The sequence below is a fragment of the Ruegeria sp. CJ9 genome (genome assembly GCF_056536625.1).
Map to the genome: position 1 here is coordinate 115343 of NZ_JBQFPY010000008.1, position 56666 is coordinate 172008.

Below are 56666 nucleotides of genomic sequence, written 5' to 3' on the forward strand. Positions count from 1 at the left end.
CCTCGGAAAACTACGAACGCCGTTTCGTGATGACGTTTCCGAACGAAACGCTACCCAAGGGACGGATGCAGAAAACCACCGCGCTTTATGATCGTTTGGTCGCAAAAGGCGCGCGGATGGGGCAGGGCTTTGGGTTGGAAAACGCGCTGTGGTTTGCCGATGGTCCTGAGGACGCGCATGAAGACCCGACTTTTGAGCGCAATCGCAGTCACGACTATGTCGCGCGTGAGGTGAAAGCGGTGCAAGAGGCTGTTGGTGGGATCGAGATTGCCAATTTCGCCAAACATGAATTCAAAGGCGCGGGTGCGCGGGCCTATCTGGATTACGTGCTGGCCGGGTATGTGCCCAAACCGGGGCGCCTGACGCTGACACCGATGTTGACGCCCAAGGGTAAGCTCTTTGGTGATTTGACCGTGGCCTGCTTGGCCGACGATCACTTTATCCTGTTTGGTTCAGGCGCCATGCAAGAGGCGCATCGCCGCTGGTTCGAAAAGGACCTGCCGGATGATGTGAGCTATGCCAACGTGTCGGACGATTGGCACGGAATCGCATTGTCTGGCCCCAAATCCCGCGAGTTGTTGGCGCGGCTGACGCGAGAGGATGTCTCGGCCGAGGCCTTCAAGTTCCGCGATCTTCGCCAGACCTTTGTGGCCGGTGTACCGGTGATCCTGAATCGCATCTCGTTCAGCGGCGAACTGGGCTATGAGATTTATTGCAAGCCGCAATACCTGTTGCGTCTGGCCGAAGCGATTGAAGAGGCCGGGGCCGATCTGGGCTATCGCTGGTATGGGGCCCGCGCGTTGATGTCGATGCGGCTGGAGAAAGGGTGGGGTGTCTGGACGCTTGAATTCCGCCCGGATTTCAATGCAGTCGAAAGCGGCATGGAAGCCTTCATCAATTGGAACAAAGAGTTTGTCGGCAAGACGGCGACCGCGGCGGCCCGCGCGGAAGGCGCCAAACAGAAGCTAGTGACCATGACAATCGACGTCGACGGAATTGATGTGTCGAATGATGAGGCGATCGTGAAAGACGGCACTGCCGTCGGTTATGTCTCGTCCGGTGGCTATGCGCATCGGGTCGGGGAGTCGATGGCCATGGGGTATGTTGCCGCGGACCATGCCGCGCCGGGAACGATCCTACAGGTGGAAATCCTTGGCGCGTTCTATGACGCCACGGTTCTGGGTGCACCAATTTACGATGCCAATGGAGCCAATATGCGCACCTGAGTAGTTGGTCGAAAAGCCATCCGCGCACAGGTTACAAGACCGTCATCATTTTGTTGGCTTGTAACCTGGCCTGCCATCAGCGTTCGTCAAAAGCGTTGTTCACGGTGTGATGCACCGGCTTCAGCATATAGGCGAGCAGAGTATTCTCGCCTGTGGTCATCTCTGCCACCACGGTCATTCCGGCCTGAAGAGGACGTTCATACGCGCCGCTGCCAATAGATTTTTCGGCCAACTGTATCGAAGCCCGGAAATAGGTTTCGCCTGTCATCTCATCGACAAGCGACACCGAATCCAGCCCGCCTGAGCAGATTACGATCGTTTTCATATTTTGAACCCTTGTTTTGTTACCCGGGTAGGCTGCGACCGGGATGCACCCTGTTACACACGGGGGCTAGGCGTGCCAATCCTCCATTCCCGCAATCACGCGCTTGTGGTAGATGACCCGTGGGTCGTACGGCGTGACCAGATATTCACTTGCTGTGTTCAACACCGGGTAAACTAATCGGCATGATCCTTGAAACTATCTGGAAACAAGAAATTGCACCCTCTAATCTTCCACTGACATTTGGCCGATCAACCCCGGGTTTAAGCCACCAGCAGCCGTTTTGGACCACAAGTGCGAGTCAGCGTAGGAATTGCCGTATCAATACTTGTCGCGCTTTCAATCGGCGCGTCGACTTTTGTGGTGCATTCGCTGTGGTGGACGACCGCGAGGGAAAACAGTCGGATGTTGGCGGCCGAGATCAACAGTCAAATCGCCAACACGGTGCGGATTGAAGTTGGATTGACCCTAAGATCCGCCGAAGCGGCCTGGGCCGCGGTCCGGACAATATTTGTCCAGAATGTGATTCAGACACAGCAAGCCGACAAGCGAGAGTTTGTGTTTCTGTCGCAATTGCAGGCGCAGCCCAACATATCGTGGATTACCTTCGGCTGGCCTGACGGGGACTTTTTCGCCGCCCACCGTTTAGGCGACAGTGGGCTGGAGATGATCGAAATCAACGACGAGATCCGGGATCGGAGCCTGCGTAAGGACCGTTACATCTTTATTCCGGGGGACATCCAATTCGAAGACCGCTCGTTTTCGCCAACCCAATATGATCCGCGCGATCACGCCTGGTACGGTAATTTCATTGATCGCGATACGCCGGACTGGATCGAGGTGCGCGACCTGCCGGGTAGCGACAAAACGGTCTATGCCTTTGCCGGGGCAATCGACGTGAACCGCAGACGCCAAGGCGTGTTGACGGTGGCCATTGAAACGGATCGCCTGTCGCGCTTTCTGGGATCATTGCGGCCGGGTGAGTTTGGCGCGGCCTATATTCTGAGCGCGGATGGCAAGGTGATCGCCGTACCGGACCCGGATGCAGATGAGGTCACCCCGGCGCGGATGGGTGAAGGTGAGCTGTACGAAGTTGCCAAGATGTCTGGGGAAACCCTTTTGGCGACCTCTGGTCCGAATGTCGCCGGCAGTTTGACGACCCGTGTGGTGTATGACGACGTGCCCTATGCCGTGGCACTGACCCCGCTTGGATTTTACGGGTGGCGCGTGGCCACGGTCATCCCCGAAGCCGCCTTCCTGTCAGGTATCGACCGGACGCTCGTCAATCTGATTTATGCGCTGCTTGGGGTGGTTGTTGTGGCGACCGGTCTTGCCATTTGGTTAATGCGCAAGGTTGTGGCAAACCCTTTGTCGCGCGTTGCCGAAGACCTCAGCCGAATTGAACGTTTCGATGTCGAGCAGGTCTCGCGGCGTCCCTCGCGCCTGAAAGAGCTAAATAACCTGTCCGCAGCGACGGCCAACATGGCGGCGGGTCTGTCGGCGTTTCGAAAGTATGTGCCGACCGATCTTGTGCGAATGCTGGTGGCGGCAGGTATCAAGACGCAGCCCGGAGGGGAAACAAAAACGATATCTGTGCTGTTTTGTGATGTGTCGGGTTTCACCGGCCTGACCGAAAAGCATGGCCCGAAGATTGTCGAGTTGATGGCACCATTCTTCAGCGCTGCGTCATCGACCATTGAACGGCATCATGGAACAATCGATAAGTTCATCGGGGATGCGGTGATGGCGTTTTGGGGTGCCCCGCGAGAAAATCTCGACCACGCTGAAGATGCCTGTCGTGCTGCGCTGGAACTCGTGGACGTGGTCGAAAGTGCTGGCCTGCGAAGTGACTCTGACGATTCCCTGCGCGTCAGGGTCGGTCTGAACAGTGGTGAAGCTCTGGTTGGGAATATCGGATCGGAACAGCGGCTGAACTACACGGCAATTGGGGACGTCGTAAACGTAGCAAGCCGTCTGGAGGTGGCCAACAAGGCCTATGGCAGCGCGATCCTCATTGGACCCGAAACACGGCGAGAGGCAGGTGACGCGATCATCGTCCGGGAACTGGATACGCTTGAAATTGCCGGCCGGTCCGGAGAACTGGTTGTTTTCGAACTGATTGCCATGACTGACAGTGTCGCTGAGACCCCACCGTGGATCGAGGCTTATGAAACAGGTCTTGCCCATTACCGGGCCAGACGCATGTCCGAGGCGGTCGCGTCCTTTGAGACCGCAGATAATTTGCGCGGGGGCGATCCTGCGTCCGTTTTGATGATCAAGCGAGCAAAAGCGTTGCTGGCGGACCCTCCGCCAGGCGATTGGACGGGCGTTGCATTCATGGATGATAAGTAGTGTTTCCTTAGGATGTTTGAGGCGTGAGGCGCTCGTCACTGTGTTTTCTGGCGTCATCGCCTTGAAATTTTGTTTCGTTTTGCCGGTAAATACTGAAACATCATGACAGCGCGAGCTTGATAGTTTAGTTGTTCAATTTAAAGCAAAATTGACAATGTCTCGGTGAATATAGTGGAACACGTAACCTTCACGTTCGAGATGGGAGTGGTGTGCGCTTTGTTGGCCTTCACCGTTTTCCTTTTCGTATCGGAAATTGTCAGAATAGACCTTTCTGCGATACTGGTTTTGGTTCTGGTCGGCCTTCTTAGCTACGCTCCGGGGCTTGAGAACCTTGCCAATGTTTCGCAACTGTTCGACGGATTTGCGTCCAATGCGGTGATATCCATCATCGCGGTTATGATCGTGGGGGCGGGTCTGGATAAAACCGGCATCATGAACAAAGTTGCGGCGGTCATATTGAAATATGGGGGCACCGCCGAGAACCGGGTGCTGCCAATTGTTTCGGGCACGGTCGGCGTTATTTCATCCTTTATGCAGAACGTCGGTGCGGCCGCATTGTTCTTGCCAGTGGTCAGCCGAATTTCCTCTAGGTCCGGAATTCCGCTGTCCCGCTTGCTGATGCCCATGGGGTTTTGCGCCATTTTGGGCGGCACGATGACAATGGTGGGCTCATCACCGCTGATTTTGCTTAACGATCTCGTCATCACTGCAAACAAGGGTCTGCCCGCTGATCAGCAGATTGAACCATTTGGTCTTTTTTCGGTTACACCAATCGGAGCGGTCCTGATCTTAACTGGGATCGCGTATTTTCTGCTGCTTGGGCGGTGGGTATTACCGGGCGATACCGGATCTGACAGTACCGGCACAGGGCAGGGTACGCAGGAATATTTGCAACGGGTGTACGGGCTGCAGGCAGATGTTTTCGAGGTGATCGTGCCCGAAGATAGCCCGCTGGTGGGGCGCATTCTGGCTGATATCAACCACGAAGAACACCTATACATAATCTCTACGTTTTATCGTGGCAAAACGTCGATGGTTCAAGTCCTGACCGCCGAGATTGCAGCACCTTGCAGATTGGCCATCATCGGAAACCGCTGGGATGTAGAACAATTTGCACTGAAATTCGGTCTAACGGTTCTGCCGGATTTGGATATCTTCGTTGAAGAATTTGCGCCGACCAATGCCGGCATAGCCGAAGTCGTTGTGACGCCCGATAGCAAACTGATCGGAAAATGCCCGCGCGAGCTTTTGTTTCGCAAGACCTATGGCATGTCGTTGCTTGCAATTCACCGCGGTGAAGAAACGCTTAGCCATGTTGAAACCGACACGCACGAATCCACTCAGATCGGGCTCGAGGAATTTCACGCAGGGGACATGCTTGTTGCACATACCCGATGGGACAACCTGATGCGCATTAAGCGTGATCCTGATTTTGTCGTCGTGACAACGGATTTTCCGCAGGATGAATTGCGGCCGCAGAAGGTCGGTTGGGCCTTGGCCTTTTTCGCAATTTCCCTGTCGCTGATTTTGTTCACCGACGTTCGTTTGTCGTTGTGCCTGCTTACCGGAGCCGCGGGAATGATGCTCACACGTGTACTGAGTGTGGATGAGGCCTATCGCGCAGTCGGATGGAACACCGTATTCCTGCTGGCCTGTCTCATACCGCTTGGGCAGGCGGTGCAAAACACCGGAACGGCGGCATGGATTGCCCAGCAAATCATGATCATTCTAAACGGCTGGCCGATATGGGCGCTGCAGGCTGGTGTCGCGATATTGGCCACAGCCTTTTCGTTGGTCATGTCGAATGTCGGGGCCACTGTCTTGCTTGTGCCGCTTGCCATTTCGATTGCGGTGGCGGCAGGAGGCAACCCAGCTGTCTTTGCACTGACCGTAGCAATCTCGACCTCGAACAGCTTTATTATTCCAACCCATCAGGTCAACGCGCTGATTATGGGCCCTGCAGGTTACAAGGTTATGGATTTTGTGCGCTCGGGTGGAGTTATGACAATTCTGTTCCTGGTTGTTTCCTTGTTGATGCTTAACGTCATCTACTGAACTGCCCGGGCGCGCAGCCCGATCAGAGGTGCTTGTTTCTGAAAAAGGCGCTAGTTGACTAGGTAATTTGTCGGCGGACGTTTCGGTTCAGTCTGCTATTTCTTTCACGACGGAAAAAACGAAAAAAGTGTTGAGAAATCATGCTTTTGAATTCTGACTTATCATTAATCAACGCAGCGCTTCTTTTTGATCGCCAGTGTTATTGGGCCAGAATGTCGTTTGTGGATTTCACATCCGCGATTTCACCGTCAAGCGTTGCCATGCTAACCGAATGAACTTGAGTGGCATTGTGGGATTTTCCGTCCGGGCCGGTAAGCCCATAAGTCCAAACAGCATCGGCTGCATAGATTGGCTGAAAGCCAAGATCAGCTGCACTGCGCGTGGTCGATTCTACACAATGATTGGCGGTCGCACCGCACAGGATAACACGCTCGACGCCAGCGTCTTGCAGAATTGCCTGCAATGGTGTTCCCACAAAACCGCTGCTGCCGGTCTTGACGACGATAGGCTCATCGGTCGCCGGGGCCGCGAATGGTTGAACTGCACACCCCGGGGCGTCGGGGTGAAACGGGTCCTCGGGATCCGTACCATGGTGGTGAATATGGACGACCGTGCTGCCGTCGCGGCGGAATTTTTCCAGCAGCTGGGTAATATTGCTTTCTGCCTCGGGACAAGACCGTTCCGTGCCCAAAGCATCCTCGTGCGCCAGGGCCATTTGAACATCAATCACCAAAAGTGCGGTTTTCATTCATTTCCGTCCTTAGCCCGTGGTTTCAGCCTTGCGGCTGGCCAGTATGTTTTCCACCCGCTTGCCGTAAATGCGAATGTTGATCTCATCGCCGATTTCGCGGTCGGGCTGTTCGTCATAAGTCATCGTGGCCGTAATACGGGGGCGGTCTCCTTCAACCTTGGTCACGCCATGTAACGAGTACCCGCCACGGAACAACGTCAGCGTTCCCGCCCCGCGCGCGAAGGTCTGGGCATGAGACAAGTCCCCATCCAACAAGCGGTCCACCGCCTCTCGGTCTTCATCCGAGTCTGTCCGGGAATTTGGAATAAATGTGAACTCGCCACCTTTTTCGGCAGCCTGCAACAACAGCGTGACGGTGCATTCGGTCGTATCATAGTGCCAGGCATGTCCGCTTCCGGGTTGCAGGGCGACGACGTTGAGCGCCTGAAACTCATCCGCGCATCGATACAGTTGGTCTTTCATCTGCACCCGCCGCACAAACTCGGTCAAAATTTCTGACTGGTACAGCTGCTTGAGGCCGGACTCTGCCGGTATTTGATCATCTGCAAGCTGCACGGCGCTATGGATGAATTCTTTTCGGCGTGGATCATCGTCAGGCAGCGAAGGGTCAATCGCCCCCTGATAGATGTTTCGCTTCACGTGCAAAATCTCCGCCGTCGGAAGCAGGGCGTTTGCCTCTGAATTCACCTGTTTCAAAGCCTTAGAATGCAGAAAGCCATCCAGATTGCACCAGCCGTTGGTGTCGATGCTGAGCTGACATTGGGCTAATAATTCTGCACCCGGGCCATTGTCCAGATCGGCAATCGGGTAGCGGTCGAGGTCTACAAAATCCAGAGCGACATCCCGTTTGGATTGGCTGGTGTCAGTCATGATGATCTCCTTCAGGAAAACTCAACCGGTCAGTGCGCTGTCGCACACCCCGATACTATGCAGAGCAGTCTTGATCAGATAAAACGAAACAAAACGGGCCCATGAACAAAAAATTTTTATGGAAAGCTGATGCGCCACAATCTGAACCTCAACTGGTTGCGGAGTTTCGAAGCCGCAGCGCGATTGCTGAGCTTCACATCTGCGAGTCAAGAAATCGGCCTGACACAGACTGCCGTAAGCCAGCATATCAAAGCCCTTGAGGCGCAGCTGGGCGATAAGCTGTTCGTGCGCCGCCCCAAAAGTCTGCAATTGACCGATGTGGGCAAAGCTTACTTACTGCCTGTCCGCGAAGCACTGGGCACGATTGAGATGTCGACGACCGGTCTATTTGGTCCCCACGGGGCAGCAACGATCACTATACGTGCCTCGATGGCCTTCATCATGTGGTTGTCTCCAAGGTTGGATGGCTTTCTGCGCGATCATCCCGACACCAGCGTCAAACTTTTAACCTCGATCTGGAAGGATTCCTCGGAACAACACCCGGTCGATGTTGATATCGTCTTAGCGTCCAAAGACTATGCTGGCCCTAATTTGGAGCCGCTTTCGGACGAGGCGATTGTCCCGATTGTCAGTGCCGTGTCCCATGAAATGATAAAAGGACCCAAGGACTTACTGCAGCACCCCTCAATTCATATCTTGGGTTTTGACGATCATTGGGCGCGCTACCTTTCCGCCTTTTCGCTGGAATCAACGCGCCCTGGCGCGCGGCTGGTGACCGACACCTCAACCGCCGCGATCGAAATGGTTGGTGCTGGTTTGGGGTGTGCCGTGGTCATTGAACGTTTTGCGGCACGGGCGATGGCGGCCGGACAGAACATTCGTATCGCTGGCGAAGCGGTAGCATTGGAGCAATCTCATTACCTCATTAGAACAGATCACCGCGCTGCTGTTCGTCCACAAATCGAAGCGTTCAATTCTTGGCTTCGGCAGCAGTTCTGAGTTCAGCACCCTGATGTTGCCAGATGAGGTGAACTAAGCCACAGCTGACGAAGAATGAGGCCCTGCACTGTTTTTCTTAAGAAACATGGGGAAAACCCCCATGTTAACCCGCGAATCTTCACGTGAACGAATCTTGCGTAGTCAGTGATAGGGTGAGACCATCGCAGTACAGTCCGAGCAAACATGCGATAAAAGGAGTGTTTATGGAACCAGGCAATCTCAGGCTATTGCCAGTTTACAACGGGAATACACTGGCCGACCTGTTTCAGGCTTGTTCAAGCCCTTCTTTATCGTCGGCGATTTGCGGTTTGTGGGGCAATTCTGACTTCAAGCTGGGCAATCACATCATTGATCAGCCTGAACAGAGCTCGATTGTCCATCCACAATGCTTTGGCAAGGCGCTACCCTTTGTCGGATGTCGGTTTTGAGAATGGAAAGCCCAGAGGCTTTCTATATTCCGGGATACGTACACAATTCGCGTAGCCCCCAAAACTCGGATGCAGGATCACAATAATCATGCGTCTTGTGTTTGATCAAATGGCCAGTTCACGATGAGCAAAAATCTCTCTTGCAAAAATCAACCAGAGGCATCCGATGCACAGCGTTCGGCGTCAAATCTGGTCAATGTGATGAACATCGACCGCGATGACGCATTAGGTATACGCGATCAGATACGCGCAGAGTTGGCTTATTTGATTTCAAGCGGCGTACTGCAAAATGGAGCGAAATTGCCCTCCTGCAGAGCACTTGCGCGTGATCTCAAGGTGTCTGTGAACTCGGTGTTGGGTGCATATTCCAGGCTTGTTGACGAAGGTACGATCATTTCGAAGCCAAAATCTGGCTACTATGTCTCTCTCAATCTGAACCGGACGCAGGCCAAGGCAGATCAAGAGATTAACGCGAATTTCCCGAACATCGTCGAAAGAATAACCAGAAGGCGTTTACCATCCAAAGCAGGCTGTATCACGCGGCCTGCGGATTGGCCGGACTATCAGTTCCCGTTCGTGTGCAATCAGGCGGCCTCGAACAGGTTTCCTTTGGCTGAATGGCGTGAATGTTCCCGACTGGCGTTGAACATGCGCGACCTCAGCAATTGGACAGGTGACAACCAGTATCGTGATTCCGACACCTTTGTTGAACAAATCTGTAGCCGGTTGTTGCCGCATAGAGGCATCGTCGCCAAGCCTGAAAACGTGCTGATTACCATGGGTGCGCAGCAGGCCATCTATATAGTGGCGGCTTTGCTGCGTGGCTTTGGCCGCGTCGTTGCAATTGAGGATCCAGGATATGCCGACGCGCGTAACATATTCGAACAGACCTTTGATGAGGTCCGGTTCATCCCCGTCGACAGTGAGGGTCTTGTTGTCGATGAAAGACTGGCCGGATGCGATCTGGTCTATGTGACGCCAAACCGTCAGATGCCAACAGTTCTGTCTATGTCGCAGACCCGAAAACGTCAGCTGCTGGACATGGCAAAGAAGGAAGATTTCCTGATTATCGAAGACGATTATGAAGGTGACATGGACTTTGATGAGAACAGTCTGCTTCCTTTGTATAGTGGGCATTCTCAGGGGCGGGTGATCTATACTGGCAGCCTTTCAAAAAGCTTGGCTCCGGGTCTGCGGCTGGGCTATCTGGTCGCCCAGGAATCTCTGGTGCAAGAAGCGCGCGCCCTACGCGGAATGATGATCCGCCATCCACCTCACGTCATTCAACACACCGCATCTCTGTTCCTGCGTTTTGGTCATCATGAGACGCACCGGGCAAAGATGCACCGGATTTTCAACGAACGCTGGCACGTCGCATCGCAGGTCATCCAAGAGCTGTTTCCCGATTTCGAGTTGCAATACGAATATGGCAGCACGAACTTTTTCTTCCGCAGCTCCCAAGGGCACAGCGCCTATCAAATCGCGGAAGCTGCACGTCAAAGGGGCGTGATTATCGAGCCGTCTAGCGTCTGTTTTTCTGATGAAAAAAAGGGTGAAATAACCTTCAGGCTTGGCATTTCCGCCGTTCCGGCAGGCAATATCGAACAGGGTCTTCGCACCTTGCGCAGCGCCATTGATGCGCTCTAGCTGTGCCCACACTTAAATTCATCTGTGTCTATCCAACAGGCCAACAAACTTACCTTTATTGATGGGCAAGGCCAATCGGGCTGGTCTGATCGAGTCACTTGCCCACGCGAAAGCAAGTTATTTTTTTGTTGATTTACCGCGCCCATAGGTCCGTCAGGTCGAATGTAGCGAGGTGAGAGATGAATATTCTGGGGCACTTTGTATCCAACGAATTCTGGCCAGGTGCGAGCAACAGGATTTCTGAAATTGTAAACCCGGCCACCGGGGCGGTGACCGGAAAGGCAACGCTGGCCTCTGTCGAAGACGTAGACACCATCGTTAGAACAGCGGCTGAGGCGGCGCCGGGCTGGGCTGCAACACCGCCTGCCAAACGCGCGATGGTTATGTTCGAGTTTCGCGATCTTCTCAAAAAACATACCAATGAACTGGCTGAACTGCTGTCGTCAGAACATGGAAAAACTCTGCCGGACGCAAGAGGCGAGATTGCGCGCGGTATCGAGGTTGTCGAATTCGCGTGTGGGATTCCTCAGCTTCTTAAAGGCGAGTATTCAGAGGCCGTTGCAGCAAACGTAGATTGTTTTTCTGTCAGACAGCCTTTGGGCGTTGTTGCAGGTGTAACACCCTTCAATTTTCCCGCCATGGTCCCGCTTTGGATGTATCCGGTGGCCATTGCCTGTGGAAACACCTTCGTGCTGAAGCCTTCCGAAAAAGACCCCTCGGTCGTGATGCGCATCGCGGAATTACTGGCGCAGGCCGGGTTGCCACCGGGCGTTTTCAACGTCGTGAATGGGGATAAAGTGGCCGTGGATGCGCTTTTGGATCATCCATTGGTTGAAGCGGTCAGCTTTGTCGGCTCAACGGCAATTGGGCGTTACATATACTCGCGTGGCTCGGCGAACGGGAAACGCGTGCAGGCGTTGTGCGGCGCAAAAAATCATCTGGTCGTTATGCCGGATGCGGATTTGGAACAGGTTTCGGACGCGCTCATTGGGTCGGCCTATGGCTCTGCGGGTGAGCGATGTATGGCCATTTCCGTTGCCGTACCCGTTGGTGAAGACACAGCAGATCGGCTGATCGACGTACTGGCACCCAGGGTGCGGGCTTTGAAAGTTGCGCCATTTACCGACCCGTCCTCAGAACTTGGTCCCGTGATCAGCAAGCAAAGCTACGACCGCATCTATTCCTATATTGAACAGGGTCTTGAAAAGGGTGCCGAGCTTGTTGTCGACGGGCGCGAAATCTCGTTACAGGGGTACGAAGCCGGCTATTTCATCGGCGGGTGCCTGTTTGACCGAGTGACGCCTGATATGCCCATCTACAAGGATGAAATCTTTGGTCCGGTCCTTTCCGTGGTGCGAGCTGCCAGATACGAAGACGCAGTTGGTCTGATAAACGATCATGAATATGGAAACGGGACGGCGATCTTCACCCGCGACGGTGACGCTGCGCGTGATTTCTGGGCGCGCGTGCGCATAGGTATGGTCGGAGTAAACGTGCCAATCCCGGTTCCGGTCGCTTATCACTCTTTCGGAGGGTGGAAGCGGTCCTTGTTCGGCGACCATCACATCCACGGCATGGAAGGGGTGCGATTCAATACCCGACTCAAAACCATGACAACCAGATGGCCATCCGGAATTCGCACGGGGGCTGAATTCGATATTACCGGCGGAAAAGTTGTCTGAGCCAAGGCTGAGATTGAGCGGCCATTCTTAAAATTCTCGCATCGAGACATTGAGGCGCCACGTCATATTCCGGCGAGGTTCTATTATTTGAAGTTGATCCCAAAGGCCTCGTGAAAACACTAACACGTGCCTACGCAAAATCTGTGTAGCATCCTATTGCTTTTCTGAATCTCATCTTTGGATTGCAACAGGACGACGAAGAACCACCGTCTGGTCGATCCATTGAAGCAATGTGCGTTGGACGGGCGCTAACTGTTACCATCGACATTGAAATTACCCGCTTAATTTCAAGTCGATATCGAATAATATTGTTATTTTACAATGTGATAAGCATTGGATTGATCTGTGCCCATATTTTCATCGATCTGTGCCTTTCGCTTATTGGCCTGCATAATCTTAACTTGACCCGAGGAGGACGATGCAAGCCTTCTGCGAAATGAGGGGTTGCGCCTGCTCGCGTATGGAACGCATCATATTCCTCTAGGGAAGACAGAGCTGGGTCTGCAAAGTCATTGCAACGCCTTGTTCAAAATAGGCATTTTCACGGGGAGGACAAAGCGTGCTGATGCGAGGACTTGAAGCTCTTACAGGGGCCATATCCGAATTCGCAGGTTGGATCGGATGGTTTCTGATTTTGTACTGCATGGCGTTTGGTGTTTCCGACGTTTTCATGCGTTACCTGCTCAACAACCCATCGCAATGGATCGGCACCACCTTGCAGGCCGCAATGGTGCTTTTGGCATGTGTGGGTGGTATCTATTCGCTGCAGCATGATAGCTTTGTGAAGCTTGATCTTTTCTACGCGAATGCGACAACGCGAAAGAAGGCGATCCTAGATGTGTTGACCGCGCCCATCGCGATCCTCTTTCTGGTGACTCTGATCTGGAAAGGATACGAAGCGGGTTCGCTTTCACTGATGCTCAACCAGTGGACGCCGACATCGGTGCCGATTCCGATCTACCCAATCAAATTTGCAATCCCACTCGCCGGGTTCTTTGTTCTGCTGATCGTCATCAAGAAGCTTCTTGTGGATTTGCAAACAATCTTCGGCGGCGAACCTGATGAGGCGTAAGCCGAAACCTGGCGACGTCCTAATCTGAACAAGATCAAAACGAAAAAAATCATCTCTACAAACAAGGAGGATACAAATGAAACTTGAAAAATCCATAAAGACAGCCTTTTGGGCCGGTGCTCTTGCCACCAGCGCAAGCGTTGCTTTCGCTGCAGACGGCCCGCCGGATGAGGTAACAGAATGGGTTTTCCAGCCGGCATTTGACCAAACTGACGCTGGTTGGGACAACGGCCTGATTCCTTGGGTTGAAGCCGTTGAGGAAGCAACACAAGGTACCGTTAAAATCCGTGTCGAGCCTGCTGGCGCACTGGTAAGCGGCGCCGAGGCCTTCTCTGCGGCCGCAGCCGGCCAAACAGACGGCTATGCCGGCTGGGGATCCGTCTATGGTGGTGACATGCCGGAAGGCATGCTGGCTTTCGGTATGGCAATGGGCGCCAACAACACCGAAGAAGCATGGGAAGTGATGTGGGGAAATCCTGATTATCGCGTCGGCGATATCGTTCAGGAAGCTGCCCACGCGCGTAACCTGCACTGGGCTGGTTGGACCAACCAAGGTCCAAACGCGATGTTCACCAAATTCCGGGTTGAAAAAATGGAAGACCTGGAAGGCCACAAAATGCGCGCAGGTGGTCCTCAGGCGATCTTCCACTCGACCATGGGCGGTGCACCCGTTTCCATGAACGGTGGTGAAATCTATACTGCCATCAAGCTGGGAACGATCGAAGGCACCTACTGGGATACCGGTGGGATCGACGACATGTCTTTCCAGGAAGTGATCGACTACGCGATCATGCCGGGTTGGAACCCCGCACAGCACCAGGAAATCTTCATCAACCTGCAAAGCTGGAATGCCCTGACGGACTGGCAGCGTGAGCAAATCGACGGTATTTTCGAAGAAACCTACTTTGAAACCAGCCGTATGCACGCGGAAGGCGTTGAAGAAGCGCTGCAAATCCTGCGCGATGCCGGTGGCGAAGTGATCATGCTGAGCGACGAAGAAGTGGCAAGAATGCGTGAAAAGTCCATCGCAGAAGTTTGGCCCCAAGTTGCTGCAGCATCTAAAGGAAACGCCAAAGGCGTCGAAATCTACAAAAAGTTCCTCGAAGATAAAGCTGCAGGGAACTAATCCACCGAAAATTCGTCATACGTGACGCACAAAATGACCGCTGGCTTGTTAAACGAGCCAGCGGTGCCCCGGAAAATGCCGCCAACAATACGGCATTTGGAACCGCGCATTAGCCGACGTTCCTAGGCTGCCACGTGCTAAGGAAAGACAAAAAATGAGCCTTGAACTTATCACAGCGCTGTACTTCATAGTGCTTTTCGCCATTCTTTTCATGGGTTTGCCGGTCTCATTTGGCCTTGGCGGTACAGCCGTACTGTTCGCGATGATCATAGAACCGCGAGCGCTCTTGTCGGTGCCAAGTGCCTTTTATTCGACTCCGTGGAGTTCGATTCTGGTGACCGTGCCGCTCTTCCTGTTCATGGGATCCTTGATACGATTTTCCGGAATAGCCGAGGCCGCCTATGACGCTGTCTATAAGCTGATTGGTCATGTTCATGGCGGACTGGCGATGGGAACGGTTCAGGTCTGTACCGTTTTCGCAGCTATCACTGGCATCACGCCACCTGCGACGACAACCATGGGGCAGATCGCATACCCCTCGATGATGCGATACAATTATGACCGTAGGATCGCCATCGGATGTATCGCGGCAGGTGGCGCTCTGGGCGCGCTGATCCCGCCGAGCGTTCCGTTCATCTTCTATGGTCTTTTGGCAAAAGTATCCATCGGTGACCTGTTCATGGCCGGTCTGATGCCGGGTCTGATGCTTGCCATGTTCTATACCATCTACATCGGTGTCCGTTGCCGCATTCAGCCGGAACTTGGGCCCGCTCTGCCGGCAGATCAGAAATTCACGGTGAGTGAAAAACTCACCGCCGTGCTCAGTATCTGGCCCTTTGCCCTTTTGATCGTGATCGTTTTGGGCGTTATCTGGGGCGGCATCGCAACGCCTGCCGAGGCTGCTGCGTTTGGTGCTGCGGGCGCATTCGTCATCAACTTCATCTATGGCAAACTGACCAAGGAAGTTCTGGTTGAATCGCTGGTGTCGACAGTAAAGCTCAGCGGTATGGGCCTGTGGATCTTGATTGGCGCAACTGTCTATCTCAACGTGTTCAATACCTTAGGCAGCCAGGACCTTCTGACCAATCTGGTTCTATCTATGCCAGGCGGAAGCACAGGCATCCTGTTGATGATGATGCTGATCATCTTGATCCTGGGTATGGTCATGGATGACTGGGCCATCATTCTGCTTTGCACCCCACTGTTCATCCCGATCATTGATGAACTAGGGATCGACAAACTGTGGTTCGGCGCTTTGTTCATCGTAAACATTCAGATCGCCTATCTGACCCCTCCATTCGGCTTCGTTCTGTTCTGGATCAAGGGCGTTTTGCCCAAGGACGTGAGTATGGGCGATGTTTACAACTCGGTTGGACCCTTTGTTGTACTTCAATTCGTTGGTCTCACGTTGATTTTCATCTTCCCGGAAATCGCCACCTGGCTGCCCAACGCGCTGAAATAGAGGATATCAGATGTTCAAACATATACTTGTCCCCGTAGCTCCCGGACATGAGAAAGAGTATTCGGCATCCATAGAAGCAGCTAAAAAACTGTTGGCGGACGGTGGTCGGATTTCGGTCTTGTCCATTATGGAAGAGCTGCCATCCTACATGGCGTCATATTTTCCGAAGGATCAGCTTAAGAAAGCAATTGAGGAGCTTGCGGATACTTTGACGGCAGAGCTGGGATCGGACGTGATCGATGTTCATGTTGTGTCAGGACATTCGACCAATGCAATCCTCAGTTGGCAGGAAAAGCACAAGGCGGATTGTGTCGTCGTGTCCTCACACCGGCCCGGTCTTTCTGACCTACTACTGGGATCTACGGCCGCCAGGGTTGTACGGCATTCCAATTGCAGCGTGGTGGTCCTTAGATAAGGTCAAGCAAAATCAATTGGTTGCAAAAGATGGGGTTTCCGGTTCCTCTTGGGGAGGGGCCGGAAACTTTTTTCATTCAAAGTACTGTATTGAAAAATGTAAAACTCTCAGGCGCTTGGTTTCATTTTATTGAAAGCCAACAGTTCTTGTCGGATCGCTTAATTACTGAGAATGCGCATGCTACAGATTCAGTTACTTAGGTTTTCGAGTCTTTGAGATCCGGAAACGGGCCAAAATTTCCAAAACTTAAGAACGCGACTTTCGGTTGACAGGTAGGGAATGCTTGGAAAGAGACCAAGAGAGCTTCCTTTGTGGCGCTCACGGCACGGAGATTTCTGCGGATCTACGTTTTCGTGTATTCTGCGCAGCGAATAGACCGATCATTGATCCAAGCTGAAGACTAAAGTTTCAGGAGCGCACAGATCGCGCCTATGCACGCCATGCTGAAAGGCAGGCCCTGATCCCCCGGTTTTCAATCAACCAAAGCAGCCTCATCTGACTGGTTTAAGTTGATTGTTAGTACATGATTGAACTTGGCTCTATCGGTATGATTGCTTCTGGCACGGGTGGGCTAAGTTTTCATAGAAAGAAACCCAATGACCTAGCCCAAAGGAAATGAAGTGGGGCGAGCAGGGTAACTCCAATCGGGAAGTAAGCTAGCAGCAGGCGAACCGCCTGCGCTGACGAAATTCGACCGATTGACATTGTCAGTAGCAAAGGCGGAACCAGGTATGGAAACGGCACGAGAATCCATGTTGGAACTTGCGCCGTTAAAACCCACTCAACTGGCCAGCCAGTGGTTTCTGCCAATTGTCCTGCCAGTGGCGTCATTACACCTGGCGCAGTCGGAACCGTCGTACACACCGCCACCAGTGATCCGATGGCGGCCAGAGAGGCAAATATTGCCGTATTGCTGGAAAGGTTTGCTTCATGAACATGGTCACCAGATACACTCCGGCCCAGGCATTTATTCCGGAGTGAAAAACCACAGCTCCGAAGCCAATGACCCCGGACACAAAGAAGATTGGCGCAATGTTTACTTTCTGAGGAAGATCGCTGAAGGGGATGACACCGACTACAGGTAATGCACAGATCAGAGCGGCCCCAAGTGCGATCCACGCAGGTGCGATTCCATGCCAGCTGTCTGTAACCCAAAGTAAAATGGTAACTCCGAGTATGCCGGATATGGCGACCGGGCCGAACGCGACATCCGCCATCTGGGGCATCAATTTGCCGAAATCGTTTGCCATCCAAGCCTGGCCGCCTCGCTCAGTCGCAACCTGTGCCTGAAAAAATTGGCCGAACGGGCTGTCCAGATCATCGGCTCAGAGGCGGACTGGGATCAGATGGCGGGGAATGCTGGCATAGAGTTGCCGGACCACACTGCCATGAAGGTGGGTTCTTCACTGATTGCCTTGCAGATCGTTTCCCGCGGCCAAGGCGCGGCGACTATCTCGGAGGATTTTTTGCGCAGCTACATCAAATAAGGACTGCTGGTCTCTCAACTCGATGATCGGCTGCCTACGCCCGCAGTGTTTTTTGGTCGTTCAGGTCACCTCGGAAAAACGAAACGAGGTGAACCAGTTCTGCAGGTGGCTTCAAGACTACTATAAAGCAGCGCAAAGTTTAGGACTGAGGCTAACAGTTGGAGCGTAACGCCGCCGCATGGCGTCCAAGAGGTGCAACTACTCGGCTAATGAATTGCTACAGTCTGTGTGAATCATAACTTTTCTACTGCGCGGAAGCGAACTATCCGGCGCTCATGCAGCTGTTTTCACAACGCAAGCACTTAAAGCGAGAAAATTGCCAATATGCTATCAGTTCATCGCGACCAGCAGGGGCGTTCACACCTTCACACCCGTAAACGCTCAATACGAGAATTTTCCGGGGGCAAAAAATATTGCCTTGAATAGCCGCTAAATCGTCACTGGACCCGTTGTTCCTCTGACGATGCACTCCAATTCGCAGCAGACTCTGAATGGCTCCGGATCGTCTGAGGTAATGTAGTCGGTGAACTTTTCCCCCGCCAGCGTTCCGATGGTTTCTGCCGGAATACGAATGGTCGTTAGACCCGGCTCGACGTCTGACGACCCTTTGAAATCGCCGATGCCGATAATCGACAGGTCTTCGGGAACGGTCAGGCCCAGACTCTGCGCGGCAAACAAGGCACCCTGTGCAATAACATCGTTTCCGCACAACAATGCCGTAGGGCGCGGATGTTCCGTCAAAAGGGAAATGGCAGCCTGCTTTGCCTGCGAGACACTGTAGGGCGCTTCGGAAACTCGCTTGTCCGGAAGGCAAATATCCCTTTCCGCGAGCGTATCATGTACGGCTGTGAACCGGTGCTGCGCTCGATCATTGCCATTGGTTTTGGGAAAAATCAGTCCGATGTCCCGATGCCCCAAGGCCAGAAGATGCTCGGTCGCAAGTCGCCCGGCCAGAAGATTGTCTGCCCCGACACAGGGCAAGTCTGAATCTTCGGAGTAGTTCCATATCGCCAGCCCCGGAATTTTCTGCTGTTCGATCAGGCGGGCGGTTGCCTCGGCGTGTTCCAACCCGACAAGCGCAACCCCGTCCACACGATGCTCGAGCAACTTGCGAACCATCGCGTATTCCCGGTCAAGATCGTATCCGTGCGACGCCAGCAACAGGCTGAAGCCGGCCTTGTCGATCGAATCCGAGAATGCCTGAATGACCTCAGCAAAAATGGCATGGTTGATTGTGGGCACAACTAGGCCGATGGTCCCGGACCGTTTGCCATGCATCGTCTGTGCAGCACGGTTGCGGATATACCCCAGTCTCTGAACCGCTCGGTTGATCTTTTTGCGAGTCGCTGGGTTCACCAAATTCGGGTGATTAAAGGTACGTGACACCGTGGACGGAGAGACTTTTGCAGCCTTTGCAACTGCCACAATATCCACCTTACCCTTTTGAAAAATTGACATAATTTTCTTCCACTTGGTCGATTTTATGAAAACATTTGCAAAACTATTTTCATTGCCTAACCTGATTTGTCAACAAAAGTAAAAACATGAACCGACGGGTTGGGAGGCCCTGAATGGAATTCATTTATTACTTCGGAGACGTGTTTACCCCGCTGTCATTCATGCTGCTGCTCGGCGGTACAATTGGGGGCCTGATTCTGGGTGCCACGCCCGGGCTTTCACCGACCATGGCTGTCGCGCTGTTGATCCCGTTTACCTTCCAGCTTGAGGCGGCGCAGGGTCTGATCTTGCTGGGAGCCGCCTATACATCGACCGTGGCCGGAGGGGCAGTCAGCGCAATTCTCCTCAAGATCCCCGGCGCGCCTGCCAATATCGCCACAACACTGGACGGGCATACGATGGCCAAACAAGGCCAAGGTGCGCGCGCTTTGCAGCTTTCGTTTCTGGCTTCGGCGGTGGGGGGAATATTCGGGGTTCTGCTTTTGATCTTCCTAACCCCCGTTTTGGCCAAATGGGCTCTGGCGTTCGGTCCTTCGCATTTATTTTGGTTGGCCATTCTGGGCGTGACGGTGATCGGGACCCTGGACTCCGCGTCGGTGGTAAAGGGGCTACTGTCAGGCTGCATCGGCTTGTGGCTGGCCACTATCGGCTTTGATGACATCATGGGGGCGCAGCGTTTCATCTTTCACCCCGCTTTGGGTGGTGGAATCAACATCATTGCCGCGCTGATCGGCCTGTTTGCAATCCCACAGGTGCTGACGATGTTCGCCAAGGGGCGCCATAACGCAGGGGCCGAGGTCATTGAAGTGCAGCGCCATTCGATCGTCGCGGCATTCCGAGAGTTGTTCAGCCGCACCCGTGCGCTGGGTATCGGAACGATGACAGGCTCAATCATCGGCCTAATCCCGGGTGTCGGCGGACAAATAGCGGGTCTTGTTGCCTATGATCAGACCAAAAAGTTCTCGGCTGAAAAAGACAAGTTCGGCACGGGTCATTCCGAAGGAGTGATCGCTGCGGAATCCGCCAACAATGCCATGGTCGGCCCATCTCTGGTACCTTTGCTGACGCTGTCCATTCCCGGCAGCCCCACCGCCGCTGTTCTGTTGGGCGGCTTGCTGATTCACGGTATTTTCCCTGGCTCAGACCTGTTCGACAATCACCCCGATGTCGCCTGGACCTTCATCAACTCGATGCTGATCGGGCAGATACTGATGTGCATCTTTGGCCTTTATGTCGCAGGGCTAGCAGCCCGCGTGGCGCAGGTGCCGCAATCGGTCATGGCCGCCATCGTGCTGGCGCTGTCGGTCTTTGGGGCCTATTCGGTGCAGGGATCGATGGGCGACGTCTATGTCATGGCCTGTCTTGGCATCGGCATGTTCTTTCTGGAACGTTTCGGATTCTCTGCCGCACCCCTGGTGCTGGGGCTGATCCTTGGACCCATCGCCGAGGCCAACTTCATTCAGGGCGGAATGATCGCCGACGCCACCGTTGGCAAGGCTTCGTATTTCCTGACCGGCGGTTTGAACCTGTTGCTGATCGTCATTGTGCTGGCCTCGATCGCCTATTCGGTCTGGATGGAGCTGCGCAGCCGTCGCTACACCACCAAAGAGGAGGCGCAGGCATGAACCGCTCGCAGCATGTACTCGGATCAGGTTTGGTGTTTGCGGTTGGACTATGGGTCGCCTGGGTCAGCTATACCCAGCAACCGGCCGAAGCCTTTCTGTTCCCGCGCCTTATCGCGTCTGTTTTCGTGGTTCTGGCCGGCTGGACATTTGGCAAAGCCCTGATGGGCTTGTCCAAGGTCGGAAACGGCGTGACGCGCGCCATGTTCATCAACATGCTGCCCGGCCTGATCATCACGCTGATCTACGTGTTCTGGGCGGCAAAAACGCTTGGGTTCTACACTGCTACGACCATCGCCTTTTTTGTCCTGCTGTCGATCTACGATCCCGCGCCTCATGCCGAAGCAAAAAGCTGGATCAAACGCGGGGTCATCACAGTGGTGTTTGTGACGGTGATGTATGGGCTCTTCGCCATGCTTCTGAACGTCTACACCCCAAGGGAAATTCTGTTCTGACCGCAGCAATTTGCGGGTGAACCAAATCAGGGAGGAAACGCAAAATGAAACGATTGATCGCAGGGGCCGCACTGGTTCTGGCTGGCCTGACAGGCCAGGCAATGGCCGAGAAATACCCGGAACGACCACTGATGATGATGGTCAGCTATGGGGCCGGAGGTGCAACCGACTTTCAGGCGCGGATCGTCACCATGACGGCCGGGAACGAGGATGCGCTGGGAATGCCCATTGCCATCATCAACAAACCCGGCGCAGGTGGTCGCGTTGGCTGGAACTGGTTTGCCACGCAGGCCGACCCGGACGGTTATACTTTGGCCGCCTACAACGTTCCCCACTTCATCGCCCAATCGATCAAGGGCGGCGTCGAATACTCGACCGACAGCTTTGAGCCCATCGCCAATTGGGGGGCCGATCCTGCTGTGTTCGTGGTTGGTGCGGACAGTGAATTTAATTCAATGCAGGATGTTGTCGCCTTTGCGAAGGAAAACCCCGGCAAACTGACCGTTTCGGGTGCAGGATTGTTTGTAGGCCACCACATTGCTGCACTGCAACTCGACAAGGCCGCCGGGACCAAAATGGCCTATATCCCGACCAAAGGTGGCGGGGCCGCAGCAATGAAAGCGGTGATCGCGGGCGAAGTCATGGGCGGCATCAACAACCTGTCTGACGCGTTCCGCGCCCAAGAGGCGGGTAACGTCAAAATCCTGGGCGTCGCCGATCTGGAACGCAACGCCTTCCTGCCGGATGTTCCGACGATGATGGAACAGGGGCTCGAGGTCGACAATTCGTCGGTCAACTTCCGGGGTGTGATGGTGCCCAAAGGAACTCCGCCGGAGGTGATCGAGAAACTGGCCGCCACCGTGCCCGAGATGTTCGCCAATTCCCGCGTCGCCAAAAAGATGGAGGCAGGCGGTTCGCCAATGCACATCATGACACGGGACGAAGTGATCGAAATGTGGGCTCAACGCCAACAGACACTGAACGAATTGCTGGCCGGCCTCTGATCCGGCGATCATAGCGGGGCGGAACGGGTCCGCCCCGAACAACCATTCGAGGACCAAGATGAACGCTCAGGACGGGATTTCCCCCGAAATTGCTGAAATAGATCGTATTGTCGCACGCGCGCGAAAAGCTCAGGCGGCTTTTGAAGCCGGTGCTAGCCAGTCGCTTTACGACAAAGCGGCACTGGCGGCGGGCTGGGCCATCATGGAACCGACGCGCAATCGGGCGCTTGCCGAGGTAGCCGTCGAAACCACCGGACTGGGCAATGTGCCCGACAAGATCACAAAGAACCACCGCAAGACACTTGGCCTGTTGCGGGATATCGCGAGCGTTAAAACCCAGGGCATTATCAGCGACGATCCGGCCACCGGAATTACCGAGATTGCCCGGCCGATCGGGGTCATTGGCGCGGTCGTCCCTTCGACCAACCCTGCCGCCACGCCCGCGAACAACATCATCAATGCGCTCAAGGGTGGCAATTCCATCGTGGTGGCACCGTCGCCCAAGGGTGTGGCTTCTTGTGAGCTGCTAGTGGGTTACATCCACGCTGAGTTTGACAAACTGGGGCTGGATTGTGATCTGGTCCAGATGATCGCAGCGCCCGGGTCAAAGGCGAAAACCCAGCGGTTGATGGAGACCGTTGATCGGGTGATCTGCACTGGCAGTCAAAACAACGTCCAGCGCGCGCAGTCCTGCGGCACGCCTGCGGTGGCGGTTGGCGCTGGCAACGTAACTGTGATTGTCGACGAAACCGCCGACCTGCAAGATGCCGCAGCCAAGATCGCGGCGTCTAAATGTTTCGACAATGCAACGTCCTGCTCTTCCGAGAATGCTTTGGTCGTGGTGGATGCGGTTTATGACGCATTCGTCGCCGCGATGGCGACCGAAGGCGGCGTTCTGGTACCGTCTTCGGAAACAGACGGTATCATCGCGCGGCTCTGGCCTGACGGTCACCTCAACCGGTCCGTTATCGCGCAGGACGCCGACAAGATGCTAGACGCCTTGGGGATGGCAGGCAAAGTCCCTGAAGGAACCAAGTTTCTTGCGGTTGAGACCGACGGTATCGGCGCGGATCATCCATTGTCTGGCGAAAAACTCAGTCGGGTTCTGGCACTCTATCACGCGGCGGATTTCGACGACGCTAGGGAAATTGCAACCCGAATTCTGGCGCATCAAGGGGCGGGGCATTCGGTTGGCATTCATACGAATGACGATGCGCGTGCCATCGGTATGGGGCGTGATCTGCCCACCTGCCGGGTGATCGTTAATCAAGCACATACCTTTGCCACTGGCGGCAGCTTTACCAACGGGATGCCTTTTTCGCTGTCGATGGGCTGCGGCAGCTGGGGCGAGAACTCAATCGACACCAATTTGCACTGGCGTCACTTCGTCCAGACCACGAAAATTGTGCGTGAAACGCCGCCGCGCGAACCCGGGCTTGATGAGATTTTCGGGGCCTACTGGTCGGAGGTCGGACAATGACCAACCCGCCCGAAGGCACCATCCGTGATTGGCTGGACTACCGTGCGATCCAAGGTGGGACCGGCTTCGTCTTCCCGGACGGCACGGCGGACCTGACTTGGAGCGAGTTGCGCGAAACCGCGCGTCGTGTTGCCGTCATGTTGACCGATCTGGGCGTGGAAAAAGGCGAAAGTGTCGCCATCCTCTACCCAAATTGTCGCGAAGCGTTGGAGGTTCTGTTCGGTGTTCTCTATGGCGGATTTCGGGCAACGATGATCAACCTCGTCGCCGGAGACAGCGCCGTTACCTATGCTCTGGAGCACAGCGATGCACGTTATGGGTTCGTGCATTCCGACCAAACGGACCTGTTTGCCCGAACAGCCGATCCGGCAGCGATTACAGCGCTGCATGTATCGGACGCCAAAGACACCGGCAGCAACCTGCATGGCATCTCATCAAGCAGTCATGCGCTGTTGATGTACACTTCGGGGACGACCGGGCGTCCTAAGGGGGTAGTTCACACTCACGCCAGCTTGTTGGCGGGCGGTTGGACAACTGCGGTCGCGCACCAATTGACTGACGCTGACCGCGGGTTTTGCGTCTTACCGATCTACCACATAAACGGGCTGTGCGTGACGGTGATGGGAACATTGGTATCGGGTGGTTCGCTGGCCATGTGCGAAAAGTTTTCGGCCAGCAGATTCTGGGACAATCTTGGCAAGGTCGGCGCAACTTGGTTCTCGGTGGTACCAACCATCATTTCTCATCTGCTGCACTCGGACACCAGTCCGGATGCCAATACCCGACAGCGCGTACGCTTCGGACGATCCGCATCTTCAGCATTGGCGCCGGACGTTCAGCGCAGTTTTGAAAACCGCTTCGAAATTCCGATCATAGAAACGATGGGCCTGACTGAGACGGCGGCGCAGATTCTGTCGAACCCGCTGCCTCCGGGTGTTCGTAAGATCGGGTCGCCCGGGGTTGCCTTTGGAAACGAAGCGGCAATCCTGGACGCCAGTCTTCAACCTGTGCCGCGCGGAACCGAAGGCGAATTGGTCATTCGTGGTCCCAATGTGATGCTGGAATACCTCAAGGACTCCCGCGCGACGTCGGGAACGTTTACGGTTGATGGCTGGTTGCGCACCGGCGACCTCGCGCGCATGGACAAGGACGGATATGTTTTTGTAACAGGACGCTTGAAAGAGTTGATCATCAAAGGCGGTGAGAACATCGCGCCGCGTGAGATCGATGAAGCGCTTTATTCCCACCCAGACGTTGTCGAAGCGGCAGCTTTCGCACGCCCCTGCGCCAGCTATGGTGAAACCGTAGAAGCCGCTGTTGCAATTCGCGAGGGATCTCAAGTGACCTCTATGGATCTGTCGAAAATTTGCGAAGCGCAGGTCGGCCGGTTCAAATCGCCCGATCGCGTTCATTTTCTGCTGGAACTGCCAAAAGGGCCATCTGGGAAAATCCAACGAAACCGTATACTTGAGATCGTTAACGAGAGAGCTGGTGACCCAACTACCTGAACATCCGCTACATCGTCAATTAGATTACCCAGTGTTCGCGCTGGCGAAGCCGCGCTGCAGCACCAACAGAGTTGTCACTTGACCACATTGAACCTCAGTCCCAGCTTGTAATCAGTGACTTCGTTTCGATTGGCTGATACCGAAGATGGCAACTCATTTTATTTTTCGCGTAAGAATGTGTGAATTGTTTCTGTGGCTTCGAAAGGGGGGGCTGATCCAGAAACTTCTCAAGGGCATCGAAACCGGTGATGCGGCAGCTGCGGCTGTCGCAAACGAGGTACGCAACATGACCCGAGGCTGCAGCCGACAAGTCGCTGTCGAAGCATTCAAAAAGCGCAAAAATCTTAAGGTGTTGAATTCAATGGGTGACGAGTCTCAATTATTCGGTCCCATTATTTACGTACTCCGACAATTCTTGTCGGGCCACCTGATTGGTGAGACGATCTCTTCCGGCTTCGGTCGCTTGTTCGCCATGTGGTTCCTCCATTTTCTTAAACATAGCGGCGGACCACTTCAGAGGGGGAGGATCAACACAAAGTCAGCTTGATATCGGCGGTTGGAGATACTGTTGAGCAGCCCCATCTGACTGGTCCAAGTTTCCCAGACGTTGATTTTCCGGATTTAAACTGCATCCCAAAGGGTTACGACACAAACCTGTTATTCAATAGCGCTTAGTGTTGCCAATTGAGTTAACCTTATAGGAGTAGTTGTTTTTCTTAGTCTGCGGTCATTCGATCTCTCCGAAAAACGCCGCAAAACAGATAGGTTTCAAGCCGTGGTGCCGCGGGAATGGCGGCTGTTTATGTGTCGATCAACAAGGTTTAGGTCGTTAGCGAGGAGGCCGTGGGCTAGTTGGCTGTTCGTTTCAACGCCATTTACGGTGCTCACCATTCTGGCGACAGCTGAATCGGCCTGCGACTACAGACAATCTCCGCTGTTATTGAATAACAATTCACACAAGCTCTATTATCGGATTTGGATGTTGGCTTATCGAAGACTATGGCCTCTATTTCTGTGTTTTGAATTGCTAGAAAGATGCTTTTATGAAGCGAGCTGTATTGGCAATATCTATTTTGATGTTGGCGGGATGCGTATCAACCAACCCTCCTCCATCTGCACCTATCCCAAACCCCGGTCGCGCAAGCGCCCCCGTCAGTTCACAGCAGGCACAAGTAAGGTTTCGGCAGGTCGCCGCACGAATAGAACCCGTGGCAGAGCGAGAATGCCGCCGCCGTACTCGGGGAGTGAATTGCGATTTCTTGATCCGCATTGATCCAAACAAAAAAGCACCCTCAAACGCATATCAGAGCTTAAGCAAGTCGGGACGCCCGGTGATCACAATGACCCAAGCGCTGACACGAAGTGTGAACAATACCGATGAACTTGCATTTGTAATGGCGCATGAAGCCGCTCACCATATTCAAGGGCATTTGGCGCGTCGCGCTCAAAATGCGGCGGCTGGTGCAGTAATTTTGGCTGGTCTGGCAACAATTGCAGGGACCGGGCCGAATGATATTGCCGCTGCACAAGATCTTGGAGCGTTTGTCGGCGGGCGCAGCTATTCAAAGAACTTTGAATTGGAAGCTGATCAACTAGGCACGGTAATAGCCCATAAAGCGGGCTATGATCCACTCAAAGGTGCGCTGTACTTCGCGCGAGTTCCTGATCCTGGTGATCGTTTTCTGGGTACACATCCTCCCAACGCACAAAGGTATCATGCGGTTCAAGCTACGATGACTCAGATTGGCGGCTGATTCATTAGGTCAATAGGTGGTCGCAGAGTCACAATGCTAAAGTTCGTGCAAGCCTTGATACCGCAGTTTCAGTGAATGGCCGCTTCGACAGGGTGCGCCGCAGCACCAGTGGGCAAAGCCAATGTCGGCTCAGAGCCGAATGATGGCGTGGCGGCTGCTCAACTGCGGTTGCGGACAGCCATTATCCAGGACTCCCTTGCGCGAACATAACGCAAAAGCAGCCTCAGTCGTTCCTGGCAATGTGATAGACTGCCGTGAAACAGAATGGGCCCCAACATGATATCGCACGAAAACAAGCGCAGGCTCTTTGAAGTTGTTGGTGAAAATCCAAAAGCCCATTTGAGTCCGTACTGCTGGCGCAGTCGCATGGCGCTGGCGCATAAACAACTAAGTTTTGACTCAGAGCCATGGCGCATAACCGAAAAGCAACGGATCGCAAGATCCGGGGGTGTGACGGCGCCGGTTCTGGTGGATGGCAATCAGTGGGTCCGGGACAGTTGGTGCATTGCGTCTTATCTGGATGACACCTATCCGGGCCATCCACTGTTTGCCAGCCCATCCGACAAGGCAAAGTCGCTATTCGTCAATCACTGGGCAGACAACACGCTGCACCCTCTGATCTTTCGTTCTGTCATAGCGGAGCAATTTCCCCTGACGGCGAAGTGCGACAAGGATTACTATCGTGAACGAACCCTGCGCAAATTCGGCCAGACCGTCGAAGAAATCGGAGCTGACCCTGAATCCGCACGTCACGCGATCAAACAAGCACTGAGCCCGCTTGAGGTAACTCTCGCCGAAACGCCGTTCCTGGGCGGCGTAGCGCCAGATTATTCGGACTATATACTGTTCGGTACATTCCAGTGGCCCCGGATTGTCAGTCTGACGACATTCTGGCCACCAGAGAGTGCTCTGCACCGTTGGTTCGAAGTACTGCTCGACGCATTCGATGGAATGGGGCGGGCACAACTGCCGCGCAGCGCTCTTTAGGGCAGTAACTCTGATCGATGGGTGCGAATATAATCTGCCGTGCGAAACACTAACGCAGCCAGCGTAGCCGTCGGGTTGATTGCGCCGGGCGTTGGAAACAGGCTTGCGCCGGCGACAAACAGATTGTCGATCTCATGCACCTGCCCATATGAATTCGTGACCGATGCCGATGCTTCGTCGCCCATGATTGTTCCGCCCATCATGTGCATAGGATTTCGCGGGCCCGCCCAGGCATCAGTAACCCCCGCCGCACTGAAGATACGGAGACCCTCAGCCCTGGCCAAATCTGATCTGGAGGCATTTGCCTGTGGAAGAGAGTTTTGCACATGGGCTTGCGGTAACCCATATCGATCTTTTTTTGATGGATCGAGCGTGACGCGGTTTTCCGGAATACTATCTTCCTCGCACAACACAGTCATATTGCCATAATGCAAACTGGCTTGACGCAAATATGCGTCCAGAGCCTCGCCGCACAATTCGGGTTTGGCCAGAGCAATTCCCAACAGATCGTTGGGTTTTGCAGCCTGTCCAACAAGCCACGCGCGGCTGCCAAAGGTATCCTTTGCCGGTTGTTTGTCGTCATAGCCATCCAGGCAGAGCGTATTTGCACCGGACACACCCAAATGGGGCTCCGTTTCCTGAGAAAAAAGCCCGTGGATGGTCGTTAGCGCGTGAGACGTAAAATAGCGTCCCAGGGTTTTGCTGCCATTGCCAAGCCCATTAGGATGCTTGTCGCTGGCGGACAGCATCAGCAACCGTGCATTCCAGATTGTGTGGCACGCCGAGATAACAATTTCGGCAGGTTGCAGGTTTTCCCGACCCTGCTCATCGACATATAAGACTGCGGTTGCCTTAGATCCCGCAGGGTCAGTTTCAATTCGTGCAACATAGGCGTTGTGGCGTAGATCAACCCCAGCTTTTCGGGCCCGTGGCCATTGCAGAACTAGTGGATTTGCCAACGCCCCGATTGGGCAGCCCGCGTCGCACCAGCCGTCAAGCAGGCATCCTGACCGGCCATCATAGGGAACGGAGTTTACTGCCAATGTGTTTGTCGTGAGTTTCAGCCCCTCTGCTTCAAACCCGGGCTTGATGGTCTGTGACTGTTTGGAAATTGAAATGGCAGGCATGGGATAGGCCTCGCCGGGCGGCGCATTAGTATCTTCATCGCCAGAAACGCCAAAATAAGACTGCGCACGGTCATACCATGGCCGCAGGTCTTCATAATCAATGGGCCAGTCTAGACTGCGCCCGTACAAGGATTTGACGTGAAAGTCGTCCGGATGCAGCCGGTACCAATTTGCGTACCAATGCAAACCGGCCCCGCCGGTCCCCCAACCCATGGCGAAGTTTGCGGCCCCCACAAGATCGCCTGACTCCCGGACCTCCGGCCCTGCCCATCTGAGCCGCCGGGACCAGATCTGCGAGCTGATCATATCCGAAAGCTGGCGCTCCGGCCCGGCTTCCAGGACCAGCACGGTGAACCCCGCCTCACCCAGCTCCGCCGCCATCGTGCTGCCGGCGATGCCAGAGCCGATGATCACGACTTCGACCTTATCATGTGAGATTTTGGTCATTGGTTCTCTGTGTTTTGGGTTTCTCCTAGGTTAGCAGAATTGCTACCAAGGCCGGGGTGGCGGAATATGCGCGAGATAAGGAATATTCAGATCCGCAAATCCCGCCTGCGTGCCATAAACAACATCCACCGCGTCGCTGCGTGAAATGAAATAAAAGAAATTCGGATCTGGATCGGTCCAGACTTGCATCTTCGAGGCTATCGCAGCCTCAACCAATTCCAGTCGGTTACCGGCATCCGCCCGTGCAAAGGACAAACCAAACCGGTGCAGGCATTCTTTTTCAATGCCCAAGATCCCATTGCGGTAAAATCCTGCCATGTCGCTGGCATCAAGGTATCTGAGAAGTAACAAGGACGCGCCCTGATCTCCTGCGAGGTTTTCGTCGACAAACCTAGCGACCCCGGCCTGGTCTGCGCCGGACACGATCGCCGCGCACCAGGCAGCCAGAGTCTCTACTTCGGCTGCCGTGAGTACCTTGTAGCTTGTGTTTTCGACGGTCTTTGCCTCCGCGTTTATGGAAAGGCTACGCATTACGATGTTTGCCCAGAACGTGGTCGGGATCACACGAGTCAAAAAGCGTCGTCTTCCCGTCATTCGACCTGTCTCCACCTATTGCAAACAGATGCCCTGATCACCGGGCTGGGCCCACCTTATCAGTTTCCGTTCAATCCGTCATACACGTCTAACTACCGGCGATATCCAAACTCGGTGGCAAAGATTGCGGGAGACATCCCATTGAACAGATCGCCCAGCTTTTCAAGCTCAGCTTGAGGGCCATGTAATTCGACCCCGGTGATCTCGACCAGCTGTTGCGTGAGCTCAAAGATGTGGTTGCCCAATTCCATATGGCGGATCACTGCATCGGCGTTGTCATAGTCTTCGCGGGATACAACTTTTCCACCGGCACCGAAACTGTAGGCTGACGCCAAATGGCCGGGTTCTAGCCTACGCAGTTCAATCATTTTGGAACAATTTTCTCTAAATGCCGCTGCATGTGATTCTAGGATCGTCATATAGCCAACGACAGTTACAATCTGCGGGACGGACACGGTAACTTCTCCTACAATTCGATTTTGAATACACCACAAGAATAAGTGTATTCCGCCTGCAGGTAAAATGGTGGTGGGTACCCTAGTTCGGACACCAAGGAACACAGATGTATTCGCCCATGAGTAAAATCGTACATGCATAACAAAAACATCCAGCACTGGTTACCACCTTACTCCCAATCTCTGGGTCTCGAACTAGTGTCCGTTTCAGTGGAGGAGGTGGTGGCGAAACTGCTCGTCCGAGAAGACATGGGCAACCGAAACGGGGTGATGCATGGTGGTGCGATCATGGGGGCGGCAGACTCCATAGGAGGAGTAGCTGCGGCAGTGAACCTTGACAAAGATGCCAGTACAACAACCCTGGAGAGCAAGACGAACTTCATCCGATCTGTGCGGATTGGCGACGAGATCACTTTGACCTGTATTCCCCTGCATCGCGGTCGAAAAACAATGATTTGGCAGACCACGATTACCCGACCCGATGGCCGTACTGCGGCGATCGTGACCCAAACGCAACTCACTCTGGATTGGAAAGGTTAAACCACCAGGTTCATAGCTGGCTGAGCTTGCAATCGGAAGCCATAACCAGGATTTGTCCGTGATCTGTGAGTTTGGTGCTTTCATAATTCGCACGTTCAGTGATAGTCAGCAAAGCGGGCTGCGCGCGCAGCAACTATGCACCTCACTGAGTGACCGGATTGGGCCGTCCGTAAGGCCTGTGTGATGTGGGGCAGGGGGCAATGCTGCACTGGCTCTGATGGCCGCCTTGAGCCCTAAGTACCACTTTCTGCATATTGCACGAATGGCGCTTGCTTCAAAATAGCAGACATCCACAAGTGTTTCTTGTTGAGGATAAGTTGCCCCTCGGGTTAGGTCATCGGTCGCCGCGCACTGGTGACCATGAAGCCTGGTCCGGCCGTCCAAGCTTCGGGGTTACGGATGATCGAAAGTGCTTCGGTCAGCATGCCTTCGGTCATAAAACCGCCACCGATCAATTTAGGCGCCAATGTTGCCAATGTTAGTGACCAGGTCTGCGCTTCAGCCGCTCCTGCGGTATTTCCGGAGAGATTTAAAATGGGCTGAATGTGCCGTGCATCAATTTCCGTAAAGCCGGTTTTGGCAAGAAAGCCCGGCAACGTTGCACCAAACTCTAAATTCCACCCTTGAGATGCGGTGAATTCGAGATACGCGGTCCAGAACGTAGCCCAAAAACGGCTCGGACCGGAAGCAACTCGCCTGAAGTCCATTTCAGTAACAACAAATGCGCCGCCGGGTTTGAGCGACTTCAGGATCGCTGACAAAACCTCTGTTCGGGTCGGTAAAAAGCACAACACCGCGCGACAGTGAACCAGGTCATACAATTCTGAACCAAGCTCATCGGCTCGCAGATCGATCTCCTCCAGGGCTATGTTGGGTAAGGTGTTTTCTTTCACGGACGACACGTCCAGATCGCTGGCGATGACTTTTGCGTGGGGCAATGTCTCGGCCAGCCAGATCGCGACGCTTCCGCGCCCGGCACCTATATCCAGGCAATGCGCATTCGCTGGAAGGTTCAGTCTTTCAATTGTTGCAAAGGTATCGGGGTCGTGCGCACGTGACATGCGATCAAGCCGCTCGGCCTCAGTCGGCAATGTGTGAGGTAATAGATCTTCGTACATCTGGTGCCTCCCATATCTATCCAGAAAATACACTGTATTCACGCATGTTAATACCCGGGCGCACGGTCTCCCTGCTTGTGGTAGGATTGGTTGACTTCATGTTTTTGTGGTGAATCACGTGTTCGAAAAAGCGCATTCGTCATGAACAGGCCTGTTGCCCTCGACTATCTGTTATTGGTCGGGATCAGTCTGATTTGGGGGTCCCAGTTTGTTCTGAACGAACTGGCCATTCAGAGTTTTTCGCCGTTGGTCGTGGCGACCGGGCGGGTGCTGATCGGATTTGTCACCCTGACGATCATCGCCGCTGTGATGTACGGACGTTCAGCGGGATCTTCGATAAAAGTCGGCAGACAGCCTTGGTCGCTTTACTGTGCAATCGCGGTAGCTGAAGCAATCTTGCCGTGCTTTCTGATCCCCTGGGGGCAGCAACACGTCGACAGCAGTATTGCTGCCATCCTCCTTGCCACAGTGCCAATCTTTACCCTGATACTGGCCCCGTTTTTCGTGAAAGACGAGCATTGGAGTTTGATCGCAGCGCTGAGTGTCGCTGTCGGCTTTGTAGGGATTCTGGTTCTGATCGTTCCAAGTATCAAAGGCAGCTGGCTGGCGGACATAATCGGTGAACTGGCGATCCTGGGCGGCGCACTGAGTTTCTCGGCAAGCCTGATCATGATGAAACATCTGTCAAACGTGCCACCTGTTCTTGCGATGCGAAACGTCTTTATGATCGCGTCCGCAGTACTGGTGGTTTTGACGTTGATCCTCAGTTCCGCGTGGAAGCCGGACCCGTCGTGGCAAAGCGTAACAGCGCTGGCAGGCCTAGGCGTCTTTTGTGGCGGCATAGCCTATGTTCTGTTCATCTATATGGTTGGTCGAACCGGCCCGACCTTTACTGCCCTTTCCGGTTATCTGATCACGCTGGTTGGCGTTTTCATCGGCATTGCGTTTCTTGGAGAGCGACTACAGGCGAATGACATCCTTGCGCTTATTCTGATCGTCGCGGCGCTGATCATTGGCAAGTTCAAGTCTTAGTATGCCGCCATTGTACGTTTGCCTTGTACCTACCTTGGAGCGATGAAGACGTCCTGCTTCGGGAGCTTTTCGACAACATCCAGTTTCTGATCAAAATGCGCGGCAAGCAGGTAGTTGGGATTACCTGCAATCCATTCTGAAAGGTCGATTGCCTGATACTCACCGGTGTTAAACGCGATCAGTATTCGGGCTTTTTCCTCACCAGCATTTTCAATCGAATGCCCATAACCCTGAGGAATATATCCCACATCCCCCTTGTTCAGAGATTCTGTGGCGAAGCGGCCGTTTGCACCAAATATGGTAATTCCGATGCTACCGCTCATTACGTATTGCCATTCATCCGCGTTCGGGTGCCAGTGGAACTCCCTCATCCCCTTAGGCTCAAGTTCCAAAACCACGCCCGTTACCGTGGTTGAGATGGGGAATTCCGATTGGCTGACCAGCCATTCTCGACCGCCTGCGAAAGAAGAATTCGGCTCTTGGTCGAGCAGCCTGTATTTATGCGTATTCCGAGGTGTTGCCAGATGCCCCTGATGAGGCAAAGCAGGTTCTTCCGGCGGCGGGTCGCCGTGAACGAAATAAACTTCGCTCTTGGGAAAAGAATCAAACGCTGCTGCGGGCAAGCCAAGGGATTTTGACAACAGGTCTTTCGGCGCGTGGCCAATCCAGTCCGTGATGCTGAATGTACCGAATTCAGAGAAATACCCATTGTCGAATATCAGAATGAAGTGGCAGGGCTGGTTGCCCAGACACTGTATCGAATGCCCGTAACCACGCGGGAAATACCATACGTCACCTGGTTCAAAATCGTTCGTTTCGGATTTTCCAGCCGGGTTGATGACTGTTGTCCGGCATCGCCCCTCCATGACAAATGCCCATTCCGCAGCAGTGGCGTGCCAGTGCAATTCACGGGCGACACCGGGTTCCAGTTTCATTGAGACACCGGCGATTCCCGTTGAAACCGGAAGTTGGCGCACGGTGGCTTCTTTTCCGAAACTGCCACCGTCTTCACGCCCTTTGGATTTTTCCAGTTCAAACTTGAAGTTTGGAAGCTCTTGCTTGGAAAGTTCTGGATCAGGAACATTGTTCCAAAAAGGGCCCGATGGAAACTCTGCGGCTGAAACTTGCATCGCAGCAGTTCCTCCGAGACCCGTTGCTGCGGCTGCTTTAAAGAATTCTCGCCTGGATGAACTAACCATATTGGCCTCCTAATTCTCGGGGAGAAGTCTCAAAAGTGTAACACAGGATATTTGGCTCTCTAAACTTGCCACAAATTGTTTGGCACGGTCGAATAGCGAGACACCCGTGCCATCTCATCTTCTATGTGTAACCACCTGTGTAGCTGTGCTTTAGATGACGCAAGGCACGGGAAGTGGACCTTTGCCGCGGCCGCACCAAAATCTCCCGTCACTTCAGAAAGCGGACGTTGAAGATTTAGATCGTTGCCGTTGTGTTTATGCCACCACTGAAGCGTAGTGCCGGCAATTTCCCGAACAACTCGACTTTCTAATCACTTAAGGTAACCTGTCATTGAGGTTTTAGTCCCCCGACACACAGCCGTTCAGTGTTCGGTGCCTTCTGTCTCAGGCAAAATGACCCTCCATTACAGAATCGATTGCCCGGTCGACTTCCAATCATTGAGAAACTGCTCAATGCCGGTGTCGGTTAGCGGATGCCTGACTAATTTGCGGATAACGGACGGGGGGACCGTGGCTATGTCTGATCCGGCCAAGGCCGCCTCTGTAATATGATTGGGGCTTCTGATGGATGCTGCAATGATTTCAGTTTCAAAACAATAGGTGTCGAAGATGCTTCGGATATCACGGATGAGATCGGCTCCGTCCAGATTGATGTCATCCAATCTGCCAATGAAAGGTGATACATAGGTCGCGCCCGCCTTTGCCGCCAAAAGAGCCTGATTGGGTGTGAAGCAAAGCGTGACGTTTGTTCTAATACCCTGCCTCTTGAAATGAGCACTGGCTCTCAGGCCATCCAAGGTCAGCGGCAGTTTGACAACCACGTTGTCTGCGATCGCCGAGAGGTACTCTCCCTCCGCAATCATTCCTGCGGCATCTAAAGCTGCGACTTCTGCCGATACGGGCGTATCTGTCAGAGTGCAAATTTCAGCAATGACCTCTTTGAAATCGCGGCCAGACTTGGCGACAAGGCTTGGATTCGTGGTAACACCGTCCAGTAGTCCAAAGTCTATCAGGTCTTTGATGTCGTTTACTTCTGCGGTGTCCACGAAGAACTTCATAAGCTTCCCTCATCGTGTATGGGATGATGTTAATTGCACTGAAAAACGCCAGGACGAGTTAGTATCAACGGATCGCTTCTGCGTCGGTTGAACCGGATCAAAACGCGTAACGCATTCCGAATTCGGTGTAATTATGGTTCAATGTCAGATCAGCCTTCCTGCTCTCTCTGATGACAAGTTCAGCATTGGGCAGATCATTCGTTGTGGCGCGTTGCAGCGCGGATTTTGGGTCAAAGCCATGCTTGATCCAGCGGCGTTGCAGCCTGCATTTAAGCTCCTCTAAAGTTGGGCTGACAAATACTGTTGCGGCATAGACATCTGCCAATGTTCTCCACGGGTCGCTATTCATCAGAAGGTAGTTTCCCTCAACGACGATAGTCGGAGTTTCTGGGTGAACAGCAATCGCGCCTGCAATGGCCAGATCCATTTGGCGGTCGAATTTGGGGTGAAAGGACTCATGTCGCGCCGACTGCAGTCCTCTGATTGCCTTGCAAAACCCAACTCCGTCGAAGGTTTCTGGTGTCCCTTTTTTATCCAACAAACTACGCGTCTCAAGTACCCGATTGTCCAGATGATAGCCGTCCATGGGTACCAGCGTGGCTAACGGAACCGCAGAACTCTGATGTGCATTCAGTGATTGCACAACGTTATCTGCCAGCGTCGACTTGCCGGATGCAGGGGGGCCGGCGATTGCGACAATCGTCCGAACCCCAACTTGCCTCCGGGACGAGATCAGGTCGCAAACGCGCATTATGTCCTGCCCGATCACGCGGCGTCCTCTTTCGGGGGCTCTTTGGCACCAGTCATGAAGGCCACGGCATCGGACATTGTGTAGTCCTTGGGATCGATTGTGCAGAGCCTTTTGCCCAGCCGGTGCACATGGATGCGATCGGCGACTTCGAAGACATGCGGCATGTTGTGGCTGATAAGTATGATCGGAATGCCACGCGCGCGCACATCCTGGATGAGTTCGAGAACTTTCCGACTCTCTTTCACCCCCAGTGCAGCCGTTGGTTCGTCCATGATGATGAACTTGGTCGCAAAGGCTGCGGCGCGCGCAACGGCAACACCTTGGCGCTGACCGCCCGACAGTGTCTCAACCGCTTGATTGATCGACTGAACGGTCATGAGGCCAAGCTCGGTCAGTTTTTCACGGGCGAACTTTTCCATGGCGGGTCGGTCAAGTTGACGCAGATATTGCCCCATGAAGCCCTGTTTGCGGATCTCACGACCCATGAACATATTGTCCGCGATTGACAGAGCGGGCGACATGGCAAGTTGTTGATAGACGATCTCGATCCCCATGTTCCGGGCGTCGATCGGAGAGGTAAAGTTAACCTTCTTGCCTTCGATGAGGATTTCGCCCTCATCCGGGATCGTGGCTCCGCAGATCGCTTTGACGATGGATGATTTTCCGGCGCCGTTGTCCCCAATGACCGCAAGGATTTCTCCCTGACGCAATTCAAAATCGGAATGGTCGATGGCGGTGACGTGGCCATAGCGCTTCACGATTCCGCGGCCTTGGACGATTGGTGTTGTGTCTGACATTAGCCCGAAACCTTTCTAATCCACTGGTCGACTGCGACCGCTGCGATGATGAGGAGACCGATGAGCAGGAAGGTCCACTGCGCATCTGCGCCCAAGAGCCTCAGCCCAAGAGTAAACACGCCAACGATCAGTGCTCCGAACAACGATCCCAGAATGGATCCTCGCCCGCCGAACAGTGAGATGCCACCGATCACAACCGCGGTGATACTTTCGATGTTGGCCAGTTGGCCAGAAGTTGGAGAGACTGAGCCGATGCGGCCGATCAGAGCCCAGCCGGCGAAGGCGCAGATCAGCCCGGAGAGCATATAAACGGACATCAAGGTCTTGTGGACGTTGACACCGGACAGTTCGGCCGCTTCTGGATCGTCGCCCACCGCATAGACATGACGGCCCCAAGCCGTGTGTTTGAGTGCATAGGCCAGCACAAAAATCAAGACGAGCATGAATATGACGCCAACTGTAAAAGTCGCCCCACCGATGCTAAATTTCGTGCCGAAAAACTGAAGGAAGGGGGCGTTTGCCTCTATGTCCTGACTACGAATTGTCTCGTTTGCGGAATACAGGAAGTTGGTTGCCAGAACGATCTGCCACATTCCAAGTGTGACAATAAAAGGGGGGAGTTTAACGCGGCTGACAAGCCAACCGTTGAGGGCTCCGATCATCGTTCCGACAGCCAGACCGCACATGACGGCTAATGGCACAGGAATGCCATATCGGAAGGTGAACTGACCCATGATAACTGAAGAAAAAACCATGATCGCACCGACGCTCAGATCGATGCCAGCGGTCAGAATAACAAGGCTCTGTGCTGCTGCCACGATGCCGACGATCTGAACCTGTTGAAGGATCAAGGTCATAGCGAAAGGCGAGAAAAATTTTGAACCCAATAGCAGCCCAAAAACCAACATCGCTCCGACTAAGACAATAAGTGGCACAAAGGACGGGTTGACATGGAGAAGGTGCTGCAACTTCCCCAGTGCGCCGCGCCGGTGATCCTCAAACTCCGCGACGGTTTCCGCCCTGCTTGCTGCGGTTTCAAATTCCGGGGTGCCTTGGTTTGTTTCAGACATATCTCACCCTTTCGTGGCTTGCATTGGGGTCACGAGATCAGTTTACAGGAAGTATCGGATTGCTGGTTAAAGCAATGGAGAGGCGCTCATATGAGCGCCTCTCCAAATGGGCTTGTACTTAGCCCCAGCAGAGTTCCAGGCCCTCTGCGACTGAAATCGATTCAACACCATCGGCGGGTTGATCAGTAATCAGCGCCACACCGGTATCATAGAAGTCTTTTCCAGGTGTGTTTTCAGGCTTCACGCCTTCGTCTGCCCATTTCTTTACGGCTTCAACACCAAGCGAAGCCATCAGCAAGGGGTATTGCTGGCTTGTGGCGCCGATTACACCGGCCTGAACGTTTTGTACGCCGGGACACCCGCCATCGACTGAAACGATCAGAACATCGTTTTCACGTCCAATGGATTTCAGGGCCTCGTAAGCGCCCGCCGCTGCCGGTTCATTGATCGTATGCACAACGTTGATCGTCGAGTCCTTGGCCAGAAGGTTTTCCATGGCGCGGCGCCCGCCTTCTTCGTTGCCGTCGGTCACGTCACTACCAACCAGCCGCGCGTCCGTTTCGTCGCCAATAACATTGGGATCAGCCAAGTCCACTCCGAATCCGTCAAGGAAGCCCTGATTGCGCAGAACGTCTACTGTTGGCTGGCTGACATTCAGATCAAGCGTCGCGATTTTTGCGTCCGCTGCAGCGTCACCCATTTTGGCCTTTGCCCATTGCCCGATCAACAGTCCGGCCTTGTAGTTATCCGTTGCGAAAGTTGCATCAGCTGAATCGATCGGGCTGAGCGGTGTGTCCAGCGCAATAACCAAAAGTCCTGCATCCCGCGCTTGTTGGACCGCTGGAACAATCGAGCTCGTGTCCGATGCCGTTAGTAGAATTCCCTTTGCACCGTCCAAGATGCAAGTTTCAATGGCCTGAACCTGAGTTTCGTGGTCGCCGTCAATTTTACCAGCAAAGGCTTTCAACGTCATGCCAAGCTCTTCAGCCTTGGCCGTCGCGCCTTCTTTCATCTTTACAAAGAAGGGATTGGTGTCAGTCTTCGTGATTAGGCAGACGGTTTCTCCGGCTGCCTGAGCAGAGGCCGCTGCCATCGTGAGCACAGTCGCAGATGCGGCAATCTTGAATAGATTTCTCATATTTGTCCTCCCAGAAATATTTGTTGCCCCGAGCGGCGTACCAACGAGGCCTACCTTCATCCTCTAATGAAGGTCTCATTCAAGAAACTGTGATTCTGGTCTCTCTGTCAATAAATAAATAAAGTTTATTTATTAATTTGATCGACCGTCTTTCCATAGTAAAACAAGGTGGTTATGTTTTGAGTTATGGAGAAAGACGCGCTGAGAATGCTGACAGGAGGCGTAAGTCAAAGCGGTGTTCGAGACCACAACGAACGTCTGATTTTGACAGTTTTACAACGGCATGGGCCTACGGCGGGTGCCGACGTTGCGCGGTTGACAGGTCTGTCTCCACAGACCGTTTCAATCATTTTGCGCAAGCTCGAAAAAGACCAGATTCTCAAACGCGGAGCCCCGTTGCGAGGAAGAGTTGGGAAGCCCTCGATCCCAATGGAGTTAAATCCGGAAGGCATCTTGTCAGTCGGGATGAAGATAGGGCGACGCAGTGCCGATCTGCTTTTGATCGACTTTACAGGCAAGCCGCGCCGCCAACTTTCCACAACCTATGATTATCCGTTGCCAGAGGCCGTTTTCGGGTTTTTGGATTCTGGCTTGGAAACGCTACTGGCTCACGAACCGCAAAGGCTTCGTGATCGCGTATGCGGGATTGGAATCGGCACACCGTTCGAACTTTGGAAATGGCACGACCTGTCTGGGCTTGCCGCCAAGAAGTTTAGTTCCTGGAAAAACGTTAACTTCTTCTCGGAGGTCGCCAAGTTCAGCGACTTGCCGGTTTTTGTAGTCAACGACGCGACCGCAGCGTGTCACGCGGAGCATCTATATGGTCGTGGGGCTGAGTATCGCGATTATTTTTATTTCTTCATTGGGTCAATGATCGGCGGCGGAGTCGCGTTGAACGGCACCGTGTTTGAGGGCAACCAAGGCAATGCTGGTGCCTTGGGCGCGATGCGCACGACGGGTCCATTGGGTGAAAGCCAGCAACTGATCGACACCGCCTCACTGTTTCTGCTTGAGGACAGGCTGATCGAAGGGGGCGTCGATCCCGCGATTCTCTGGAAGAAGCCGCAGGACTGGACCAGCATCACACGGTATGTCGAGCCGTGGATTGGAGCGACTGCGCAGGAGTTGGCCAAGGCCTCTCTTTCAATTTGTGCCGTCATCGACTTCGAGGCCATTTTCATCGACGGGGCGTTCCCGCCGGACGTAAGAGAAGAGTTGGTGGCAAGGGTTCGACGCTATCTGGTCAACCAGGACAAACGCGGTCTTATCCCTCCGGTCGTGGAAGCCGCAGCAGTCGGAGAAAACGCCCGTGGCATTGGGGCGGCAAGCAGCCCAATTTTTCGCCAGTTCCTACTAAACACCAATGCAGGCCTTTCTGGGATGTAGCAGCAGTTCGTCGTCAAAACTCCTAATCAGGAAAGAGTCGCGGATTTCGGAGGGGGCGGGGGACTCGCCTTTCTGGCCGGGGCCAGCCGTAGGTTTTCATTTCTGGGGTTGGTTTTGGCGGCAGCGATTGCCGTTGCGCCTTTTCCCATGATTTTTATCTTCCTTGGCTAACCGTCGTGTGCCCGAATGGGTGCGCTGCGTTTTTTTCTGCTGAGCCGATAGGCCTCTTGCAATACCTTCGGCGTTTGCACCGTCCGCTATCGGGAGGCTGCAATGCTGTAACGTCAAAATCGACGAATGTTCGGAACGGGCCGCAATTCAATCCAACTGTTTCTTGAATCTCAGACTTGCCGCCAACAATCCGAATACTGCAAACCCGATCATCCAGAGAATCCCCCATCGCAACTCATAAAGCGAAGCATCTCGCAGGACCACGCCGCGGATCATGTCCATAAAATGCGTGGCCGGCAGGACTTGTGCGATGGTTTGGACAGGTCGCGGCATGCCGTCGAAGGGGAACATGAACCCGGACATCAGGATCGAGGGCAGCAGGACAAAAATGGTCATCTGCATCGATTGGAGCTGGTTCTGTGCAAGTGTTGAAATTACTAACCCTAGCGACAGGCTGGCAATGATAAACAGCAGTGTCACCACAAGAAGAACGCCCAACCCACCATTGATCGGGACATCGAACAACACGTGCCCGATGCCAAGGATGATTGCGACCTGCAGCAGCCCCAGGAAGATATAGGGTATGATCTTGCCAATCATCAGCTCGATGGACTTGATCGGTGTGTTGATCAACATCTCCATATTTCCCCGCTCGCGTTCACGGACGATAGCGGCCGAGGTGAACAGGATCATTGTCATGGTCAGGATAACCCCAACCAAACCGGGTACGATGTTCACCGCCGACCGCTGTTCGGGGTTGAAATAGAGCGTGACTTCAAACGTAGGCACCTGTCGGTTGGGCGGTTGCTTGAGCAACTCGGTCAGTGGCATCGTGCGCAGGGACTTGATCGCGCTGGCGACCATCGTGTCCGAGCCGTCCACGATCCAATGGGCAACAGGCCGACTGCTGGTCTGGTTGGTTGCGTCGGGCAATCCCAATCCGACGGAAGGGCTTCGGGCAAGGCGGTGGCTCACATCCTGAGGAATAATTAAAGCGGCGCGTACGCGAGATTCGGTGATCGCGCGTTCGGCCTCTTGCGGGCTGGTCAACTCCTCGGTGATTGTTACGACCTGCGTGGCCTGAACAATCTGCGCCAGCGTGCGCGACAGTTCAGTTCGGGATTGATCCACCAGTGCGACGGGCACATGACGCAGATTTGTGTTTATCGCATAGCCGAACAGCAGCAGTTGGATCAGTGGTATCATGACAACCATGGCAAAGGTCATTCGATCTCGCCTCAGCTGCAGCAGCTCTTTCTTCAAAACGGCTGTGATACGACGCGGCGAGATCATTGTCCCGGCCCCCGCGTTGCGCTGACAAAGACGTCTTCAAGGTTTGGACGTTGAGACGTCAGGGACAGGTCCGCAAACGCATCAAGCCGGGCGCGTAGCATATCAACTGGCCGAGGTTCGGACTTGTCGACCAGCACGCGCAGCCGCGAGCCGACCTGAGCCGTTGAGAGTATTTTGGATTTGCCATCCAGCTCGTGTTTGACTTTTCTCAGGTCCGGCCCTTCCACCTCTACAACATCGGCGTCCAGATCATCCATCAATTGACGGGGGGACCCATCCGCCTTTTTTACGCCGTGCTGCAGTATCGCCAGCCTGTGACAACGCTCTGCCTCGTCCATGAAATGGGTCGACACAATCATCGTCGCACCCTGATCGACCAGATCGAACAGCTGCTCCCAGAACGTGCGGCGGGTTTCGGGATCAACGGCCGACGTTGGTTCGTCGAGAAACAGAAGTTTTGGCTGGTGCATGACGGTTGCTGCCAGCGCCAGTTTCTGCCGTTGTCCGCCGCTCATGCTGCCGCTTAGCTGATGCACGTTCGTTGTCAGGTCATAGGTGTGCAGCAACTCGTCAATCCGGTCCGCGGCTGATTTAGCCGGAATGCCGTAAATTTCAGCCGCGAACCGCAGATTCTCAAGAACGGTCAAATCGCGATAATACGAGAAGATCTGGGTCATATACCCAGTCTCGTTCTTCAACGGTTCCGCCGCTTCGGGCATGGACTGCCCCAGAACCGAGATCGTTCCGCTGCTAGGGGTCAGCAAGCCGGTCAACATGCGCATGGTAGTGGTCTTGCCACAGCCATTGGGGCCAAGAAACCCGTAGATCTGGCCCGTTCTGATCTCAAGGTCCAGATTGTTGACCGCTGTGTTTTCCCCAAACCGGCGGGTCAGGCCTTTCGTCGAGACAACGATGTCGCTCATGGTAAGGGAACCTGCACAGGCACTCCGGCGGGTAAGTCCGGCGATGCGGTTGGCAGGTCAATTTCGGCGAGATAGACAAGCCGCGTACGGTCATCCTTGTTCAGTCCGTAATATGGCGTGAACGACGCATCGTCGCTGATCCAGCGGATCACGCCGTCCAATGGATCGGAGAGTCCGTCAATGCGCACTCTCAGTTTATCGCCGGGCTTTAGTTTGACGCGATGCGGTTCGGGCACATAGACACGCGCATAGGGTGTTTGACCGGTGACCATAACGACAACCGGGCTGCCGGATGTTACCCGCTCGCCCAGATTCCAAGGCAGTGAATCCAGTACACCATCGCGGGTCGCAACAACTGTCAGGTCATCCAACACGGTCTGCTCGGCAGCAACCGTGGCTTCTGCTGCACGTACGTTGGCCTCGGCGACAGCAATATCTTCGGGACGGGTGCCGTTTTGCAGCTCTTTCAAAGATTCCTGAGCGCTGGCCAACTCGGCACGCGCAGAATCGCGTAAGGCCAGATCATTTGCCACCTGTGCTTCGGTGACGACCGAGTTTTCGACCAGTCTGGCGTTTCTTTCATAGATGGCTTCGGCGTCAACCAGTCGCGCAACAGCACCTGCGACCTTGGCTTCGGCAATTGCAATCTCTTCTTCCCGCGGTCCGACCTGCAGCTTCAACAGCGTGGCCTGCGCCTTTTGAAGCTCGGCCTGTGCCAGGCTGAGCTTGGCAGTCTGTAATGTTGGATCGAGTTGAACCAGAATATCTCCTGCTTTGACGACAGTTCCTTCGGCGATCGGTAAATCGACAACGATTTCACTGGCCGTCGCAGTCAAAGCCACCCGGTCGCGGGCCAGTACGCCCAGGGCCACGCTCGTGTCGGAACCAGAGCACCGATCCAGAACGGCGGGCAAAACGGCGACCAATATCAAGGGTATGGGAATCGTCAAATTCAGCAAGGCTACCTTCCGGTTTCTGGCCGCTATTCAGGTGGGCCGGTTATTGAATCATACAATCAGGAAATTCGATTTGTATATATCGTCCTGCAGCAGCGTCACTCAAGCAGGCACCCTAGCCAATCTTCGAGGTTTTGGATGTTCTGGCGGCAGCATTCGACTTCATTCGGGCCAATGACACCGCTGGGCGTGGCGTGAGCAACGTATTTTAAGCTCACTTTGTCCCGCGTACTGTGTGTTTATACGCATCGATATTTCGCGCACGCAGCGAACGGTGGGCTTTATGGCTGCGACTGCAGCACCACGGCATTAGGTTGAATGTCGACTCTGGGCCGCGAACGCCTATCTGTTGCTATCTATTGAAGACTGGCGCGGTTGTTTCGGAAGGAGGCGCGCACGGCTTTGAGATATTCGCGGCGCAGCAAGGTTGTAACAGTGCCCGTCTCACCGTCACCTATTTGTCGGCCATCGACTTCGGGCACCGGCTGAACATAGCTGGAAGCGCCAGTGGCAAAAGCTTCATCCGCCCTGAAGACGTCGTCTAGCGTATAGGTGGCATCGACCACTTTCAGCCCCAGGTCGTCGGCAACGCGTAGCATGGTCTGGCGGGTGATCCCTGGCAGAATATCACGGCTGAGGGGGCGGGCGTAGATGCAGCCATTTCTTACGATGAAAAACGACATTGCCCCGCATTCTGTCACTGTGCCATCGGGCGCAATCATCAGCGCCTCATCCGCACCGGCCTTGCGGGCAATTTCTTTCGCCAGAACCTGACCTAACAAGTTGCTGGTCTTGATATCTCGCCGTGCCCAGCGAATATCCGGTGCGCTGGCCAGTCGCAGAGGTTGCGGCGGATCGGCGGCCAGCCCCCCGTGCAGCGGCTGGGTGAAGGCAAAAACGTTGGGTGACAGGCCGCCGGGGTAAAGATAATCGCGATCATGCGCGCCACGGGTGACGTGCAGATAGAGAAACGCTTCCTCCACCCCGTTGCGCGCAATCAGCCCCATCAGCCCGTCATATAACGCACCCTCGCTCATCGGTGGCCGCATTTCCAACTCGGCCAACGACCGGTTCAGACGCTGCATATGGTAATGGAAATCGATGATCTGCCCGTCCAGAATGCCAAAGCCTTCATATACAGCGTCAGCAAACAGCAGGCCCCGATCAAAGATTGGCAATTGCGCTTTTTCCTCGGGCATATATGTCCCGTTCAGCCAGACTGTTCTGCTCATGTTTTTCCCCGCTATTGTTTGTTGTTGTTCAGGAAGCGACCTGCGCGCGTGTGGGTCTGGTGCCCCTGAGAAAGGGTGACCTGCCCGTTTACAAAAACGTAATGAATGCCTTTGGCGGGCTGCTCTGGAGCGTCGAAATCAGCCACATCCGAGATTGTCTCTGCATCAAACAGTACAAGGTCTGCCTTTTTCCCGACTGCAACTTCTCCGCGATCGGTCAGGCCGAACTTTGCTGCGGTCAGGCCGGTCATCTTGTGCACAGCCTGTGCCAGCGAGAACAATTTCAGATCCCGAGTGTAATGCCCTAAGACCCGTGGAAAAGTGCCCCAGAGCCGAGGATGCGGTTTTTCGGTGCCAGGCAGCCCGTCCGATCCGATCATCGACGCCGGGTGTTGTAGGATCCGCTGTACATCCTCTTCGTCCATGTCGAAATAGATAGCGCCAGCGGGTTTCAACTTTGTACAGGCTTCTTCCCGCGACACGCCCCATTCTGCAGCAATGTCATCAAGCATCCGTCCTCCAACCTCCGGGTGCGGGGCGGACCAGATGACAATCACATCTTTAGCGGCATCAATGAAACGCTCCATCAGAGCAGAAGACGAGGCGGTATAGGGGTAGACATCCATGGCGACCTCTGCTTTCGCGCGGGCTGCGTCAATCATGGCGAGCGTCGTTTTGCTTTTACCGAAGTTGCGAAAACCTGCGCATTTGTGGTGCGACAGGATCAGAGGAACATCGGCGCGTTGTCCAGTGGACAGGGCTTCTTTGATGGCTTCGATCACGCCGTCACCTTCATCCCGAACATGGGTTGTGTAAACGGTGTTCGGGTGGTGACGTAGCACCCGTGCCAACATCACAACTTCTTCCCCAGGAGCCGCCATCGCGGCGGGATAGTCCAATCCACTGGAAAGCCCGGCCGCGCCCTCGGACAGCGCCTTATCAAGCAATTCTGCCATTCGGTTGATTTCTGCACTGGTCGCGGCATGCTCCAAATCCGACCCCATTACGGTGGCACGTAGTGATGAATGCCCGGCCAGCAGTCGCACATTGACGGCGGGCGCTTCATCCTTGATCGCGCGTCGATACTCGGTGACGGTTTCAAAGCTGATTGACTGCACGTCCGGAGTGACATTGAACGGGTCTGGCAGATCTTCCTGCACCCTGAATGGAGCGGCGCTGATCCCGCAATTCCCAGTCACAACCGTGGTCACCCCCTGTGTCACCTTAAACGACATATCCGGGGTGCGTAGAAGCGCCCAGTCGTCATGAGTATGTGCGTCAATGAAACCTGGGGCGAGGCACAGGCCGGTCGAGTCAATTTCCGCCTGCGCACGAATACCGTCCAGTGGCCCGACACCGACAATTTCGTCTCCTGATACTGCCACATCTGCATTGCGGATGGAGCCACCGGTACCGTCAATTACCGAGGCATTGCGGATCAGAAGGTCACATTCTTCCAACGTAGTTTTTCGAGTACTTCCTGGCATGGCGACCCGTCCCAGTTTTCCCCAGACTATTGCCAATCGCGCCGCAAAGGTGGTTTCAAATGAACAATTTCTGGTCGCAAATGAGCAAATACCTCTGACAATACACCATCCAACCTCGACAATTTTTGAGAGGTTGTAAGTATTTCTGGTTCTGATCCAAGGATTTACTATAGCCAATCCGACGTTGCACTGGGTGTGGTTGCGAAGAATACGATCGACAAGCTGTGGTAAGATTCCTCTATGTTTTGGCGCATGACTAAAGCGGTACTTATCCTTCCGGGTACAGCACTGATCTACATCCCGATTTTGGTCCAATGTTTCAGCGACCAATGGCCATTTGGTGCAAGTGTGGGAACGCGTCTGCATTGGGCCGTGGCAGCGATGTTGGCTGGCCCCGCGCTTGCCTTGGCCGCGAACACGATGAAACTGTTTGTTCTTGAGGGATACGGAACTCCTGCACCGTGGGATCCACCTCAAAGATTTGTGGTCAGTGGACCTTACCGCTACGTGCGCAACCCCATGCTTTCATAGGTTATTCTAATGATACTGGCGGAAGCACTAGCAATGAGCAGCCTATTCCTGTTGGGTTGGGCGATAGTGTTCTTTCTCCTCAACACACTTTACTTCAAATTCGTAGAGGAGCCGGGGCTGGAACGACGCTTTGGCGAGGACTACCTGCGGTACAAGGCGAAGGTGCCGCGATGGGTTCCCATGTTTCGGCCGTATGAGCCCTCAGGCGCGAACGACAATTGAATAGCAGGTTTTCCCGCGACGTGTGAGTTTGCTTATGACTTGATTTCGCTGTTTCCGCGAATGACTGCAACGATGAGCCGCACCGCGGCATCACGACACCTGAGCGCGTGCCCGCTTTGGGCCGATGTAGTCATCCTAGTCAGATAGGCCGCCATTGATGGGAGTGTGTCCGTCGAAAGACAGATGACGAGTCTTTTCTGGATTACGCACGACGTAGATCGCTGTGATCATCCCACTTTCTATCTCCAACGACGTGGTTTGCAAAATGTCCCCCGTTTCGTGGCTGAGGATCGAAGGCAGATTGTTCAGGTGGCAGAATTGCCATTGCTGGGCAGGTTGATCAGTGTATTTACGCGCCAGTCCAGACAATAACCGCATCACTTTGTCTCGGCCCAAAATCGGGTTGAGTGTCGCCAATACTTTGCCGCCGCCATCCGAAACAAATCTTACGTCTTGCGCAAGTAATTTGGCGAGAACGTCAGTGTCGCCGCTTTTGGCGGCCATGAAAAATGCCTTCGCGATGGCTTCGCCTTGTTGGGGCTCAACCTGCGTTCGAGGTTTGTTGCGCTGCACATGTTTCCGAGCTCGGCTAACAAGCTGGCGGCAGGATTCAGGTGTGCGTTCCAATGCCTGTGCCAATTCGTCATATGATTGCTCGAATACATCGTGGAGCAGAAAGGCTGCCCGCTCGAGAGGTGTCAGCCGCTCCAGCGCCAGAAGGAGTGCCACCGAGACGTCACGATCCAGTCGCTCGGTGGCATCATCTGTGATCAGTGGTTCCGGCAACCATTCACCGGGATATGTTTCGCGTCGAGTATGCGCGGCCCGCATGTGATCCAAACATAACCGCGTGACCGCTCGGATCAGAAACCCAGTCGCGTCCCGCACGCTAGCATGATCAACCTTCTGCCAACGCAAAAATGCATCCTGTACTACATCCTCTGCGTCACTAACAGTGCCCAGCATTCGATAGGCGACCGCGAACAAGCGCGGTCGCAGATCGACAAATGTTTGGTCGTTATCGAGTGAAGTTATATGACTCATTCGGCCGTGGCCTCCTTGGCGGCAGGATGTGGCGTTGCAAACCCAATAGCAATGCGGTTCCAGGCGTTGATCGTTGTCACTACCAGCGTCAGGGCGATTTTTTCCTGATCTGAAAACTGAGCGGCCATCTCATCATAGGTGTGATCCGGTGCACCATTCTGCTCGATGCGGGTCAGCGTTTCGGCCCAGGCAAGAGCGGCGCGTTCACGCTTGGAATAAAGAGACGACTCTCGCCACGCATTCAGCAAGTGAAGCCTGTCTTCACTCTCGTCCTGCGCACGCGCGTCATTGGTGTGCATATGAATGCAGAAAGCGCAGCCATTGATCTGCGACACGCGCAACTTTACTAATTCGATGAGACTGTGCTCAAGGCCCGCTGTTTTGAGGCATTCCTCCATGTCGAGCATTGGCTGCATCAGTTGCGGGGCAACGGCGAAATGGTTGAGACGGGATTGCATGAGGTGCTCCTGTATTTGGGTGTATAGAAACAGGACGCGGCAGGCGTGGAGTTTGTGACATGGGTGCGCAACAAATCAGTTTGTATTGCGTGGCAAGGACAGCTGAATCTCAATCGAGTTGCGCAATTTTCACCAGCATTTCGCGAAAGTTTTCTCGAGAGGTTACGCAGGCCGACGAGATCAACCAACAAAGCCGGCAAGTGCAGAGGGAACCGCATGGAAGAGGTAGCAAGTATCGAGACAACTTCAAACTGCTAGGCCAACTAGGCAAATTCCGACCGTTCGGAGACACAAAGTCAGCTTGATATCGGCAGTTGGAGGTCCTGTGGCTGACTGGTAAGTGCCGTCAGCAAGACAGCGCTCTGTTCATCAGACGGGAAGAACAATTCAATTTTTAGATCGTCGAGTGTTTCGTCGGCTACAGTGCTGAACTGCGCTATCGTTCCGAACATCGAAAGGCGATGTCCGGCAAATCGATAGACCGTGGGAATGGATGGTCCCACTATTGCGTCACTTGGTGCATGCGCGTGCGCCGCCAGTTCTCTTATCGCAACCTCCAAATCAGGTATGCCACCTGCCGCTGCACTTTCCGCGCGAAGGCGAAGCATGGTGTAATGCGCCACTTCAGGCCAGTTTTCAACAACCTGTGCCATCGTAGGGCCAGTCAGCAATTCAAGGAGGCTATTGCCTGCAGCCAATCCGAGAGGTGCAAACAGCACCGCAGCAGGACCGTTTAATTCTACAACCCGCCAAAGACGATCAAGCACCAGACCCGGGTAGGGGGCATGTCTTTCCAACGTCCATGTGACAGCGTTCCGAATGGGTTCCATCGCCGCATTGTCAAGCGGCGTCGCCGCATATCTCGGCGCGAAACCAACCGCCTTCATCATATGATTCCTGGCGTCAACAGGTACTTCCATAACCTCTGAAAGATGAACGATCATCTCAGGGCTAGGTCGGGAACGTCCGGTCTCCAGAAACGATATGTGTCGCGCACTGACGTCGGCTTCAACAGCTAGATCGAGCTGGCTCATCCGACGGCGCTTGCGCCATTCCTTCAATAGAACTGAGTAAGAAGTCATAAGGTAATCTTACACAATCAATTGTCAGAGATCACTTACCTCTGAGGTAATTGCTTTGAATACTCCTGACCGCGCATGACAGATCAAGTGAATTAGGAGGAAAACATGACATCACAACAATCTGCCATGCGTCGTTCAGGATGGATCCTGATTGGAGCGGGAGCGCTTTTTGCTTTGGCAGGGTTATCGATACTGCATCCCGTCGCCCACCTTTTCCTTAAGGTTGCCTATTGGCCGATGCAGGAGGTTGCGCCCGACATGGCGATACCGTCGCCATTGCTATTGGCCATCACCGGTGGGCTGACCGTCGGGCTCGGCGGAATGTCATGGGCATTAGGTACATATGTTGCGCCAATTTCCCCGGATGCGGCTCAAAGAGTAACCTGGGTTGCAACATGGTCCTGGTTTTGCACCGATAGCACTTTCTCAATCCTGGTTGGTGCGCCGTTCAATGCGGTGCTTAACCTGACATTCCTGGTCCTGCTTCTGGCTTCTTGTCGAAATCGTCGTTGATTGAACGGAATACGGTATGGTGGTTTGTAGCGGCTTTGAGGGAGTCAAAGCCGCTTATCTGTACCACCATCAATCCCTCTAGAGTCCTGAAATATCCACGTAGACTACGTAATCAGCCACTTTTCCCTCTTGCAGGCCAAGTCGTGTGGCGAAGGGGACTTCATGCTCGCTGCTGTCCTTGCGTGTATAGTGGACCGTGCCGTCGCAAAATACAGTGCTACTACTGGACCAGATGCCGGTTATCGTATGACGCATGGCGGCGATGGTCTGAAAGAAACATTCGTTGGCATGCTCAACAGGCCCGCGCCCGTTGATCGGGTCGAAATTCCCGAGGCGAAATGTAACGTCCTCTGTCAAATAGCTAACGACGTCGCTGGCGTTCATTGCGTCGACGGCCGCATAGAGTCCGGCAACCAGTGGTGCATGGGGCGAATTGTGTTTATTGGCAATCTGCATCTTTGTTCTCCTTGGCGGGTGATTGAAAACTTGTGATGTTCAGCGGCGCTTCGGCCTGCGATTTGTACGGAAGGCGCAGGATGTGGGCGAGGCGGATGTGCCCATTGGTTATGGCCAACCCAAGAAACAGCACCGCGAGCGCCGCGACCAATGTGAGGTGTATTGGTTCGTCAAAGGCCAGAGCCCCGAAGCCAATGCCGAAAAGAGTGGCGAAATATCCGACCTGAGCAAATCCGACGCCATCGGTGCGCCGCTGGACTTCGAAAGTCAGCACATAACTGAGTGCGGTGATCAGTCCGATCCCGGTTAACGCGGCAACCGGTCCAGGACCTGGCATCGAACCGGCCGCGATCTGACCACTTACAATGATCGGAAGACCGATCAGCAACAGTTGAAGCCCCAGTGTTCCGGCCGCCAGCGCTATGGGATCAGCACCCTGCGGGTAGGCCCGACTGCGAAAGACATTGCCCATTGCCAGCAGGAGAGGACCCGCCAGCGCAGCGGTGATCCAGCGCGGCGCAACGCCCGACAGGTCAAAGCCGCTATGGGTGGCAAAGCTGATGCCGACCAACCCGATCAGGATTCCGATCAGCCGGTATGACGGTAACATTCTCTTTTCGACCAGGGCCGTGATAGTGAAAGTGAAAAGCGGCGACAGTGTAACCAGCGCAGAGTAGAAGCCGGTCGAGACGTAGCCTAGTACTGTAAAGCCGATCAATGAAGGACCGCTGATGCCCAAAATCCCCGCCCCCAAGTAGTAGAACAGATACTTGCGATGTAGTGGCGGGCGGTTACCGGTGATCGCAACGATGGTGAATAGTACAACGCTCGCGACCAGAAGCTGCCAGAACAAAGCTTGCTGTGGCGCGCTACCTGCTATGGCTACATATTTGGACAATGTAAAACTGACCCCAACCAGCGCACCGATCGCGATGATCAGGGCAGTCGGCGGAAGGCCTGTGGCAAAGCGGGGCATCACGCGGCACCCTTTGTCAGATCTGCAATGAAATTCGTCGACTCCGGTCCGATCGGGATGATGCCACTCGGGTTAATGTGGCGGTGGCTAAGAAAATAGTGGGCGCGGATATGCTGCAAATCGATGGTTTCAGCGACGCCCGATAAACTTGATACGTCCGTCAGATAACGCGAAAGGGCCGGATAATCCGAGATCCGTTTCCAGTCGATCTTGAAATGAGTCACATAGACAGGATCGAACCGCAGGAGCGTCGGAAAGAGCTTCAGGTCAACCTCAGTCGGCACCGCTCCAGCCAGGTATCGCCGCATCATCAGCACTGCTTCTACGGTATCCAGCCCTGCATAAAGCTGATGGATCGCCTCGTCATATGCTTCCTGCGTGGTGGCAAAACCGACGCGATAGACACCGTTGCGAATGGGGGCCTGGATCATTTCAGCCAGCCGATCGATCTCAGCGGCGAATTCGGTTGGATAGAGGTCCAGAATGGCCGCGTCGACGAAGGCAGTGTCGATCATCCGCATGATGTCGGCGGATTCGGTGCTGATGATCTGACCGCTTTGCTTGTCTAATAGCACCGGGACCGTAATCGCGCCGGTATAAGAGGGCACAGCGCGTTGGTAAACTTGATAGAGGTAATGATCACGTGGCACACCGGCGGACTCGTCAAAGTCGGATTGGTCGATGACCCAACCGTCCTCAGACATCACCGAGTCCATCCAGGTTATGCTAATTACCTCGCGCAGCCCCTTGAGTGCCAATACCAGGTCGACACCATGACACCATGGGCAGGCTTTGGACAAATAGAGGTGATAGCGGCCAGACGCGGTCGGAAAGTCTGCCTCAGCGTCCGAACTGATCCAGCCACGAAAGGAACTGGGCAACCGGTGAAAGCGCCCGTCGGATTGCGCTGGCTTGTCGCGCAGAATTCCGTTGATGAGCATTTTGGGCATGGCCGTCTCCATCCAACATGTGTTGAGGACGACCTAATGTGTTTCCAATGGCATGATAATTGGCTATCAGGTTTACATTAGGGTGAGAAAAAGTTGACTATACGAGAGAAACATGATCGAAATCGGCGCTATCCCCGTATTTGTCGCTGTGGCTGAATGCGGCGGTTTTGCTGCAGCTGCGCGGCGATTGGGGATCACCAAGTCAGCCGTCAGCAAACGGATAGGTGCACTGGAAGCGCATCTTGGCACCCAACTGTTTCATCGCTCGACGCGCAGCATCTCGCTGACCGAAGCCGGTGAAATCTACCTGACGCATGCAATACAGGCGCTTGGATCGGCGCAGGAGGCGGAAGACGCGGTTGCGGCCGTTCAGGGTCACCCGGTCGGACACCTGAAGATCAGTGCGCCCATGTCCTTTGGACGGCTGCATATTGCACCGATGCTCACCGAGTTTCTGACCACTTATCCTGATATCACACTGGACCTGACTATGGATGACCGGGTCGTTGATCTGGTCGATGCGGGGTTGGACATGGCCGTTCGGGCCGGCACCCTGCCTGACTCTGCCATGATCGCGCGTCGGCTGGCGCCTATCCACAGTGTTCTTGTCGCCGCGCCGGATTATCTATTGCGGCGGGGTAATCCACAGCAACCTGAAGACTTACTGACGCACAACTGCCTTCACTATGCCTATTCACGCGATCCGATGGAGTGGGTGCTGCATGGACCACATGGTGAACTGCGGGTACGCACCAAAGGCACTCTGCGCATCAACAATAGCGAGACGCTTTGCGCTGCCTTGCTTGACGGACTTGGTATTGGGCGGTTGCCGACCTTTGTGGCGGGTGCTCATTTGGCCACCAGCGATCTGGTCCGGGTCTTGCCGGATTACGCATTTCCGGAACAGGCGCTTTATGCCGTATTCCCCGAGCGACGCCATATGCCAATGAAAGTTCGCGCCTTTGTGGACTTCCTCGCCGAACGGATCGGGAAGGACAGACCGTTCTGGGATGCCGAAGCGAGGCTTGATGCCTAAAGTTGCCGTCATTGATTATCGCGATCGTTACGCTCGGCGCAAAAAGCGACTTAGCACGCGCGGTAATTTACTTCTATTGCGGTCCAGGAGGCATCGGCCCGTGAGCCTGATCAAAAAGTGATAGGCGCGTGTTATTGGCCAACACTGATGAGGCCAGAGATCGCACGGGAAGGGTGGGATTGGCATCGTTGAGAGCAAAATACCGAGTGCTGCGGGACCCGCAAATGACGGTTTCCGTTTGAAGGTTGTCTGCCGACCCGGTTCTTGCTCATTCGATATTGGCCGCCCGACAAGCACAGGAAACGGATCGCTCAGCACGGATGTTTTTTCTTAACTGACTGGCATGCAGAAACTGAAAGGCATGACCATGGAACTGAAAGACAAAACGATCATCATCAGCGGGGCGAGCAGCGGAATCGGTGCAGCCGCAGCGCTTTTGTTTGCATCAGAAGGGGCAAACCTCGTTTTGGGCGCGCGTAGAGAGGCGCGGCTGAAGTCAATTGTTGAGCAGATAGAGCAAAGCAATGGGCGCGCCGTTTATCTGGCAGGTGATGTTCGCGATGAGGCATTTGCCAAGGGCCTGGTTGACTTGGCAGAACAACGGTTTGGTGGCCTCGATGGCGCATTCAACAATGCAGGCATTGTGGGTGATATGAGTCCAATTCCGGAAATGGAACTAAGCAACTGGCAGTCTGTCCTTGCAACCAACCTTACCAGTGCATTCCTTGCGGCCAATGCCCAGCTTCCCGCTTTGCAAAGACGTGGCCGTGGGTCAATCGTCTTTACGGGAACATTTGTTGGCTTCAGCAACGGCGGCATGCCGGGCATGGCGGCGTATGCTGCATCGAAAGCAGGACTGATAGGATTTACACAGTCGCTGGCATCGGATCATGCGGCGCAAGGCATTCGCGTCAATACAGTTCTGCCGGGCGGAACAAAGACTGACATGGCGGGTGACGACCCGGCGACGCACGACATAATCGCGGGTTTACATCCCGTTAAGCGCATGGCTGAACCGACCGAGATCGCTCAATCAGCCTTGTTCTTGTTGTCGGACCGAGCAAGCTTCGTGACTGGCTCTCCGTTAGCTGTTGATGGTGGTATGGCGACACGCCTGCTTTGAATACCTGCTGTTGGTCGCTTCATGGTCAACGGCAGCTGTGTCCACGTTTCCGGCGGGGCGGATCAAATGTCTGCCACCGCATGTTCACTCCGAACCCACATGTTCAATTAGCCAAATCGCAGCAAGAGATTGGCCTATTGCTTGGTGGTTGCAATCAGTCTGAGCAGGCGCTTTCATCGCTTTTGAGCGGCGACGGAACGCGACGCAAACTCCATGAGGCGCCTGAACTTTGGGCAATCCATATGGGTCTCTGCCGGACAATCCGCCACGTGACGCAACGCATCGCGTAGCCGGGTGAGACCACGGATTTGTTCATCAAGAGTATCTGCGCGCAGGTGCAATTCAGGGCGTGGCAATTGCGGAGTGCCATCATTGGCGAACATGTCCTTGATCTCAGCAAGTGAGAATCCCGCCATTTTTCCTAAAGAGATCAAAGCAAGCTGCGTCGCGACGCGTATCTCGAATTGCCGTCGAAGCCCATTCCTAGCGGCGGACTGGATCAGCCCGATCTCCTCATAATAGCGCAGTGTTGAGGGGGGGACGCCGCTCCTTTTGGACAGGACGCCAATATCAAGAAGTTTCATGGTTGACCTCAAGTCGACTTGAAGTAGCAGGATAGCTCCTCACTGGCACATGAGACAAGAGAGTTTACGATGACTGATACGGTGCAGGCGCAATCTTCTATTCCCATCCTGATCACTCTCGCTGCAACGACATTGCGCGACAACCATAATGTGCAGATAGCCTGAAATGAGGTTATTTACTTGGAATTGGCACTTGAAAAGAGCTTGTAGGAGCGATCAAGTGCCGAGAACAAAAGCGAATTCCGAGACTTCACCATGGCGTTCGCCAATGTTCTGATGAGATCAATCCGGCTCGGCCGCGCGCCTATAGACCTCTTTTCTAGTGTCGCCTACCCGGCACAACCAAACCCTCGCAGCATCACCTCAATGGAACGGCCTTACCGCGCTTCTTCGATCGCCGTACGCCGAAAAACTCACGGTTTGATCGCAACCATTCTAAAACGCCGAACAAACCTGTTTTCTATCAAAGGCGTATACGAGAAGCGTTGGGGCAGGGCACCTTTGATGCAAGAACTAAGATCCGAGCTCGAGCCGGAGCAGAACAATGAACTTGATCGGCTATTACTGCGGTTCCCGGCAAAGTGGTTTTGAAAACACAGGGCGGAAAACGGACTTTCGCAGCGAGTGCGAACCAATGAGGGTGCTTTAAAGAAAGCCGACATTCAAATGGTGAACATTTCGGAATCTATGCTGCACCATCGTAAGTCGGCACTTAACCCAAATGCGCACTAAAACTAGCGAATAACTGACTTGCT

General features: G+C 54.2%; 53 protein-coding genes (1 of these 53 cut by a window edge). 26 read left to right on the forward strand and 27 right to left on the reverse strand.

Translation table 11 applies throughout. The annotated features are described in order from the left end of the window. Positions 1-1226, forward strand: the end of a protein-coding gene (locus ACR0AJ_RS16465; protein WP_480741377.1) for a GcvT family protein. The gene continues 1243 nt to the left of window position 1, outside the view; only the last 1226 of its 2469 coding nucleotides appear in the window; the start codon falls outside the window, past its left edge; it ends in the stop codon at positions 1224-1226. A gap of 76 nt (positions 1227-1302) precedes the next feature. Here ACR0AJ_RS16465 and ACR0AJ_RS16470 read toward each other — a convergent pair whose 3' ends face one another. Then, positions 1303-1551: a hypothetical protein gene (locus tag ACR0AJ_RS16470; protein ID WP_170351229.1), complete on the reverse strand. Its 249-nt coding sequence runs from the start codon at positions 1549-1551 to the stop codon at positions 1303-1305. A 291-nt stretch (positions 1552-1842) separates the two neighbouring features. Here ACR0AJ_RS16470 and ACR0AJ_RS16475 point away from each other — a divergent pair, with 291 nt between their 5' ends. Next, entirely contained in the window at positions 1843-3900 is a 2058-nt protein-coding gene (locus tag ACR0AJ_RS16475; RefSeq protein ID WP_368040049.1) for an adenylate/guanylate cyclase domain-containing protein, read from the forward strand. Between the two features lie 171 nt (positions 3901-4071). Then, entirely contained in the window at positions 4072-5955 is a 1884-nt protein-coding gene (locus tag ACR0AJ_RS16480) for an SLC13 family permease (RefSeq protein ID WP_437436691.1), read from the forward strand. A gap of 199 nt (positions 5956-6154) precedes the next feature. Here ACR0AJ_RS16480 and ACR0AJ_RS16485 read toward each other — a convergent pair whose 3' ends face one another. Beyond that, a complete protein-coding gene (locus tag ACR0AJ_RS16485) occupies positions 6155-6703 on the reverse strand; it encodes an isochorismatase family protein (RefSeq protein ID WP_170351230.1) in 549 nt (182 codons plus the stop codon). 12 nt (positions 6704-6715) lie between these two features. Next, the gene (locus ACR0AJ_RS16490) at positions 6716-7576 is read right to left on the reverse strand and encodes a HalD/BesD family halogenase (protein WP_170351231.1); all 861 of its coding nucleotides are present in this window, start codon (positions 7574-7576) and stop codon (positions 6716-6718) included. A 129-nt stretch (positions 7577-7705) separates the two neighbouring features. On the opposite strand from ACR0AJ_RS16490, the gene ACR0AJ_RS16495 reads away from it, so the two are divergent. The 7 genes from ACR0AJ_RS16495 to ACR0AJ_RS16525 all read left to right on the forward strand — a co-directional run bounded on the left by ACR0AJ_RS16495 (position 7706) and on the right by ACR0AJ_RS16525 (position 16407). Beyond that, a complete protein-coding gene (locus tag ACR0AJ_RS16495; RefSeq protein WP_480741379.1) occupies positions 7706-8575 on the forward strand; it encodes a LysR family transcriptional regulator in 870 nt (289 codons plus the stop codon). Between the two features lie 551 nt (positions 8576-9126). Continuing rightward, on the forward strand, positions 9127-10650 hold the full coding sequence (pdxR, locus tag ACR0AJ_RS16500) for a MocR-like pyridoxine biosynthesis transcription factor PdxR (protein WP_480667386.1): 1524 nt from the start codon (positions 9127-9129) through the stop codon (positions 10648-10650). 179 nt (positions 10651-10829) lie between these two features. After that, positions 10830-12332 (forward strand): CoA-acylating methylmalonate-semialdehyde dehydrogenase, encoded by a 1503-nt coding sequence (locus tag ACR0AJ_RS16505; RefSeq protein ID WP_480648334.1) that lies wholly within the window; start codon positions 10830-10832, stop codon positions 12330-12332. Positions 12333-12897: 565 nt separating this feature from the next. Next, positions 12898-13404 (forward strand): TRAP transporter small permease subunit, encoded by a 507-nt coding sequence (locus ACR0AJ_RS16510; protein WP_170351235.1) that lies wholly within the window; start codon positions 12898-12900, stop codon positions 13402-13404. 76 nt (positions 13405-13480) lie between these two features. Next, a complete protein-coding gene (locus ACR0AJ_RS16515; RefSeq protein WP_170351236.1) occupies positions 13481-14530 on the forward strand; it encodes a TRAP transporter substrate-binding protein in 1050 nt (349 codons plus the stop codon). 154 nt (positions 14531-14684) lie between these two features. Next, positions 14685-15992, forward strand: a complete 1308-nt coding sequence (locus ACR0AJ_RS16520; RefSeq protein WP_170351237.1) for a TRAP transporter large permease — start codon at positions 14685-14687, stop codon at positions 15990-15992. 10 nt (positions 15993-16002) lie between these two features. Continuing rightward, on the forward strand, positions 16003-16407 hold the full coding sequence (locus tag ACR0AJ_RS16525) for a universal stress protein (protein ID WP_170351238.1): 405 nt from the start codon (positions 16003-16005) through the stop codon (positions 16405-16407). A gap of 830 nt (positions 16408-17237) precedes the next feature. Here the strand turns inward: ACR0AJ_RS16525 and ACR0AJ_RS16530 are convergent. Both ACR0AJ_RS16530 and ACR0AJ_RS16535 read right to left on the reverse strand, forming a co-directional pair. Continuing rightward, a complete protein-coding gene (locus tag ACR0AJ_RS16530) occupies positions 17238-17657 on the reverse strand; it encodes a hypothetical protein (RefSeq protein ID WP_170351239.1) in 420 nt (139 codons plus the stop codon). A gap of 666 nt (positions 17658-18323) precedes the next feature. After that, positions 18324-19352 carry a LacI family DNA-binding transcriptional regulator gene (locus ACR0AJ_RS16535; RefSeq protein WP_480648332.1) on the reverse strand — a complete coding sequence of 343 codons (1029 nt, stop codon included), beginning with the start codon at positions 19350-19352 and terminating at the stop codon, positions 18324-18326. Positions 19353-19465: 113 nt separating this feature from the next. On the opposite strand from ACR0AJ_RS16535, the gene ACR0AJ_RS16540 reads away from it, so the two are divergent. The 8 genes from ACR0AJ_RS16540 to ACR0AJ_RS16575 all read left to right on the forward strand — a co-directional run bounded on the left by ACR0AJ_RS16540 (position 19466) and on the right by ACR0AJ_RS16575 (position 28162). After that, positions 19466-20977, forward strand: coding sequence for a tripartite tricarboxylate transporter permease (locus ACR0AJ_RS16540; RefSeq protein WP_170379681.1), 1512 nt, complete (start codon positions 19466-19468; stop codon positions 20975-20977). Next, entirely contained in the window at positions 20974-21429 is a 456-nt protein-coding gene (locus ACR0AJ_RS16545) for a tripartite tricarboxylate transporter TctB family protein (RefSeq protein WP_480648328.1), read from the forward strand. The genes ACR0AJ_RS16540 and ACR0AJ_RS16545 overlap by 4 nt, the downstream gene beginning before the upstream one ends. Before the next feature lie 44 nt (positions 21430-21473). Beyond that, entirely contained in the window at positions 21474-22433 is a 960-nt protein-coding gene (locus ACR0AJ_RS16550) for a Bug family tripartite tricarboxylate transporter substrate binding protein (RefSeq protein ID WP_480648326.1), read from the forward strand. A gap of 58 nt (positions 22434-22491) precedes the next feature. Further along, the gene (gene sauS, locus ACR0AJ_RS16555; protein WP_170351244.1) at positions 22492-23913 is read left to right on the forward strand and encodes an acylating sulfoacetaldehyde dehydrogenase; all 1422 of its coding nucleotides are present in this window, start codon (positions 22492-22494) and stop codon (positions 23911-23913) included. Beyond that, complete coding sequence (locus ACR0AJ_RS16560) at positions 23910-25421, forward strand: AMP-binding protein (protein WP_480741382.1); 1512 nt, start codon at positions 23910-23912, stop codon at positions 25419-25421. Before sauS ends, ACR0AJ_RS16560 begins: the two co-directional genes overlap by 4 nt. Positions 25422-25566: 145 nt before the next feature. After that, positions 25567-25968 (forward strand): hypothetical protein, encoded by a 402-nt coding sequence (locus ACR0AJ_RS16565; RefSeq protein WP_480741384.1) that lies wholly within the window; start codon positions 25567-25569, stop codon positions 25966-25968. 712 nt (positions 25969-26680) lie between these two features. After that, a complete protein-coding gene (locus ACR0AJ_RS16570; protein WP_368040151.1) occupies positions 26681-27175 on the forward strand; it encodes a M48 family metalloprotease in 495 nt (164 codons plus the stop codon). Positions 27176-27451: 276 nt separating this feature from the next. Next, positions 27452-28162 carry a glutathione S-transferase N-terminal domain-containing protein gene (locus ACR0AJ_RS16575; RefSeq protein ID WP_480741386.1) on the forward strand — a complete coding sequence of 237 codons (711 nt, stop codon included), beginning with the start codon at positions 27452-27454 and terminating at the stop codon, positions 28160-28162. Here the strand turns inward: ACR0AJ_RS16575 and ACR0AJ_RS16580 are convergent. From ACR0AJ_RS16580 to ACR0AJ_RS16590, 3 genes are all read right to left on the reverse strand, one after another. Beyond that, a complete protein-coding gene (locus ACR0AJ_RS16580) occupies positions 28159-29736 on the reverse strand; it encodes a GMC oxidoreductase (RefSeq protein ID WP_480741388.1) in 1578 nt (525 codons plus the stop codon). The two genes, ACR0AJ_RS16575 and ACR0AJ_RS16580, sit on opposite strands and share 4 nt — an antisense overlap. Before the next feature lie 42 nt (positions 29737-29778). Next, positions 29779-30330 (reverse strand): gluconate 2-dehydrogenase subunit 3 family protein, encoded by a 552-nt coding sequence (locus tag ACR0AJ_RS16585; protein ID WP_170351249.1) that lies wholly within the window; start codon positions 30328-30330, stop codon positions 29779-29781. Between the two features lie 92 nt (positions 30331-30422). Next, positions 30423-30926: an antibiotic biosynthesis monooxygenase gene (locus tag ACR0AJ_RS16590; protein ID WP_480741411.1), complete on the reverse strand. Its 504-nt coding sequence runs from the start codon at positions 30924-30926 to the stop codon at positions 30423-30425. Here ACR0AJ_RS16590 and ACR0AJ_RS16595 point away from each other — a divergent pair. After that, complete coding sequence (locus tag ACR0AJ_RS16595; RefSeq protein WP_170550969.1) at positions 30921-31325, forward strand: PaaI family thioesterase; 405 nt, start codon at positions 30921-30923, stop codon at positions 31323-31325. The genes ACR0AJ_RS16590 and ACR0AJ_RS16595 overlap by 6 nt on opposite strands. A 329-nt stretch (positions 31326-31654) precedes the next feature. Here the strand turns inward: ACR0AJ_RS16595 and ACR0AJ_RS16600 are convergent, their stop codons facing one another. Beyond that, positions 31655-32443 (reverse strand): class I SAM-dependent methyltransferase, encoded by a 789-nt coding sequence (locus tag ACR0AJ_RS16600; protein ID WP_480741390.1) that lies wholly within the window; start codon positions 32441-32443, stop codon positions 31655-31657. A 141-nt stretch (positions 32444-32584) separates the two neighbouring features. Between ACR0AJ_RS16600 and ACR0AJ_RS16605 the strand changes: the two genes are divergently transcribed. Then, positions 32585-33475, forward strand: a complete 891-nt coding sequence (locus ACR0AJ_RS16605; protein WP_170351253.1) for a DMT family transporter — start codon at positions 32585-32587, stop codon at positions 33473-33475. Positions 33476-33504: 29 nt separating this feature from the next. Here the strand turns inward: ACR0AJ_RS16605 and ACR0AJ_RS16610 are convergent, their stop codons facing one another. The 6 genes from ACR0AJ_RS16610 to ACR0AJ_RS16635 all read right to left on the reverse strand — a co-directional run bounded on the left by ACR0AJ_RS16610 (position 33505) and on the right by ACR0AJ_RS16635 (position 39443). Next, complete coding sequence (locus ACR0AJ_RS16610; protein ID WP_480664053.1) at positions 33505-34674, reverse strand: cupin domain-containing protein; 1170 nt, start codon at positions 34672-34674, stop codon at positions 33505-33507. 404 nt (positions 34675-35078) lie between these two features. Then, a complete protein-coding gene (gene fsa, locus ACR0AJ_RS16615; protein ID WP_170351255.1) occupies positions 35079-35732 on the reverse strand; it encodes a fructose-6-phosphate aldolase in 654 nt (217 codons plus the stop codon). A 97-nt stretch (positions 35733-35829) separates the two neighbouring features. Next, positions 35830-36501: a nucleoside/nucleotide kinase family protein gene (locus tag ACR0AJ_RS16620; RefSeq protein ID WP_170351256.1), complete on the reverse strand. Its 672-nt coding sequence runs from the start codon at positions 36499-36501 to the stop codon at positions 35830-35832. Further along, a complete protein-coding gene (locus ACR0AJ_RS16625; protein ID WP_170351257.1) occupies positions 36498-37280 on the reverse strand; it encodes an ATP-binding cassette domain-containing protein in 783 nt (260 codons plus the stop codon). The genes ACR0AJ_RS16620 and ACR0AJ_RS16625 overlap by 4 nt, the downstream gene beginning before the upstream one ends. Further along, positions 37280-38350, reverse strand: coding sequence for an ABC transporter permease (locus ACR0AJ_RS16630; protein WP_480664055.1), 1071 nt, complete (start codon positions 38348-38350; stop codon positions 37280-37282). Before ACR0AJ_RS16630 ends, ACR0AJ_RS16625 begins: the two co-directional genes overlap by 1 nt. A gap of 118 nt (positions 38351-38468) precedes the next feature. After that, complete coding sequence (locus tag ACR0AJ_RS16635) at positions 38469-39443, reverse strand: sugar ABC transporter substrate-binding protein (RefSeq protein WP_254428641.1); 975 nt, start codon at positions 39441-39443, stop codon at positions 38469-38471. 231 nt (positions 39444-39674) lie between these two features. Between ACR0AJ_RS16635 and ACR0AJ_RS16640 the strand changes: the two genes are divergently transcribed. Then, entirely contained in the window at positions 39675-40874 is a 1200-nt protein-coding gene (locus ACR0AJ_RS16640) for an ROK family transcriptional regulator (protein WP_480664057.1), read from the forward strand. A 318-nt stretch (positions 40875-41192) separates the two neighbouring features. Here ACR0AJ_RS16640 and ACR0AJ_RS16645 read toward each other — a convergent pair whose 3' ends face one another. From ACR0AJ_RS16645 to ACR0AJ_RS16665, 5 genes are all read right to left on the reverse strand, one after another. Continuing rightward, positions 41193-42338 (reverse strand): ABC transporter permease, encoded by a 1146-nt coding sequence (locus tag ACR0AJ_RS16645; protein WP_480741392.1) that lies wholly within the window; start codon positions 42336-42338, stop codon positions 41193-41195. Then, positions 42335-43261: an ABC transporter ATP-binding protein gene (locus ACR0AJ_RS16650; protein WP_480741394.1), complete on the reverse strand. Its 927-nt coding sequence runs from the start codon at positions 43259-43261 to the stop codon at positions 42335-42337. Before ACR0AJ_RS16650 ends, ACR0AJ_RS16645 begins: the two co-directional genes overlap by 4 nt. Next, a complete protein-coding gene (locus tag ACR0AJ_RS16655) occupies positions 43258-44220 on the reverse strand; it encodes an HlyD family secretion protein (protein ID WP_480648305.1) in 963 nt (320 codons plus the stop codon). The genes ACR0AJ_RS16650 and ACR0AJ_RS16655 overlap by 4 nt, the downstream gene beginning before the upstream one ends. Positions 44221-44573: 353 nt before the next feature. After that, entirely contained in the window at positions 44574-45449 is an 876-nt protein-coding gene (locus ACR0AJ_RS16660) for an aminotransferase class IV (RefSeq protein WP_480648303.1), read from the reverse strand. 11 nt (positions 45450-45460) lie between these two features. After that, positions 45461-46936: an N-acyl-D-amino-acid deacylase family protein gene (locus tag ACR0AJ_RS16665; protein ID WP_170351264.1), complete on the reverse strand. Its 1476-nt coding sequence runs from the start codon at positions 46934-46936 to the stop codon at positions 45461-45463. Positions 46937-47500: 564 nt separating this feature from the next. Between ACR0AJ_RS16665 and ACR0AJ_RS16670 the strand changes: the two genes are divergently transcribed. Continuing rightward, entirely contained in the window at positions 47501-47689 is a 189-nt protein-coding gene (locus tag ACR0AJ_RS16670; RefSeq protein ID WP_170351265.1) for a methyltransferase family protein, read from the forward strand. A gap of 135 nt (positions 47690-47824) precedes the next feature. Here the strand turns inward: ACR0AJ_RS16670 and ACR0AJ_RS16675 are convergent, their stop codons facing one another. The 3 genes from ACR0AJ_RS16675 to ACR0AJ_RS16685 all read right to left on the reverse strand — a co-directional run bounded on the left by ACR0AJ_RS16675 (position 47825) and on the right by ACR0AJ_RS16685 (position 50273). After that, positions 47825-48733: a sigma-70 family RNA polymerase sigma factor gene (locus tag ACR0AJ_RS16675; protein ID WP_170351266.1), complete on the reverse strand. Its 909-nt coding sequence runs from the start codon at positions 48731-48733 to the stop codon at positions 47825-47827. Then, positions 48730-49191: a carboxymuconolactone decarboxylase family protein gene (locus tag ACR0AJ_RS16680; protein ID WP_480741395.1), complete on the reverse strand. Its 462-nt coding sequence runs from the start codon at positions 49189-49191 to the stop codon at positions 48730-48732. Before ACR0AJ_RS16680 ends, ACR0AJ_RS16675 begins: the two co-directional genes overlap by 4 nt. Positions 49192-49487: 296 nt before the next feature. Then, positions 49488-50273, reverse strand: coding sequence for a helix-turn-helix domain-containing protein (locus ACR0AJ_RS16685; RefSeq protein ID WP_480648301.1), 786 nt, complete (start codon positions 50271-50273; stop codon positions 49488-49490). A 105-nt stretch (positions 50274-50378) separates the two neighbouring features. Here ACR0AJ_RS16685 and ACR0AJ_RS16690 point away from each other — a divergent pair, with 105 nt between their 5' ends. Next, the gene (locus ACR0AJ_RS16690; RefSeq protein WP_170362711.1) at positions 50379-50786 is read left to right on the forward strand and encodes a hypothetical protein; all 408 of its coding nucleotides are present in this window, start codon (positions 50379-50381) and stop codon (positions 50784-50786) included. 78 nt (positions 50787-50864) lie between these two features. Here ACR0AJ_RS16690 and ACR0AJ_RS16695 read toward each other — a convergent pair whose 3' ends face one another. Genes ACR0AJ_RS16695 through ACR0AJ_RS16705 form a run of 3 tightly spaced genes read right to left on the reverse strand, consistent with a single transcriptional unit; the run spans position 50865 to position 53168 of the window. Further along, on the reverse strand, positions 50865-51242 hold the full coding sequence (locus tag ACR0AJ_RS16695) for a nuclear transport factor 2 family protein (protein WP_480648299.1): 378 nt from the start codon (positions 51240-51242) through the stop codon (positions 50865-50867). After that, positions 51226-52218, reverse strand: a complete 993-nt coding sequence (locus tag ACR0AJ_RS16700) for a DMT family transporter (protein ID WP_480741396.1) — start codon at positions 52216-52218, stop codon at positions 51226-51228. Before ACR0AJ_RS16700 ends, ACR0AJ_RS16695 begins: the two co-directional genes overlap by 17 nt. Beyond that, positions 52218-53168, reverse strand: a complete 951-nt coding sequence (locus ACR0AJ_RS16705) for a glutathione S-transferase family protein (protein WP_170351272.1) — start codon at positions 53166-53168, stop codon at positions 52218-52220. The genes ACR0AJ_RS16700 and ACR0AJ_RS16705 overlap by 1 nt, the downstream gene beginning before the upstream one ends. A 112-nt stretch (positions 53169-53280) precedes the next feature. Between ACR0AJ_RS16705 and ACR0AJ_RS16710 the strand changes: the two genes are divergently transcribed. Both ACR0AJ_RS16710 and ACR0AJ_RS16715 read left to right on the forward strand, forming a co-directional pair. After that, a complete protein-coding gene (locus ACR0AJ_RS16710; RefSeq protein WP_170351273.1) occupies positions 53281-54204 on the forward strand; it encodes a LysR family transcriptional regulator in 924 nt (307 codons plus the stop codon). Positions 54205-54571: 367 nt separating this feature from the next. Next, complete coding sequence (locus ACR0AJ_RS16715) at positions 54572-55327, forward strand: SDR family oxidoreductase (protein ID WP_170351281.1); 756 nt, start codon at positions 54572-54574, stop codon at positions 55325-55327. A 173-nt stretch (positions 55328-55500) separates the two neighbouring features. On the opposite strand, the gene ACR0AJ_RS16720 is transcribed toward ACR0AJ_RS16715, so the two are convergent. Then, positions 55501-55911: a helix-turn-helix domain-containing protein gene (locus tag ACR0AJ_RS16720; protein WP_480741398.1), complete on the reverse strand. Its 411-nt coding sequence runs from the start codon at positions 55909-55911 to the stop codon at positions 55501-55503. A gap of 255 nt (positions 55912-56166) precedes the next feature. Here ACR0AJ_RS16720 and ACR0AJ_RS16725 point away from each other — a divergent pair, with 255 nt between their 5' ends. Then, positions 56167-56502 (forward strand): hypothetical protein, encoded by a 336-nt coding sequence (locus ACR0AJ_RS16725; RefSeq protein WP_480567616.1) that lies wholly within the window; start codon positions 56167-56169, stop codon positions 56500-56502. Positions 56503-56666 lie beyond the last annotated feature (164 nt).

Coding starts and splice junctions, on each gene's coding strand:
- ACR0AJ_RS16485 (WP_170351230.1), bottom strand. CDS start 6,703: ATGAAAACCGCACTTTTGGTGATTGATGTTCAAATGGCCCTGGCGCAC.
- ACR0AJ_RS16675 (WP_170351266.1), bottom strand. CDS start 48,733: ATGAGTCATATAACTTCACTCGATAACGACCAAACATTTGTCGATCTG.
- ACR0AJ_RS16640 (WP_480664057.1), top strand. CDS start 39,675: ATGGAGAAAGACGCGCTGAGAATGCTGACAGGAGGCGTAAGTCAAAGC.
- ACR0AJ_RS16720 (WP_480741398.1), bottom strand. CDS start 55,911: ATGAAACTTCTTGATATTGGCGTCCTGTCCAAAAGGAGCGGCGTCCCC.
- ACR0AJ_RS16560 (WP_480741382.1), top strand. CDS start 23,910: ATGACCAACCCGCCCGAAGGCACCATCCGTGATTGGCTGGACTACCGT.
- ACR0AJ_RS16625 (WP_170351257.1), bottom strand. CDS start 37,280: ATGTCAGACACAACACCAATCGTCCAAGGCCGCGGAATCGTGAAGCGC.
- ACR0AJ_RS16540 (WP_170379681.1), top strand. CDS start 19,466: ATGGAATTCATTTATTACTTCGGAGACGTGTTTACCCCGCTGTCATTC.
- ACR0AJ_RS16685 (WP_480648301.1), bottom strand. CDS start 50,273: ATGACTTCTTACTCAGTTCTATTGAAGGAATGGCGCAAGCGCCGTCGG.
- ACR0AJ_RS16580 (WP_480741388.1), bottom strand. CDS start 29,736: ATGACCAAAATCTCACATGATAAGGTCGAAGTCGTGATCATCGGCTCT.
- ACR0AJ_RS16645 (WP_480741392.1), bottom strand. CDS start 42,338: ATGATCTCGCCGCGTCGTATCACAGCCGTTTTGAAGAAAGAGCTGCTG.
- ACR0AJ_RS16515 (WP_170351236.1), top strand. CDS start 13,481: ATGAAACTTGAAAAATCCATAAAGACAGCCTTTTGGGCCGGTGCTCTT.
- ACR0AJ_RS16490 (WP_170351231.1), bottom strand. CDS start 7,576: ATGACTGACACCAGCCAATCCAAACGGGATGTCGCTCTGGATTTTGTA.
- ACR0AJ_RS16600 (WP_480741390.1), bottom strand. CDS start 32,443: ATGTACGAAGATCTATTACCTCACACATTGCCGACTGAGGCCGAGCGG.
- fsa (WP_170351255.1), bottom strand. CDS start 35,732: ATGAAGTTCTTCGTGGACACCGCAGAAGTAAACGACATCAAAGACCTG.
- ACR0AJ_RS16665 (WP_170351264.1), bottom strand. CDS start 46,936: ATGCCAGGAAGTACTCGAAAAACTACGTTGGAAGAATGTGACCTTCTG.
- ACR0AJ_RS16565 (WP_480741384.1), top strand. CDS start 25,567: ATGGCAACTCATTTTATTTTTCGCGTAAGAATGTGTGAATTGTTTCTG.
- ACR0AJ_RS16635 (WP_254428641.1), bottom strand. CDS start 39,443: ATGGCAGCGGCCTCTGCTCAGGCAGCCGGAGAAACCGTCTGCCTAATC.
- ACR0AJ_RS16585 (WP_170351249.1), bottom strand. CDS start 30,330: ATGACGGGAAGACGACGCTTTTTGACTCGTGTGATCCCGACCACGTTC.
- pdxR (WP_480667386.1), top strand. CDS start 9,127: ATGAGCAAAAATCTCTCTTGCAAAAATCAACCAGAGGCATCCGATGCA.
- ACR0AJ_RS16535 (WP_480648332.1), bottom strand. CDS start 19,352: ATGTCAATTTTTCAAAAGGGTAAGGTGGATATTGTGGCAGTTGCAAAG.
- ACR0AJ_RS16725 (WP_480567616.1), top strand. CDS start 56,167: ATGGCGTTCGCCAATGTTCTGATGAGATCAATCCGGCTCGGCCGCGCG.
- ACR0AJ_RS16575 (WP_480741386.1), top strand. CDS start 27,452: ATGATATCGCACGAAAACAAGCGCAGGCTCTTTGAAGTTGTTGGTGAA.
- ACR0AJ_RS16705 (WP_170351272.1), bottom strand. CDS start 53,168: ATGCCCAAAATGCTCATCAACGGAATTCTGCGCGACAAGCCAGCGCAA.
- ACR0AJ_RS16550 (WP_480648326.1), top strand. CDS start 21,474: ATGAAACGATTGATCGCAGGGGCCGCACTGGTTCTGGCTGGCCTGACA.
- ACR0AJ_RS16610 (WP_480664053.1), bottom strand. CDS start 34,674: ATGGTTAGTTCATCCAGGCGAGAATTCTTTAAAGCAGCCGCAGCAACG.
- ACR0AJ_RS16530 (WP_170351239.1), bottom strand. CDS start 17,657: ATGGCAAACGATTTCGGCAAATTGATGCCCCAGATGGCGGATGTCGCG.
- ACR0AJ_RS16520 (WP_170351237.1), top strand. CDS start 14,685: ATGAGCCTTGAACTTATCACAGCGCTGTACTTCATAGTGCTTTTCGCC.
- ACR0AJ_RS16595 (WP_170550969.1), top strand. CDS start 30,921: ATGCATAACAAAAACATCCAGCACTGGTTACCACCTTACTCCCAATCT.
- ACR0AJ_RS16605 (WP_170351253.1), top strand. CDS start 32,585: ATGAACAGGCCTGTTGCCCTCGACTATCTGTTATTGGTCGGGATCAGT.
- ACR0AJ_RS16700 (WP_480741396.1), bottom strand. CDS start 52,218: ATGCCCCGCTTTGCCACAGGCCTTCCGCCGACTGCCCTGATCATCGCG.
- ACR0AJ_RS16495 (WP_480741379.1), top strand. CDS start 7,706: ATGCGCCACAATCTGAACCTCAACTGGTTGCGGAGTTTCGAAGCCGCA.
- ACR0AJ_RS16650 (WP_480741394.1), bottom strand. CDS start 43,261: ATGAGCGACATCGTTGTCTCGACGAAAGGCCTGACCCGCCGGTTTGGG.
- sauS (WP_170351244.1), top strand. CDS start 22,492: ATGAACGCTCAGGACGGGATTTCCCCCGAAATTGCTGAAATAGATCGT.
- ACR0AJ_RS16470 (WP_170351229.1), bottom strand. CDS start 1,551: ATGAAAACGATCGTAATCTGCTCAGGCGGGCTGGATTCGGTGTCGCTT.
- ACR0AJ_RS16695 (WP_480648299.1), bottom strand. CDS start 51,242: ATGCAGATTGCCAATAAACACAATTCGCCCCATGCACCACTGGTTGCC.
- ACR0AJ_RS16525 (WP_170351238.1), top strand. CDS start 16,003: ATGTTCAAACATATACTTGTCCCCGTAGCTCCCGGACATGAGAAAGAG.
- ACR0AJ_RS16590 (WP_480741411.1), bottom strand. CDS start 30,926: ATGCATGTACGATTTTACTCATGGGCGAATACATCTGTGTTCCTTGGT.
- ACR0AJ_RS16505 (WP_480648334.1), top strand. CDS start 10,830: ATGAATATTCTGGGGCACTTTGTATCCAACGAATTCTGGCCAGGTGCG.
- ACR0AJ_RS16545 (WP_480648328.1), top strand. CDS start 20,974: ATGAACCGCTCGCAGCATGTACTCGGATCAGGTTTGGTGTTTGCGGTT.
- ACR0AJ_RS16690 (WP_170362711.1), top strand. CDS start 50,379: ATGACATCACAACAATCTGCCATGCGTCGTTCAGGATGGATCCTGATT.
- ACR0AJ_RS16715 (WP_170351281.1), top strand. CDS start 54,572: ATGGAACTGAAAGACAAAACGATCATCATCAGCGGGGCGAGCAGCGGA.
- ACR0AJ_RS16680 (WP_480741395.1), bottom strand. CDS start 49,191: ATGCAATCCCGTCTCAACCATTTCGCCGTTGCCCCGCAACTGATGCAG.
- ACR0AJ_RS16660 (WP_480648303.1), bottom strand. CDS start 45,449: ATGAGCAGAACAGTCTGGCTGAACGGGACATATATGCCCGAGGAAAAA.
- ACR0AJ_RS16630 (WP_480664055.1), bottom strand. CDS start 38,350: ATGTCTGAAACAAACCAAGGCACCCCGGAATTTGAAACCGCAGCAAGC.
- ACR0AJ_RS16710 (WP_170351273.1), top strand. CDS start 53,281: ATGATCGAAATCGGCGCTATCCCCGTATTTGTCGCTGTGGCTGAATGC.
- ACR0AJ_RS16510 (WP_170351235.1), top strand. CDS start 12,898: ATGCGAGGACTTGAAGCTCTTACAGGGGCCATATCCGAATTCGCAGGT.
- ACR0AJ_RS16670 (WP_170351265.1), top strand. CDS start 47,501: ATGAGCAGCCTATTCCTGTTGGGTTGGGCGATAGTGTTCTTTCTCCTC.